Raw genomic sequence first — 45,521 nt, forward strand, 5'->3', positions numbered from 1 at the left:
AGGACTCGAACCTCCACGGGTCTCCCCGCTACCACCTCAAGGTAGTGCGTCTACCAATTCCGCCACGGCCGCGCTTGGATTGGCTAGAGGATCGGAGCGCCGACGGCAAGCCCCGGCCTTGCGCTCCGGAGGTGTCGATCACATCTGCGGCAGGCCCCCACCCACCACAACGAGATGCAGCCGATGAACGACCCGTGCCGATCGCATGCGACCTCTGGCCAAAACGCCGCCCTGGACGACGCGGCCTTCGGGCCGGACGGCCTGGCGGACGAGCTTGCCCTCCTGGCCTCGGCGCTGGACGGGCATGGCTGCCCCTGCGTGGCGGCGGCCTTCCGGCAGGCGGCGCGGCGGCGGCGCGTGCAGAACCTCCTCGAGACCGCCCTGGCTGTCGCGGCCCGGGTCGTCTAGCGGCGGGCCTGGGGCAAGGGGCGCGGCCGGGGTCCGTGCCCTCGCATTCGTCAGACTCATTAAAAAGCCGTCGATGTTCCGGATGACCCCGCTCCGCATCGACCATCATGGGGTACGAGTTCCTTGAGCACCGGCATCGTCGCGACTGCAATCGTTCTGATCATCGGCTACGTCATCGTGTCGAGGGTCGTCGGCCTGGCGTTCCGCTTCGTGGTTCCGCTGGTCATTCTCGTGCTCCTGGGCGGAGCCGGCGTGTTCTCCGGCCTGATGCCGGAGCGCTCCGCCGCCGACCCCTATGGGCCGTACGCAGAGGCCCAGCATCGCCCTGCCGCCATCGGCGACCTGCGCCTGCGCGACATCGCCGACATGGCGGTCGACGCGGTGCGCTCCGTGCTCCAGGGAAGCCTGGCCCTCCTGAACGGCATCTCGGACCCCGAGCCGGGGCGGGAGCCGCACTGGTCGGAGGAGCCGGAGCATGCCCGGCGAGGTGCGCCCTATAGGCCCCAGCCCGGCTTCACCGACGATCCGGGCCGGGACGAGCCAAGGCCCCGGTGGTGATCGGGCCGGCCCGAAATCCCGATCAGATCTTCCGGCTGACGAAGCGCGATCCGGCGAGCGCAAAGCGCCAGAGCCTGTCGGTGGCGCGGGAGATCCCGATCCTCGGCCCCGCGGTCACTTCGACCGGTTCCTCCCGGCCGAAGACCTGGAAGGGCGCCTGGTCCAACGGCAGCCCGTTGTGGGCGATCGTCACGCCCAGGGCCTGACAGAGCCGACCAGGGCCCGCGCAGAGAAGGCGAGGATCGTCGAGCCCTCGCCGCGCCATCATCGTCCCGAGTCCGGCGGTGGGCTCCAGGGCCCGGATCAGGACCGCGCTCCCCGGCAGGCAGACGACGTTGAGACACCAGTGGATCCCGTAGGATCGGTACACGTAGGCATGACCGGCCGGACCGAACATGGCCGCGTTCCGTACGGTCGGGCCGCAGAAGCTGTGCGAGGCCGGATCGTCGCCCGTGTAGGCCTCGGTTTCGACGATCACGCCGCCGATTCCCTCGACGAGCAGGGTTGCCCCGACAAGATCCTGGGCGATGGTGACGGCGTCGCGGGCGAAGAACGCCGACGACAGGATCCCGGCGTTGCGCGATGACTTCGGCGAGGACTTGGGCGACGACTTGGGCATGTGCACGGGCTCACACGCCTTCCTGAGACCGGATCCGGTCATAGGCCGCCCGCACCGTCCCCTTGCCGTAGATCCGCTCCAGCCGGCGTACGGTGAAATGTCCGCGGGCCAGCGTCTGGAAGTGATCGATGAAGGCAGCGTTGACCGCCGCGCCTCCGATCGCCCCGATCACCGGAACCGCCTGGGCGGCGACCTTCTGCGACACGACCACCCCGAAGCGGGCTCCGATCTGGGCCACCAAGCGGAGGATGGCCGAGGTGCTCTCGTCGACGACGCCGCGCCCGGCCATCTGCTGCAGGGCGCGGGTGACGGACTTCGCCATGGCGGCCCGCACGGCGAAGTAGCCGGCCTCGTGCAGGTTGTCGGAGCCGGAATGCCCGCCCAGGGCGAAGACCTGGACGCAGGCCAGGGCCGTCTCGGGATCCTCGAGGTTCTCGCCCTCGCTCTGGGCGACGCGGGCGATCGACCGCAGCATGATCGTGGTCGAGACCGGAAGCTCCACCAGAACCGCCGAGATGCCGAGCGCCCCGCCCATGGCTCCGGACAGGGCGGCCAGCGCCTTGTGAACGCGGGTCTCGGGGTCCCTGCCCGTCTTTGGGATCGTCTTCAGGGCATAGCGCAGGGCGCGGGTCAGCGCCGTCTGGGTAGCCTTCGAGATCACGTCCGAGACCGGCACCGGAAGCGCCTGCCCGAGCAGCTCGACCGGCCGACCGGCCAGGGCCGAAAGCCGGGCCACGTAGCTCGGCCCCTCGAGGGCGAGCACGGCCTGCCGCAGCGCCTCGCGATCCTCGTCCGAGAGGGCGATCTCCGGCGGGGCGGCGCGATCTGCGGTTGGTGGCGGCGGTGTCTGGGGTCGAAGGTCGTGGCTCATGCCCTCTAATTGGGGATCCGAAGCCGCTACGCACAGGTCGCAACCCTTCAACTCAGCTTGGCGTTGATCTGGAAGGCTGGAGGAGCCGATGTTGATCAGATCCGCCGCGGCTTTCGTGTCCGTGTTGATGGCCCAGGTCGCCGCGGCGCAGCCCGTTCCCCCTCTGCCGCCCCCACGGCCCGTCGAGCCTCCTTCTCCCGCTCCTGCTCCTCGGCCCGAGCCTTCCCCGGCGCCCACCGCCGCCGCGCCACCGGCCCTTCCGGCAGCCGACGATTGCCTGGCCGGACTGAAGGCGGCCGGGTTCGAGATCGAGCCAGCGGAGCCGCCCCAGGTCTCGAACGACCTCTGCCGGATCGAGACGCCGGTGCGGCTCAAGGCCGTGCCGGTTCCGACGAAGCCGGAGACAGCTGTCCGGCTCGCCAACCAGCCGGTCCTGGCCTGCCGCTTCGCCGGACCGTTCGGGCACTGGATCGGCGATCTCGTCGCCCCGCTCGTCGCGGGCATCAAGGGGAGCGACCTGAAAGCCGTCCAGACCGGCCCGGGCTTCGAGTGCCGCAACCGGAACCGAGCCGCCACGGGCAAGCTCTCGGCCCATGCGCAAGGGCTCGCGATCGACATCGCCGGCTTCGAGCTGGCCAACGGGGCGACCCTGCGGATCAAGCCTGAACCCGACGCCGCACCGGATCCGGCACTCGCAGCCCTGCGGACGGCGGCCTGCGGCTGGTTCACGACGATCCTCGGTCCCGGTTCGGACGAGGCGCACCACGACCACCTGCACGTCGACATCGAGCAGCACGGATCGAGCGACCGCTACCGGATCTGCCAATAGGCGATCGTCGCGGCACGGATCGCCTGAACGTGAACGAAGACCTCGAGGGTTCGTCCCCTAGAGGTCTCGACACTGTGATATCTCAGCAATCCCGTGACCTCACGCTTTCCACGAACGACCGCGAGCAGCGCCATGACCCAGCACCTGAAGATCGACTTCGTCTCCGACGTGGCCTGCCCCTGGTGCGTCATCGGCCTGCGGGGGCTCGAGCAGGCGCTCGCCAACGCCGCGGACGCGGTCGAGGCCGACATCACCTTCCAGCCGTTCGAGCTCAATCCGGGGATGTCCGCAACGGGGCAGAATCTTGTCGAACATATCATGGAGAAGTACGGTTCCACGGCGGAGCAGTCGGCCGCCAGTCGCGCGATGATCCGATCGCGCGGCGCCGAGGTTGGCTTCACGTTCAACATGACGGAGGAGAGCCGGATCTACAATACGTTCGATGCCCACCGGCTGCTCCACTGGGCGGGGATCGTCGGACGCCAGCGGGAGCTGAAGCTCTCGCTGTTCAAGGCGAACTTCACCGATGGCGCAAACCTATCCGACCATGGAGTGCTCGTGGATGCTGCGGTCGCGGCCGGCCTCAATGGGGATGAGGCGCGCGAGATCCTGGCGTCGGGACGCTATGCGGAGCAGGTCCGCGGTGCCGAGCGTGAGTGGAGTGCCCGCGGCATCCGCTCGGTCCCGGCCATCGTGATCAACGGAACCTGGCTGATCTCGGGCGGCCAGCCGGCCGGTGCCTTCGAGCAGGCGCTGCGCGGCATCGCCGCCGAACTTGAGCAAGCCTCGGCCGGCGCATGACCGCGCGTCGATTGGGGCATCGCGGACGCTTTGAGCCTCCGCGGGCCATTTCGACAGGCTCAGACCCGGCGCCCAATCCGATGCAGGCCCTCACCAGCGCTGATGCACATGCGGGCGGATCAGACGGTCGTAGATGCTCCGGGCGGCATCCATCTGGTCTGCCGTCAATGCAGGCAGCTCAGCCGCCCGCGCATTCGAGACCGCCTGGTCCGGATTGCGCGCCCCTGGAATGACGACCGTCACGGCTTCGCTCATCAGGATCCATCGAAGCGCGAACTGCGCCATCGGCAGGGTGCCGGCCACCGACCGCAACTCCTCGACGGCCTTCAGGCCCACCTCGAACGGGACGCCCGAGAACGTCTCGCCGACGTCGAACGCCTCTCCGTGCCGATTGAAGGCCCGATGATCATCGGCCGCGAACTGACTGCTGTCGCTCAACTTGCCGGTCAGCAGGCCGCTGGCGAGCGGCACCCGGGCGATCACCGCCACCTGGCGCTCCTGAGCCAGGCGGAAGAACAGTTCGGCCGGACGCTGACGGAAGAGGTTGTAGATGATCTGCACGCTCGCGATCGGGTATTCGAGAGCTTTGATGGCCTCCTCGACCTTTTCGACGCTCACGCCGTAGTGTCTGATCTTGCCAGCTTGGACCAACCGGTCGAGGGCCTCGAACACCTCAGGACGGTAGTAGACGTCCGTGGGCGGGCAATGGAGCTGCACCAGGTCGAGCGCATCGGTCTGCAACCGTTCCAGCGAGCCTTCGACAAAGCGCGTCAGCGCGTCGGCCGTATAGGCGCCCGCCACATGAGGGTTCAGCTGACGACCGGCCTTCGTCGCGACGATCACGTCATCCTGGTGTCTTTGCTTCAGGACGCGAGCGATCAATCGTTCGGAGCGACCGCCGCCATAGACGTCAGCCGTGTCAATGAAGGTGACGCCGGCATCAAGGGCCGCATGGAGGGCGGCTTCGGCGTCGTGCTCGGAGACGTTGCCCCAGCTGCCGCCGATGGCCCAAGCGCCGAAGCCGACCTCCCCGACCTGCTGACCTGTTCTGCCGAATGAGCGCTTCTTCATGGAGTGATGTCCTGGCTGATGGAAAGGGGAAGGCCTAGTCCGCCCGATCGGGCGTCGCAAACCCGGCAAGGGAATGGTCTCGTGTGCGTTCGAGAATGGGGTCAGCAGAAATCGAAGTCGCAGCCCTCGTCGGCCTGCAACACGCTCCTGAGATAGAGGCCCCAGTATCCTCGCTTCTCCTCGAACAGGTGGTGCGGCGGCCGCCATTCCTGGGCGCGGCGCCCGAGTTCGACTTCGTCTACGAGAAGCTCGAGACGCCGCTCGGACACATCCAGCCGGATCAGGTCTCCGCTGCGCACGAGCCCCAAGGGGCCGCCGGTCGCGGATTCGGGAGCGACGTGGAGCACGATCGTCCCGAAGGCGGTGCCGCTCATGCGCGCGTCCGAGATCCGGACCATGTCCGTCACGCCTGCCTGGGCGAGCTTCTTCGGGATCGGCAGATAGCCGGCCTCGGGCATCCCGGGGGCGCCTTTCGGGCCGGCATTGCGCAGGACGAGAACGTCGTCCGCCGACACGTCGAGCTCCGGATCGTCGATGCGGGCGACGAGATCCTCGACAGACTCGAACACGACCGCGCGGCCGGTATGCTGCAGGAGCTCGGGCGAGGCCGCCGAGTGCTTGATCACCGCCCCGAGGGGAGCAAGATTGCCGCGCAGGACGGCCATGGCACCTGTCCCTTTGAGAGGATTGTCCCGGCTCCGGATGATCGTCTGCCCAGGCACGTTCTCGGCATGATCGGCAATGGACCCGATGGTCTCGCCCGTGACCGTAACGGCGTCCAGATCGAGGTGATCGCGCAGTTCCTGCAGCAGGCGGGGAACGCCGCCGGCCCAGTGGAAGTGCTCCATGTACTTGGCCCCCGAGGGTTTCAGGTCCACGAGGACAGGAACGTCGCGCCCTATGCGATCGAACTCTTCCAAGTCGATTTTCAGGCCGCGCCGACGCGCGACCGCGGCCAGATGGATGAGGCCGTTGGTCGAACCGCCGATGGCCTGCAACACCACCATGGCATTGCGGAAAGCCGCCTCGGTCAGTAGCTCGCTGGGGCGGATCCCGCCCTCTGCCAATGAAACGGCCTGGCGGCCGCTCGCCTCGGCGGCCCGGATCCGATCGGCATGCGTGGCCGGTATCGAGCCGGTTCCCGGCAGGGCGATGCCGAGCGCCTCGACGAGACAGCCCATGGTGCTTGCGGTGCCCATGACCATGCACGTGCCTTGGGTCGGGGCCAGACGGCCGCTGACGACCTCGACCTCGTCCTGGTCCATAGCCCCGGCCCGGTGCTGCCCCCAAAGGCGGCGGCAATCGGTGCAAGCCCCCAGCATCTCGCCCTTGTGGTAGCCGACCAGCATCGGGCCCGTGATCAGTTGGATCGCCGGAACATCGGCGCTCGCAGCCGCCATGAGCTGCGCTGGCACGGTCTTGTCGCAGCCTCCGATCAGCACCACCGCATCCATCGGCTGAGCGCGGATCATCTCCTCCGTGTCCATGGCCATGAGGTTGCGCAGGAACATGCTGGTCGGGCTGGCGAAGGATTCGTGGATGGAGATCGTGGGGAACTCCATCGGCAGTCCGCCGGCCAGCATGACGCCCCGTTTCACAGCCTCGATCAGGCGGGGCACGTTGCCGTGGCAGGGATTGAAGTCACTGAAGGTATTGGTAATTCCAACGATGGGGCGTTCCAGAGCATCGTCGGAGAAGCCGGCCGCTTTGATGAAAGCCTTGCGCAGGAACAAGGAGAAGCCGGGGTCGCCATAACTGGTGAGATTGCGTCGCAGGCCGAAAGCGGAAGGCTTGGGATTATTGGTCATGACGACAGATCATTGGTGTGCTAACAGGATTGTCAACAATAATGTCGGAGACCAAGCGAGGATCGCATGGATGGCGGGGAACGTCAGGCTTCGACCGATCGTGTGAGACTGGTAGCCAATGCCCTTGAGGAGGACATCGTCCTGGGATGGCTGCAGCCGCGGGAGAGACTGATCGAGGAAGACATCGCAGCTCGTTTCGACGTCAAGCGGCATGTGGTGCGCGAGGCGATTGCCGAACTCGAACGCATGGGGCTGGTCGAGCGCGTTCAGAACAAGGGCGCGACGGTGCGCATGATGAGCCCGACGGATGTCCGCCAGATCTATTTCGTCCGGGAGGCTTTGGAGACCCTGGCGGCGCGAGAAATCCCGCTGCCGCCCCGACCGGAGACGATTGCGAGGCTGATCGAAATCCACGGGCAGCATTCGGCTGCAGTCGAGAATGGCGATGCCCGGGCCGCGTTCAGGGCGAACATGGCGTTCCACACTGCGCTTTTCGAAGCCTGTGGCAATCCGCACCTCATCGAAGCGATCCGCACCCTCGCGCAGAAGGCTCACGGAGTTCGCTCCTATACGGCGGCAAATCCCATGCTCCTCGCCAGGGCGAGGGACGACCATCAAGCGATGATCGAGGCACTGGAAGCCTCCGATCGGGAGAGGCTGATTCAGCTTTGCCAGGATCACCTCAGACCGGCTCGGGAGGCCTACATCGCCTCCGTGGAGCAACGCTTCGGCAAGGCTGGCTGATGATCACTGTCGATGACGGGCCTCGACGTGATGGCAGGCGAGACAGAGTGCAAGCGCATGAGGCGGAAGGTCTGTCGCTTGTACCCTCCGAGCGATGCGCTGCTTTTGGGAGAAGCTCCGGCTTCGACCGGAAAGTGGCCGGTATTACCATCAAAGCAACCGAAGCAATGATTCAAACACAAGGGTGATCAACGATGGACCTTCAGCGCAACGCTTTCAAAACCGCTCTCAAGGCGGAGAAGCTGCAGATCGGGCTCTGGAGCAGCCTCTGCAGCAACATCGTGGCGGAGATCATCGCCCAGAGCGGATTCGACTGGATCCTTCTCGATATGGAGCATTCCCCGAACGAAGTTCCGGGGATCCTGAGCCAGCTTCAGGCACTCGCTGGCGGAACGGCGACACCCATCGTGCGTCCCGCCTGGAATGATCCCGTCCTCATCAAACGTCTCCTCGACATCGGGGCGCCCGCCGTTCTGATCCCCTTTGTTCAAACCGCTCAGGAAGCAGAACAAGCCGTCGCGGCCTGTCGCTATCCTCCGGCAGGCATCCGCGGCATCACGTCGGTGAGCCGCCCCAGCGGCTACGGACGGCTGCCGGCCTACCTCAAGCAGGCCGATCAAGAGACCTGCGTTCTTGTGCAGATCGAGACGTCTCAGGCTCTGGCAGACTTGGAGGCAATCGCCAATGTCGAGGGTGTCGACGGCGTGTTCGTCGGACCGGCGGATCTGTCCGCATCCTTGGGCCATATCGGAAACCCTCAGCACCCCGAGGTACAGGCTGCCATTCGAGATGCCGTTCGGCGGCTTCAGGCTATCGGGAAGCCCGCCGGCATTCTTGCCCCGCGAGAGGCGGATGCCCGGCGCTACATTGAATGGGGCTATGGGTTCGTTGCCGTCGGGTCCGATCTGGGACTTCTGGTCAAAGGCGCCGACGACTTGGCTCAGAGCTTCCGATCGAGTTCCTCGGGAAGCTCTCTGCCAGAAGGCCGATGAGAGCTCGATGGGCGACGGTGATGGCCCCTTGAGGCCGCCGGTCCAAGCTGGAATAGGCCATGATGAAGGATGGATCGGGACCCACGCGACAGCGTCACCGAGTGCCTGGCCGAGCAAGGCAGAGCGACTCGGGACCGCCTCCCAGGTTCCCGCCAAACGTCAAGGGCGGTTCCTAGAAGGATTCATTGTCGGGGATCCTGCGGGAGACATCTGCCCGGGGTTACCCCCATATTCCCTGCCGCGCCGGTCCATTGAATGCGCTACCCTTATGCAAGAACCCGGCCCATTACGTGGCACTGCCATGCGTCTGGGACATGAACATACGGGGGCTTCAACACCTACATATCATCCACTGTCTCGGATCGAGGGCAAGTGGATCCTCTTCGGGACGCAAGTTGCTCGCGGCTCGGTTTCGGCCGCGAAAGCGGAGAACGGAATGGAAGGATCGATCGGGAAGAACAAGCATCCCCTCACCCGGGAAGCTTTGCAGAACGGCTTCGTCAGCGAGATGATCGCGCGATCGGGGAGCAACCTTCGGGTGCTTGGCGACGAAGAGCGGCGGCGATCCCTGGAAGCGACGCTCGCTGCTCAACCCGCTCCGGGCGATGATGTCTGGCTGTTCGGCTATGGTTCCCTGATCTGGAACCCCGCCTTCCACTATGCCGAGCGTCGACCCGTCCTGATCCGGGGCTGGCATCGCCAGTTCTGTCTGGCCACCCCCATCGGGCGCGGAACGCCGGAGCGCCCCGGCCTGGTTCTGGGACTTGATCGAGGAGGCTCCTGCAGGGGTGTGGCATTTCGCATCCCGCGTTCCGAGGCGGAAACGGAACTCGAGCTGGTCTGGCGGCGCGAAATGGTGACGGGAGCGTATGTGCCGCGCTGGGTCACGCTGTCCGGCCCGGACCTGCCCACCGGCGCCGCGGGCATCGCTTTCACCATCAACCGGGCAGCACCGAATTATGTGCGTCCCGTCTCGGAGGCCGACACGGCCCGGGTGATCGCCACCGCCCATGGGGCGCTCGGCTCATGCCGGGATTATCTCTTCGACACGATCCACGGTCTGGAGGGATTTGAGATCCACGACCAGCATCTCAAGAGGATTGCGCGGCTGGTGCGTGAATACCGGGACTGAGAGATCGATAGCCCAAGTCGCGCTCCATTCCGGACCTACGAAGAGTTCGATTCGCCCTCGAATCGGCGGGTCAGAGCCGCAGAGCCTTCATGACACCCGAGATTGCGGGATGAACATTCCCTCCAAAAAAGAGACTTTCAGACCCATAGGTAAGTATTTGAATTGACTCAGTTTCAGCAAGATTATGAGTCAGATATATGCAGGAGGCGAAAGCTCAATCGCATCAGACTTTTAGTCGTGAAGTCCGCATAGGAGTCTGCGTGGTCCCGTATCGAACTCTGCGCTCGGCTGTATCGGACTCGGCGTGGGAAAACCGGGCCTCAACATAGGAGTCTGCGCGCTCGCGCATCGGACTCGGCGCGGCCACTGTGCTAAAGGCCTGTCGATCAAGTCGAAATTTTCATGAAGCCTGCATCGAACTCTGCGCAGACTTGAAGCCTTTCCGCTTGGAAGGAGTTCGAACTTCCAATGGGCCGGCGTTTTGACCAGAGCGTATCGAACTCTGCGCACCTCCGGCCGGTACGCCGGAGTCCCAGCAGCCTTTCCCTACCCTGCTGGGCGTATTGAACTCTGCGTGGTCCTGACTGGGCTACGCTAGGGACGCGGGCATCGGAGAAGTCCGATCTGTTCCCAATGATCTCGGTTGACCCTTCCTGCGCGGAGGCGCGACGAAAGCTCTGGATAACTCTCGATCTCCGGTCATCACGAGGAACCCGATCCCGGCATTGGGGCGTTGCGAGTCCGCGAGCCACCTCCACGCCCGACGAGTTCAAGAGGCAATATGACCGCTGAAGACCATCTTGCCACGATCCGTGATGCCGATCTCCTGGAAGAGGTCGAGCGCGCGCGCGGCCATTTCATGTTCAAGACTATTGTCGAGCACATTGCCCATAAACAGGAACAGCGCGACGCCCAGCAGGCGAAGCAATCTGCCGTCGAGGCCCGGCGTGCGGCCATGAGCCGAGATCAAAGACGTCGCGATGCCGTGCGTGAAGTGATCGAAGCCGCACCGAGCTCCCCGGAAAACATCCAGAACATTCACAGCGTTCTGGCCCTGTGCGGGCTCCCGTATAGGGAACCAAAGGGTGAGCGCGAGTTCTTCCGCGAGTATGGTCGGAACACGCTCAGCATCATGGCTGGTCGCCTCAAGAACCCGAAGACGGGCCAGATGGAGGTTCAGGGGCTCCCCTATGGGCCAAAGGCTCGTCTCGTTCTGCTTCACCTCTGCACCGAGGCCGTTCGTCAGCGCAGCGCCCGGATCGAGGTTGCAGACAGTCTCTCCGGCTTCATCAAGCAGATGGGCTTCCCCGTGACGGGCGGCGAGCGCGGGACGCTCCGGCAGTTCAAAGAGCAGTTGAACCGGCTGGCAGCCTGCACGATGCAGATCGGTCTCTGGGACGGCGCATCGCGATCGAGCACGTTGAACGTCCCACCGTTCCGGCAGCTCGATATCTGGCTGACCGGCAGTTCCGATCAGGGTTTGCTCTGGTCGAACACCGTTCAGTTCCACGCCGACTTCTATGACAATCTCATTCAGCACGCGCTTCCGGTCGACATCCGGGCCGCGCGGGCGTTCTCCGGCTCAGCCCGGAAGCTCGACATGCTGTTCTGGCTCGGATACCGCCTGCGGACGGTGCAACGGCCGTTGAAGTTGAGCTGGGACAATCTTCATCAGCAATTCGGCTCCGACAACGCCAGCATCCGGAGCTTCAAGCAGGCCTTCAAGGGAGACTTGGCCCATATCAAGGAGGTGTTCCCGCGCCTGCGCGTGTCGCTCGACGACGGCGGGATGCTCCTGCTCCCGACGGACCCGAGCGAACTTCTGGTCCAACCCAGACGCCCCAAAGCAGAAAAGCTCAGTGCATCAGCCGCTTAAGAGCGCAGACTTCGATTCGCTCCGGTCTCGAAACCCCTGGATCATGACCATCGGGCGTACGCATCCGCGCGCTGGATATGGCTGGGGCAGTCCCGACGGACATCGGTTACGCGGTGGCGCATGGCATGCTGCCGCTTAAACGAACCCGGCGAGAGCGTGCGGCACATATGCCTCTTCCAGTTGCGCAATCTCCTCCGGTGTCAATTCGAGGGACAGAGCAGCTACGGCATCGTCCAGGTGCTGCGGCTTCGTGGCGCCGATGATCGGTGCGGTCACGACCGGCTTGTGCAGCAGCCAAGCCAATGCGACCTGCGCCCGCGGAACGCCCCGTCGGGCCGAGATCTCAGCCACCCGCTCCACCACCTTGCGATCCGCCTCCGCGGTCGTGGCATACAGCGACTTGCCGAATTCATCCGTCTCAGAACGGGCGCTGCTCTCGTCCCAGTCACGGGTCAGGCGGCCGCGGGCGAGCGGACTCCAGGGGATGACGCCGATGCCCTCGGCCTGGCACAGACGCAGCATTTCCCTCTCTTCCTCACGGTAGAGGAGATTGTAGTAGTTCTGCATCGACACGAACCGTGTCCAGCCGTTCAGGTCCGCCGTGTAGAGCGCCTTGGCAAACTGCCAGGCATACATGGATGAGGCTCCGATGTAGCGAGCCTTGCCGGCCCTGACGACATCGTGCAAGGCCTCGAGCGTTTCCTCGATGGGTGTCGCGTAGTCCCAGCGATGAATCTGGTAGAGGTCGACATGATCGGTGCCGAGCCGGCGCAGACTGTTGTCGATCTCGGTCATGATGGCAAGGCGGGACAGCCCGGCTCCATTCGGCCCCGGGCGCATTCGGCCATGAACCTTTGTGGCGATCACCACCTCGTCCCGTCTCGCGAAATCCTTGAGCGCGCGGCCGACAATTTCCTCGCTTGTGCCGTCGGAATAGACATTGGCCGTGTCGAAGAACGTGATGCCGAGCTCAAGGGCATGCTTGATGAAGGGCCGGCTCTGCTCCTCGTCCAGAGTCCAGGGATGGCTTCCGCGACCGGGAACCCCGTAGGTCATGCAGCCGAGACACAGGCGGGAAATCTCAAGGCCGGAGCGGCCGAGCCTCACGTAATCCATGACCGTGTTCTCCTCCTATTCGCTGTACCGACGCCGGCCTCATCGCCACCCGGACCGGAAACAGGGGCAAGGCTTTGGTCGAAATCCCGAGCTGATGGACGAGTTATAAGGCTCATTGGGGGATCGACCAGCGGTCGGCCGACTGTCGGCAGACCCATCGAGGCGATACAGGCGTGACAGCAGGCTTGCCGTCCACGGCACTGCCAACCTGGTTCCATTCATGGGGCCCATACATGACTGAGGCTCATCGGTCCATGCAGACCCAGGCCTCTCATCGTTTCGGCGGAACGGACCTAGATACATCGCCGACAGCAGCCTCACTGATTCCGAACACAAGGACTTCGACCATGGACATCACGAGAGCCGGATCACAGCCATCCGGGAAGGGACCGCACGAATACTTCACCGGGACAGTGCGCATCGACCCCCTGTTCAGCCCGCCCGATCCGGCGCGGGTCGCCGGTGCCCTCGTGACCTTCGAGCCCGGCGCCCGCACCGCTTGGCACACCCATCCGCTCGGGCAGACCCTCATCGTCATGACGGGCCGCGGCCTCGTTCAGCGCGAGGGCGGTCCGGTCGAAGAGATCCGGCCCGGCGACGTGGTCTGGTTCCCTCCAGGCGAGAAGCACTGGCACGGCGCGTCTCCGACCACGGCCATGAGTCACATCGCCATCCAGGAGAAGCTCGACGGTTCACCCGTGGACTGGATGGAGCACGTCACCGACGATCAGTACGGGACGTCGTCCAAGGCGCAAGTTACCGTCAGGTCCGCCCCGGACAGATCCAGCGATATTCAACCCGAGCCTTGAGCCGGAGGCCCCGTCTCGATTCAGAACAGCGTCATGCCGGTCAGAGCAGCAAGTCTGGTCATGAGCGCGTCCTGGAACACGGGATCGGACGCTTCCGCGGCCGGGGCCTGCCGCTCGCGGTGGTACCAGTACCCACCGCTGACCATTGCGGCCGGATCGTTGCTCGTCGCGAGCCAAGTCTGGGTGCGATGGCCCTCCTCCAGATCGTCCGGCGCTCCACGACCACCCATCCGGGTCGGGACCCAGCCTGGATCGACCGCATGGCTCAAGACCTCCGGCCAGTGCCGAGCGACGGCAAGAGCGAGCGCTGCAACGTAGAGCTTGCTTTCCGAGTAAGCGCGGGTTGCATCCCAGCGGCGCTCGGTCCAGTCGATATCGTGCAGCGGCCCGGTGCCGCCCCGGTGCATGCCGCTGCTCAGGTAGATCAGCCGTTGAGGGCGTTCGACCAGGGCCGTCAGCATGTACGGGGCAAGCGTGTTGACCGCGAGAATGGCCGCGTGCCCCTCCGGGGTCGCCGACCGGTCCTTCACCGCATAGATGCCTGCATTGTGGATCACGGCATCCATGCGACCGAGGGCATTGACCTGAGCCGCGACTGAGCGGGTCTCTGTTGCACTGCCCAAGTCACCGACCACGACGCCGGCCGCACGCGGCGAAAGATCCACGAGCGCTGAGGCGCGCTGCGCGGATCGTGCATGCAGAACGACCCGGTGCCCCTGCCCGATCAGAGCCTGAGCGGCTGCGCGGCCCAGCCCTTCCGTGCTGCCGGTAATGAAGATCAAAGCCATGGCGCTCCCCCTGTTCCTTGACGCCGTAAACTTAGGACGCGCGAGCACCGAGCGCAGCGATGACCTCCTCGGCAGCCCGCAGCCCGCTCTGGTAAGCGCCGTGGGCCGTCGAGAAGTCGTACCGCTCCGTCGCCTCCCCGGCGAAGAACAGCCGTTGGTCGAAGGGACGGGCGAGCTGATCCCGAGCGCCCGCGCACCCGGGAAGGGCATAGCTGTAGGCGCCTCCCACATGCTCCATGCGGCTCCAGTCGGACACCGCCAGCGGACGGAGCGTGGCGCGGACCTCCGAGCCGAACAGCGCCGCAAGCTGATCGACGGCATGGACGAAGCCGGCCGCAGGTCCGCTCTCGGCCAACGCACGGGCACCCTCCCCGCCGGAGAATCCCTCGATCACAGGCCGACCGAACGGGCGGATATAGTAGGACCCCGTGCGGGCGTCGTGTGGATCACCAATCACATGGGTCTCCGGTTCGAAGGGACTGTTGCCCACGATTTCCAGGAACACCTTCTCGTTCCGGCCGAGCGGCAGGCTTCCGGCGGCATGTCGCCAATCGTCGAGTGAGGCCGGCAGCCTGATCGTCCCACCGGCGAGCACCGAGGTCGAAACGGTGAGGATGGCGCTTCGCGCCGTGATCGAACCGGCGCGTGTCACGATGCTCACACCGTCGACATCAAGATCGATGGCTTCAACCGGAGTGGCGACGCGCAGCGCGACGGTAGCCGGCAGGCCTGCCGCGACGAGGGTGCCGTATCCCGCCGGGACCCGCCAGTTATACCTGGTTGAAGCCCTGTCGTAGGCGAGATAATCGGCAACCGAGAGACGTTCGAGGCTGGCTCCGCTGATATAGCCGCTGATCGCCTGAAGATAGGCGTTCCATGCCCCGCCCGGCTGCAGCGCATCGGCCGCGCAGTCCCTTGGCGTGGGCTCGCTGACCAAGCGCTCGTGCCATGCGGCATAAGCCTCATCGGCGGCTTCCTGCTCCGCCTGGGAAAAGCCGAGGTCGCCATATTGCTGGTTCCAGGCCGACCGCCTGCGGTCCACGGCGAAACCGGACGCTTCGGCGATGCCGACCCACGGATTGCGATCGGCTGAATGGAGCCAGCCGCAGCCGAGATCGAGCGCATGCCCGGCGATGTTGACCGTTAGGGCACGGCCACCGATCCGCTGCGATGCTTCCAGCAACAGCGTGGACAGTCCATGATCCGCCGAACGACGCGCGGCCCCAATCCCTGCGGCGCCACCTCCGATGATGACGACGTCCCAGTCGATGCCCATCCATTCGGTCCATTCGCTACGATCACGGTCACCTACACCCGCCACGTTCGAGCGTCCACGGGAAAGCCGACCGAAGCGTTCCCGGGCCTCACGTCAATAGACCGAAGGCGGTTTTGGTTCAGCCCCGATCAACCACCGCATCAGAAGTCATGTTCGCGGCCGCCGAGGATGATCGGCTTTGGACCGGCGTATGGGCCGGACGATGCAGCCGAACGCGCGACCGCGGAAATGCGGCTAGTCCAGGCATTGGAAGACCGGTGCGAACCCTATCAAGGCGTCTCGCACATCTGCACGCGATCACGCCCCGGTCGTCTGGTCGCGGAGCCGCATACCCTGCCTCATCACCTCGAAGATGACCGCAGTCGACCAGCCGAACAAGAGCACGCCGTTCATGGCCGCCATCGGTCCGAGCAGGCGCCAGTGCTCTCCGGGCAAGACGTCACCGTAGCCCAGCGTCGTGTAGTTCACGAACGCGAAGTACAGCACGTCGGCCCCGGGAGGAGCGACATCCAGGATCGCATAAGCGAGCGACCAAGTGATGACCTCGGCCACATGAGCGACCAGGAGCACTCCGACGACCGCCACCATGAGGACGGAAAGCCAGGTCTGTCCCGAACTGTGCTTCCATTTCAGCACCCGGCGGCCGGTTGCCACGACTGCCGCCATCACGATGGCATGGATGGCAATGTTGCCCAGGCTGACGGCGCCACCCACGAGGAGTTGTCGCAACATGGTCCACCTATTGCGGCGTCGGGGACGGGATGAGGTACAGGATGGCCGCGATGATGACGTAGAGTGCCACCAACTGGGCGCCTTTGAACCAGTTGGATTGGCCTGTCGTCGCAACAGTTGCGCCCAGGAGTACCGCCCCGAACAGCATCCACATCTCGGCCTGGGAGAACACCAGGCGGAACTCCGCCGGTCCGATGGCCGGTGCGAGCAGCACGAGGACGGGGGCGACGAAGAGGGCGATCTGCACGCAGCTTCCCAGGGCGATGCCGATGCTCAGGTCGACACGGTCGGCCCGACCCATGGCGATCGCCGAGCCGGACTCGGCGGCGCCGCCGACGAGCGCGAGCACGATCACCCCCATGAACATCTGCGACATGCCCAGCGCATGGCCGGCCTGCTCGGCGGCGCCCACGAGGATCTCGCTCATCCATGCGGCACCGAGGGACGCGCCCAGCAGCGTCGCGACACCCCATGCGAGGCTGGGATGATCGTGCGTTCCGGTGTCGGCGGCGGGGGAGCTCAGTTCGGCGAAGGTTTCCGGATGGGTCTTCAGGGAGTAGAGCAGGAAGAGCCCGTAGAGGCCGAGCAGGACGGCGGCCACGACGAGATCCAGGGTGGCGTGCACCCCGAGGTGCGATTCCTCTTCCAGGACACGGTGGAAGGCGCTAGGGAGCGCCAGGCTGATCCAGGCGAGCACCATGGTCGACGAGTAGGTTCTCACTGCGTCTGGATTGTATTTCTGCGTGTGATGCCGGAGGCCGCCGAGCAGAAAGGACAGGCCGAGCGCCACCAGCAGATTGGCGAGTAGGGCTCCGACGATGGAGGCGCGCACCATTTCCACGAGGCCCGCGCGCAGGGCCGTCATGGCGATGATCAGCTCCGGGAGGTTGCCGAAGGTGGCGTTGAGCAGACCTCCAATCGTCGACCCGGTATGGGCGGCGACCTGCTCGGTTCCCTGAACGATGAGCTTGGCGAACGGCATGATGGCCAAGGCGGCACAGAAGAAGATGATTCCGGCCGGAGCGATGCCTGCATGATCGAGACTCGCGGCGATGGGTGCGAGAACCAGGAGCCACAGAAGAGATGGCTTCAGCCAGGAGGCCACGGGCGCGAGGCGTGCGTCGGGATAGGGCTTGTCCGTCATGATATCGTCTCTTTCCCGCGTGGGTCTGGACAGCTCGGCTCACCGCCCGTTGTCGATCTCGACCGAGCGGCAGACCCCTCCGACCGGGCATTGCGCGACGTCGGCTGTCCTGACCCAGGCGGGACGTGCGGTTTCCTGGAACGCGCAGAAGCTCCCATCGCGAACGTAGCGATCGTAGGTTGCCGGTCCGGTACGCAGCACGGCCGCACCCCGCGAAGCCACGATCCCTCTGACCTGGGCGCAGGTCATCGCAAGGGTCGTGGAGCCTGACTGGGCGTCGGCACCTGTGACGAAGCCCGCAGCGACGGCGGCCACCAGGAGTGCCCTCATGGCTTGTCTGCCTCTCGAAAGGCACCATAGCCGAGCGGGAACTCAGCGCTTGATCGGACGGGACAACCTCTTGACACTTTGCGCCGCCGCATGGGGCGAGCCGATCACCGCCCGGTGGCGTCGGAGGAGCGAGGACGGAGCGAGGGCACCACCCTGCTCCCAACCTTCGTCTCAGCGCCCGCCCAGGTGCCGCTTCCAACCATGCACCGGCTACCTCTCCATAGGACTCCCGGAGGCTGACCGTATCCGGCAGACCAGGAAGCACCCGCCATCGACGCGACGCCCATGGCCCAAACTGCCAAGCGCTTGTCCTCTTCCGTCAAGCATGATGTTGCAGCCCGCCTACCATGTTGCATTGGCGGGCAGCAGAGGACGACGATTCGGTCCTCGGGGAGGTCACGATGAGACTTGCGGGATTCCTGGGCCCTGCCGGACTTGGCCTGATCTTGATCATGTCGTCCGCCATGTCGGGTGCGGTGGCGCAGAGTGGGCTTGCCCGGTTCCAGGGCGCATGGCTGTCGGGCAGCGTGGATTGTGAGGAGGTCTACTCCTCGGCCGGCAAGGGAGTCTCGTTCAAACGACCGGTCGACATCTTCGCCCCCGCCTTCATCGTGACCGGAAGCCGCCTGAGGACGCCCCAGGCGACGTGCCGCATCAAGTCGGCTCGGCCGAACGGGGATCGTCAGCTCCTCGTCCTCGACTGCGCCAATTCGGTGGCCGGCAGCGAGGTCAGGGTTCTCATGTCCCTGCAACCGGACGGCTCTCTCCGGCGCTATTTCAACGAGCGGGATACGACCGGCACAGAGTACAAGCAGTGCTCCCGTTGAGACTCGCGAAAAAACCCGACCGCGGAGCGTTGCTCGCCCCTGCGACGGCTTAGTAACAGTCTCAAACTGTCAAGACTCTGTCTCAAGCGATCAAGCACGTCCTTCCGGCGGGTATAATCTGGCCCGTTGCGGGCTGCGGGTCATCTGCGGCGTCGCCGCCAGGGTCGAGAATGATCGGGGTCCGGTCCGCGTGGCCGAGCCAATCCCGTGCGCTGCCGATGAACGAGGCGGCACAGGTCCGGAGGCACGCAAGAGAACCGGAGCGGACATCAAGCCTTTGGAGGCTGCCATGAAGAAACTTGCAACACTCGCCACGGCCGCGTTGATCCTGACGGGCAGTGTCGGGACGGCCGACGCACAATACTGGCGCGGCCCGGGCTGGGGCTATGGCGGGTACTATCGGTCGGGCTGGGGAGGCGGTGCCGTTGCGGCCGGACTGGTCGGCGGAGCGATCCTCGGTGGGCTGATCACCGCGGCCGCGACGGCCCCTGCCTACGGGTATGGGTACGGCTACCCGGCCTATGGCTATCCTGCCTACGCCCCATGGCCGGGCTACTATTACCCCCGTCCCGCCTACTACTATCCCCGGCCGGTCTATTACGGCCCGGGCTACTATCCCCGCCCGGCTTATTACGGGCCGCGGGTCTATCCACGGCGCGTCTATTACGGCCCTCGCTACTATGGCGCATATCGAGGGTACTATGGTCCGCGCTATCTGGGGCCCCGTGGGGCCTACCGCCGATATTATTGAGGATGCCGGGTACCGGCGTCCGCAGGGACCGACGCCGGCTGAGCCTCCGTATGACGGGCGAACGGCCGTGGCCTGTCACGCTTCGGCTCGGATGCAGCGCACCGAGCCGGTCGCCGCGGCTCCGTTGCAATGGGGAAAGTGCATAAGCGGATGACGGAGGTGAGCCCACGAGCCGCGTCCACGGATAGAGCGGCGGATCCCGCCCGCCACTGGATCGTCGTGGGCATGCTCTGCCTGCTCATGCTCATCAACTTCGCCGACCGAGCGGTGCTCGGTCTGGCCGCTGTTCCGATCATGCGGGAAATGGGGCTGAGCCATTCCGAGTTCGGCCTGATCGCGGCGAGCTTCTTCACCTTCTTCTCGCTGAGCGCGGCGATCGGCGGCTTTCTCGTGAACCGGGTCGCCACCACCTGGGTACTGGCCGGCCTTGCGCTGATCTGGTCCCTCTGCCAGTTGCCGATGCTGCTGCCGGTCACCGTGACGGCCTTGGTGGCCAACCGGGTGCTGCTTGGCTTCGGCGAAGGCCCCGCCTACCCCGTGGCGGTCCATGCCGCCTACAAGTGGTTCCCGAGAGAGCACCGGGCATTGCCGACAAGCCTCATTGCCGTCGGAGCCCTGGCGGGCAACGGGATCGTTGCGCCGGTGATCGTCACCGTCATTGCCGCTTGGTCGTGGCAGGCCGCCTTCGGGCTGCTCGGTCTGCTCGGCATCGTCTGGTGTGTCGCCTGGCTGATGGTCGCCCGCGAGGGACCCCTTGTCGCCGAGGGCCGGGTCACGGGCAGCGTCGTCGAACCCGAGAAACAGCTGTCATACCGCCGCCTGCTCGGATGCCGGACGGTGGTCGGGGTCGAGATTGTCGGCTTCAGCGCCTATTGGCTCCTGACGATAGCGATCGTCTGGCTGCCGGCCTTCCTGCACCAAGCCTTCGGCTACGCCAATCCAGGCCGGCTGGATCATGATGCTGGTTTCTCTCTGCCAGATCATTCTGCTGCCCGGCGTATCCAGCCTTTCCGACGGCCTCAAGCGGCGGGGCGTTTCGAGCCGGATCGCGGGCGGATGGGTTGCATGCGCGGCTGTCCTCGCCTCCGGCCTCATGGTGATCCTGATGTCGCTCTCCACCGGCTCGGTGCTCGTGATCGTCTGTACGGTGGTTGCGTTCTCTCTCTGCAACGTGATGTTCGTGCTCGGCCCCGTCCTGGTTGCCGACGTCACGCCGGTCGCGCGGCGCGGAGCCGCCCTCGGCATGATCAACGCCATCACGACGCTGGCGGGTCCCTTTGCCCCGACGGTCATGGGAGTGATGGTCGATGCCAGTGCCGGAACTCCCGAAGGAACCCGCAACGCACTCCTGCTTTCGGGACTTCTTGCCGTGGTTGGGGCCTCTGCCGGGTTCGTCCTGATCGACCCGGAGGCTGACCGGGCTCGGGATGCGCCATCGCTCCGGATGGAGCGTTCCTCTGCCTGAGAAGGGCCAGGAGCCTTGCCGGTGTCGAAGGTTCTGGCGAAGCCCTCACCGTCCTGACCGGCCCCCGTCGTTCATGGCCCTGGTGCACAGCGCCATCAGTCTGGTCATCTCCGATCCGTAGTCGCGCAGGGTCTCCTCGACCCAGCGGGTCTGGATCGCCGTCGCGTCTGCCGGGTTCCTGCAGCCCAGCATGTCCCGGGCGGCCTCACCGTCCTTTCCGAGCCGCATCGAGACGAATTCGATCATCTCGCGATGGCATTCCGTAGCGACGGCGATCCACGTCTCGGCCGACTTCGCCAAGGCCTGACCGCCATCGCCCGCCATGACGAGCGCATCGGTGCCGCGCCGCATCTCGGACGTGGCTGACATCTTCGGCATGATGGCCATGAATCGTCCTCCTTGTGTATGTCAGTGCCCGCCGAGCACGAGGGTCTGGATCGGGTACACCAGTGCCTGGATGCGCAGGATCATGGCGTGCACGAGCCCGACGGCATCCACCCCATGAAGGGCCAACCCCTTCAGGGTGCCGACCTGCCCCGAAGCGATCAGGTCGTGGTTGCTGGTATAGGCGTTGGCGATGCAGCTGCTGCCCGGCGTGACGCCATCGAACCCATCCTCGTAGAGCGGCTCGAGAAAGACCAGGATCGTGCCCGGCCGGACCACCTGCTGCGCGTCGAGCAACTGCTCGCCGCTGCGGATCTGGCCGGCCGCGATGAAGTCCTGCACGCCCGTCACCACCATCGGGATGACCGTCCAGGGCTTCGACGCGCAGGTGGCCTCGGCCACCATGCCGACCTTCATGATCTGGGCCTCGATCTGACCGAAGCCGGCCTGCAGGCGCCCTCGCCCGGCACCTTCCGGAATCAGGACGCCGGCGGGACGCATCAGTGGGTTGACGACGTCGCCCACGCGCAGCGTGAACTGCTCCACCTGCCCGTTCACGCCCGCCCGGACCACGGTCTTGTCCAGTTCCACCTGGGCTTGAGCCAGCTCGGCCTCGGCACTGGCCTTCTCGGCCGGCAGCAGGGTCGAGATCCGAGTCTCCGCCTGCGCCCGTGCCGCCGTGGCGGCGTCGATGGTGCCTTGGCGCCCCTGCACGGTGACCTGGAGCCGCTCGATGTCGCGCGTGGCCACGGCGCCTGGATTGCGGCGGTAGATCTCCTGCTTCGTCTCCAGCTCGTCGACGGCCTGCTGATAGGCGCTCCTCGCTTCGATGATCCTGCCTTCGGCCGCCGCGACATCGGTCCGCGCGGCCACCAGTTCGGCCTCGACCTCGGCGATCCGGCGGCGCGCGGTCTCCGCTGCAGCCTCTTGCTTCGAGTTGTCGAGCCGGAAGATCGGCGTGCCTTGTTTGACCGCGCCGCTCACGCTGTTAACGAAGATTTCGGCGACGCGCCCATTGGTCTCGGGCAGGATCGGGATGGTGCGGAAGAACGCCGTGGCGTTCGTGGTCGAGGGGTGGTTGTAGAAGATCACCGTGATCAGCCCGATGGTGAGCATCAGGCAGGTGATGATGCCCCAGCGCAGCTCGAACCACATCGAGAAGAGCGTGATCTCCTTGCCGATCCGTTTGCCCTGGGCATACCGGCGGTAGAGATAATCCGGCAGGATCGTCAGCAGGGAGCAGAGGAGAAGCTCAAGCATGGGTCCGCTCCTTCGGGGTCCGGGACAAGGCGATGGTTTTCGGCACCTGAACCGCGTCGCTGCTGGCTGCTTCCGTCGTACTGGCGCCCAACCCCGATTCATCCGGCGCCTCGCCGGCCCCTTCGCCGGGCTTCAGGCCGGCGATCCTTTCGAGCGATCCTGCGATCCTGCGAAGTGGATTGCCAAAATCCGGAATGTCGATCAGGGCGAGCAGGAGCCCGGCCACCCAGAACAGGTGCACATGCGTGAACAGGGCGAGCAGTCCGAGCACGGCGACGATCTCGAATTGCAGCTTGTGCGACCTGTGCGCCATGCGCTCGGGCAAGGTGTGCAGCCGCAGGAACAGCAGGCCGACGGCCAGCACCGCGAGCACCAGGAACACCGCCACGACGACCATCAGGACATCGGTCTCGCCAGGCGCGGCGATGAACACCGGCAGGTGGTGGGGGGCGGCAGGATGCAGATTCATTGGCGCGGCCATGAAGGCTCTCCCAGGATCATCCAGGCAGTCGGCCCGAGGACGGGCGCCACCGGGCCTGTCGACGGATTGGGCAACGGAACATCGAACGTCATCAGCACCTCCCTTTGTCGCCCTTCGGTCCCAGGACGGTCCAATCACGCCATGATGCTGAGGCCGCCGTCGACATAGGTGGTTGTCCCCGTCAGCCGTCGGGCGAAGGGTGTCGTCAGGTATGCAGCGGTCAGGCCGACATCGTCGATATCGACCAGCTCGCCGATCGGAGCCCTCTCGATGGCCTCGGTGAGAAGCACGTCGAAGTCCTTCAGACCGGAGGCCGCGCGGGTTTTCAGGGGCCCGGGCGAGACGGCGTGCACCCTGATGTGCTTCTCGCCGAGTTCATAGGCGAGATAGCGCACGGCACTCTCCAGCGCTGCTTTCACCGGGCCCATGAGGTTGTAGTTCGGGACCACCTTGTTGGCGCCGTGATAGCTCATCGCGAGCAGCGTGCCGCCCTCCTTCATCAAGGGCTCCGCCAGGCGGGCCATGCGGATGAAGGAGTGGCAGGAGATGTCCATCGCCACCTTGAAGCCTTCGCCGGAGCTGTCCAGAAGACGTCCCTGGAGATCCTCCTTCGGTGCGAACGCGATGGAATGGAGGGCGATGTCGAGGCTGCCCCAGGTCTCGCCGATCCGCCCGAAGACAGCTTCAAGCTCACCGTCGCGCCCCACATCGCAGGGCACAAGAATCGAGGCGCCCAGCTCCTTCGCAAGGGGCTCGACGTAGGGCCGGGCCTTTTCGTTGAGATAGGTGATCGCGAGCTCGGCCCCGAGCTGGCGGAAGACCCTGGCGCAACCATAGGCGATCGAGTGCTCGTTGGCGATGCCGACGACGAGCGCCCGCTTGCCATGCAGTATGTTTGACTGAAGCGCGCCCGGAGGCAGCTCGGCCGGATGATCGTTCATGAACTTGCTCTCGCACGTCTGGTTTCGCGGGTCTGGCGGGGGCGCCTCGGCCGCGTCATGGCCTCTGGACGGCCGGCCGCCCGATCCTTCGTCAACTCCACCGTGATCGGCTCACGCTTTTCTCCGCTTCCGGCCCCATCCTCGGCGAGCAGCCGCCTGATCTCGACCAGCAAGGCGACTTGCTCGCTGTTGGCTTCGATCCGGCCCTCGACGCGGTCGAGCAGGTCGAGCAGACCACGCCGGTCCTCCGAGGTTCGCAGAAGCTTCGGCAGCGCCGACAGAGCCTTCACCGGCTCGTAATCGACGATATAGGACTGCTCCCGGATGATCCCGCGAGCCGCTTCCGCCGGCATGTCGATGAGTCCGATGTCCTTGCCGACAAGATCGCGGGCCCGCTTCATGGCCGAGAGCCTGCGACGGCCCGTACCGGCCTTCATCAGCAGGAGCGCCGTGCGGACGAACGCCCTCGTCCGGTCGCCCTCCTCGATGCGGGAGAGCGCCTCCTTGACCAAACGGGTATCTCGGACAGCGATGGACGGTTCATCCGGGACGCCCGCCGCTTCTTCCGCCGCCATGCCGATTCCGGCCGGACCATAGGTCCGGAAGAAAGTGTTCTCCACGGTGGCATCGCGCAGGTCACGATAGAGATCCCACGAGGCGGAGGTCAGGGCGGCAGTCCAGCGTTCCATCATGGCCATCGGCCCCTCGGTGTCGCGCGGAGCCCGGTTCGCCCTGGTCATGTCGGCCATGCCCTTGAGCGGCCACAGGAACGGGTTGAGGTCCGACACCGCCCAGCGTTGCGCCCGCTGCGGGTGCAGCGCCCGCCTCATGGCCGCCCCCGTAGGCGTCGCCACGGCGGAAACGGCGGGATGGACGAAGGTCTCGTAGGTGGAGGCAAGCATCTCGGAGGTTGCTTCGACGGCTTGGAACGGCATTTCGTCCTTGCGGCCATATTTTTGCAGGACCTGAAGGTCCTCGACCTGACGCTCAGTCAGCAGCACGTCGTAGCGCACGCTCCCGTCCACCTTCTGCTCCTCGACCTGCATGCCATAGAGGCCGGGCGGTAGATGTTCGATGTAGTCGATCAGGTCGACGATCTGGGTGTGCTCGCGCTTGGCGACCGCCCCGGAGACGAAGATGCCGAGATGGCCGACGCTCTTGTGCATCAGGCCGACGATGACCTGCCCGTTCGCCTTGAGGGCCTCCGTCGTCGGATAGAGGTCGGCGACCCAGTTGAAGGCCTGTTGCGGCGGCGTGATGTTGTCGCCAAGCGACGCGAATACGATGATGGGCGACTGGATCGCCCGTAGATCGAAGGCCCGCCCCTCCGACCACTCGGCGTCGCCGTCGGCGAGGTTGTTGCCCACGAACAGGTTCTCGACGATCCACCTGATCTCGTCCCGCCCCATCAGGAAGAATCCGCCCCACCAGCGCTCAAACTCGAGGAAGCGCTCCGGCTCGGTGTCGATCTTGGAAAAGAGCGTGTAGTATTTGTCGAAATAGGTGTTGGCCGGGTTGAGGTACTCGAAGTTCTCGACGAGGTTGGCCCCGTCGAAGGTTCCTGCCCCGAGATCGCTTGCCAGGAGCGCGGGCCAGGTGCCTCCGAGCATCCCGCCGGCATAGCGCATCGGGTTCTCGCCATCATTGCCGGCCCAATACGACATTGGCGCCCCGTTGATCACGATGGGACCGACCAGATCGGGCTCCAGTGCCCCGACCAGCATCGAGGCCCATCCGCCCTGGCAGTTGCCGATCACCACCGGCTTGCGGGTCTTGGGATGGCGCTCGCCGACGATGCGGAGGAACTCGGCCTCGGCGCGGGAGACATCCGCAAGGGTCTGCCCCGGCATCGGTTCGGGAAAGAAGATCACGAAGTAGACCGGGTGGCCTGCCTTGAGCGCCACGCCGACCTGCGAGTCCTGCTTGAAGCCGCCGATCCCCGGCCCATGGCCGGCCCGGGGATCGATGATAACGAAGGGGCGGCGCTCCGGATCCGTCGTGACGCCGTCCGGCGGGGCGATGCGCACGAGAGCGTAGTTCACGGGACGCGCGAACGTCCGGGCATCGGCGATCATCTCCCAATCGAAGTCGAGAAGCGGCGGCTTGCCGGCCTTCTCGTGCTCGATCCAGTTGTTGCCGCGCTGGCGCAGGGTGTCCCAGAACAGGATGGAGCGCTGCGTGAAGTCGAGCCAGTAGGAGCTTGCATCGCGCCAGAATTCGAGCGGTGTCGCGGCACGGGTCGACCCGTCCTGCAACGGCTCGCCGGCGACCTTCATCGCGCCGAGGTAGCGCCGCCACGCGTTTGCGCACCGCTCATGGTAGACCTGCGTGACCGTCGCCTGTGCGCGGGCGACCTTCTCCACACGCGTCAGCGCTGGATCGTCATCGGGTCCGGTTCGAGGTTCCACCTGCTGTTTCGCTGTTCGCATCGAAGTTTTCCGCACGGGAGGGGCTCGGTCAAGGGTCACCGCTTGGTTTCGCCCCATTTGAGAAAGAAGCCGACATCGCCTGGCATTCCGGCCGGCCACTCGATGATCATCGCGTTCAGCTTGAAGCCCGCATCCCGGAGCTGGTCCCTCCACAGCTCATAGGCTTGACGCGGACGTCCGGTCAGCGTTTCCGGCCAGGTCGGGTCGGCATTGTTGATCGCCCGCCCATGGTCCGAGCACAGGTCATTGGGGAACCGCATGACCATCAGCTCCGTCTGTCCGCGCTCCGCCGCAGCGCGCAGCTTCGCCTTCAGCGGCACGAGGATGTCCCTCAATTGCTCGGTCGTCAGTTCCAGCGGCTCCGACATCCGTTTGATCAGATCCTGACGGGCCTTCTCGGCGCGATCCATGCCTTCCGTGGACTTGGACGCTTTCGCCGTTTTCATCTCGGTCATGTAATTGCGCAGGTCCGCGGCGGACATGAACGTCTCGTCCCCAAGCTGATCCTGGGTCTTGCCTTCGTCCGGCTTGGTGTTCAGCGTTTCCATGACATCGATCTCCCTGTTCAAGATGCGAGCCGCTCACGGGTCGCGTCGAGCACGCGGCCCGTCTGCCGTGCGATCACCAGCTCCTCATTGGTGGGAATGACCCACGCGGTCGGCCCGGTACCGAATGTGATCTGGGGTCCCCCGGCGCTGTTGGCCGCCTCATGAAGGCTGAACCCTGCCCAGGACAGGCCGGAGATGACCTCGGCGCGGGTCGCCACGTCGTTCTCGCCGATGCCGGCCGTGAAGACGAGCCCGTCGATGCCCCCGAGCGCCGCCACGAGCGAGCCGATCTCGCGGGTGATGCGATAGACGAAAAGGTCGATGGCGCGCCTGGCATCCGGGTCGCCCGCCGCCTTGGAGCGAAGAACCCGCATGTCGTTCGAGATGCCGGACACCCCGAGCAGGCCGGACTTGGTGTAGAGCATGCGCTCCGCCTCCGCCGGCGAGAGCTTCATCTCGCGGAGCATGAAAAAGACGACGCCCGCATCGATGGCGCCGCAGCGGGTGCCCATCGGCAGACCGTCGAGCGCGGAGAACCCCATGGTCGTCGCGACGCTGACCCCGCCTTTGAGCGCACACAGGCTTGCCCCGTTGCCAAGATGGGCGACGATGACCTTCCCGTCGGCAAGACGTGGATCGTAATCGCGGAGGGTGGATGCGATGTATTCATAGGACAATCCGTGGAAGCCGTAGCGCCGCACGCCGAGATCGCGCATCTCCCGCGGCAGGGCGAACAGGCTCGCGATGTCGGACTGGGTCTGGTGGAAGGCCGTGTCGAAGCAGGCAATCTGCGGCAGTCCCGACAGTCGGCGGCGGACGATCCGGATCGGCTCCAGATTGTGGGGCTGATGCAGCGGAGCGAGCGGCACCAGAGCCTCGAGGGCCTCGACGACGGAATCGTCGACCATCACTGGAGCGGAGAAGGACTGTCCGCCATGAACCACCCGATGTCCGATGGCGGCGAGCTTTCGTCCCTCCTGATGGGAGCGCAGCCACGACACGAGATGCATCAGCGCTTCCTCGTGCCCGATCCGGTCACCGGAACTCCAGGTCATCTCGTCGAGGGCCGCCCCGTCATTGTCCTTGACGACGAAGTGCGCTGATCCTCCGAGCCCCTCATACAAGCCCTTCCAGACGAGTTGCGGCTCCGCATCGTCCACCATGTCGAAGACCTGGAACTTGAGGCTCGACGATCCGGCATTGAGGACGATGAGGACGGGGATCATGGCTCAGACCTCCGGGATGGCGAGCTTCGCGCGCTGCGCGTCGGCGACCAGCGAAGCGACCGCGCAGGAGGCCAGGCGGGTGATGGTCGAGTCGGCCCGACTGGTGAGGATGACCGGCACGCGGGCGCCGAGCACGATGCCGGCGGCATCGGCGTCGGCCAGGAAGGTCAGGCTCTTGGCCAGCATGTTGCCGGCTTCGAGATCCGGCACCACCAGGACATTGGCCTGCCCTGCGACGGGGGACTCGATCTTCTTGATCTTGGCGGCGCCGAGGTCGATGGCGTTGTCGAGCGCGAGAGGTCCGTCGAGAATGCCGCCGGTGATCTGCCCGCGGTCGGCCATCTTGCACAACGCCGCGGCTTCGATCGTGGAGGGCACCTTCGGGTTTACGGTCTCCATGGCCGACAGGATCGCCACCCGCACGGGGACGACGCGCAGGGCCCGGGCGAGGTCGATGGCGTTCTGCACGATGTGAACCTTGTCCTCCAACGTCGGTGCGATGTTCACCGCCGCATCGGTGATGATCAGCGCGGTCTCGTGTGTTGGAACGTCCATGACGAAGCAGTGACTGATCCGGCGGGCGGTGCGCAGTCCTCCCTCGCGACGTACGATGGCGCCCATGAGTTCGTCGGTATGCAGGCTGCCCTTCATCAGCGCTTCCGCCTGACCGCACCGCACGAGGTTGACGGCATCCTCCGCGGCCGCGTGACTGTGCTGGGCCTCGACGATGCGCATCGTGGACACATCCTTGCCGAGCGCCACCGCGGCGGCCGCGATCCGGGCCTGCGGCCCGACCAGGATCGGCTCGATCAGGCCGAGATCGGTTGCCTCGAACACCGCCCCCAGGGAGGCTGCATCGCAGGGGTGAGCCACCGCGACTTTCAACTTCGGGAGGGACTGGGCGACTGCCACAAGCCGATCGTACTTGTCATGCCGCCGTCGATCCTGGGACACATCTTGGGATTGAACCGCAACCGTCATGCTGGCCTCCGCTCTTTGCTCCCGATAGACGGTCGCCACTGGTTGCCGGAGGTGGGAGTATGGCCGTTTCAACCCGCGCTGCTTGACCTGTTGGGCCATCGTGTTGACAGTTTTGGACTGCCGTCCCGAAATGACCGGCCTTCCCGCACAGCCATGTCAGGAGGGGTCGCCCGAGCGGCGGGTTGAAGGAATACTGGCCTCCCGGTGGCGCCGCCTGTGGATTCGCGGCGCCTTCCGAAGACTGGGGTGATCGCTGCGCCATGCCGAAGGCGTGTGTCCCGACCAGCGCCGGAAGGCGCGCGTGAACGCGCTCAACTCGGAGTACCGCAAGACCGCCGCGATCTGGCTCAGCGGCATGTCGGTATTCTTCAAAAGGTCGCACGCGATCTCGAAGCGGATCTCGTTGGCCACCTGTCGGAAGGCGAGGCCTTCATTGCGCAGGTGCCGGCTCAAGGTGCGGCGGTGCATGGAAAAGAGACGCGCGATGCTCACCGCGGAACAGGTGTCCCGGAACAGTTCAATCCGAAGCACCCGGCGAAGGTCTTCGGTGAGGGAGTCGAGTCCAGAGGCCGAGGGCGCTTCGTCTGCCCGGCGGGTGAACGACATCTCCATCGCTCCTTCCCCTTTCCTGCACCATTCCTGTACCGTTCATCCCCGCGAACAATCCACAGAGCACGGGTGTGATCCCATCTGGGCATTCTTGCACGCGACGTCACGGGAACGGCCGAGTTCCGCCCTGCCGGGTCGACGGCGCGCGGAAGCATTCTAGGCCAGCGGGAATGGGATGCTTGACCAGTCTGGACAATCTCTTGACAGTTTACGCCGCAGGCCGTCCGCGGCGACGACATCCCGCATCACGCTGGGCCACCTCCCCGGACACGCGTCAGATCGACTGCAGCAACATCAAAATTTCGGCTTGGCTGGAGCCCGGCCGGTCTCGTCGATCCGCGATCAGGCATCTCAAAGTGTCAAGAGATTGTCCCTTTCAGTCAAGCACTGCCATCCGGGAATCCTAAGATGATGCCCAAGGGAAGGAAACCCTTCCGGCGAGAACGGAAACGGAGATGCGCGCCGATCCCGCGGCGCCTCCTAAATCCGAATAGGAGGACACGCCATGACTCGCTCCAGCAAGGATGACGAGCTGCTTTCCACACCGCCCGATCCGGCCAGTCTGCCCGCAGGCATCGACCGCCGGACATTCTTTGTCCGCCATGCCGCGATCGGCGCGGCGGCCGTGATGACCGGCACCACCTGGGCGCCTGAGGCTCGCGCCCAGCAGGCCGCGACGGAAGCCGCCGCGCAGCAGGCCAAGAAGGAAGCCGCAGGCGGCGATGCCGGCCTCAAGATGAGCTCGGCCCTCTCGCCCGATCTCGACGTCGTCAAGTCGTCGAAGGGCCCGGTCATGACGGTGGCGGACGAATTCTACAAGGTCGGCCCCGGCCCTTCGAGCTCGCATACGATCGGGCCGATGCGGATCACCTATGACTTCTATCAGCGCGTCACGAAGCTGCCCGCGGATCAACTGGCACAGGCCACCGGCCTCAAGGTCCATCTCTTCGGCAGCCTGAGCGCCACGGGCAAGGGCCACGGTACCGAACGCGCCGCTCTCGCGGGCCTGGTCGGCAAGGAGCCGGCGACCGTCGATCCGCGCTTTCTCGACGAGATGATCGCCAAGCCGGATCAGACCTATCCGGTGAAGGTCGGAAGCAAGTCGTTCAACCTGTCCCTTGCCGATATCGTCTATGACGCGACCAAAGGGGACTTCCCGCACCCGAACACCATGACGGCCCGCCTCATGGCGGGCGACAAGGTGCTCTACGAGCAGGAGTATTATTCGGTCGGCGGCGGCTTCATCGAGTGGAAGGGCTATGAGCCTCCCAAGAAGGGAGCGCCGAAATACCCCTATGCCACCATGAAGGAACTGCGCCAGCACGCGGAGAAGAATAATCTCTCGATTGCCGACGTCATGATGGCGAACGAGATCGCCGTATCCGGAAAGAACGAGGAAGAGATCAACGCCTTCCTGGACAAGATCGCCAATGCGATGATCGCCACGGTGAAGACCGGACTGTCCTACAAGGACGACGTTCTGCCCGGGCCGATCAAGCTCCACTCCAAGGCGGCCACGGTCTACGAGCGGGCGATGGATGACACCTACATGAGCGACCGCGCCATCGGGCTGGTCTCGGCCTTTGCCCTGGCCGCTTCCGAGGAGAATGCCCGCGGGCACCTCGTCATCACGGCGCCGACCGGCGGGTCCGCCGGGGTGATGCCGGCGATCGTCTACGCCCTGACCCAGAGCGGACGCGCGGTGCCGTTGGACAAGATCCGCCAGGGCCTGCTGGCCGGCCTGGCCGTCGGCTACCTGTGCAAGCACAACGCGACGCTGGCCGCCGCCGAAGGCGGATGCCAGGCCGAGATCGGCGTCGCGTCCGGGATGGCCGCGGCCCTGATCACGCAGGTGCTGAACCAGCCGCCGCATGTGATCGAGAATGCCGCCGAGTCGGCCCTCGAGCACCACCTCGGCATGACGTGCGATCCCGTCGCGGGCTATGTGCAGGTTCCCTGCATCGAGCGCTGCGCCTTCGGGGCGGTGAAAGCCTGGGCGGCCGCCATGATCGCCACCAACGAGATCGCGAGCCGGCACCGGGTCGATCTCGACACGACGATCAAGACGCTGTCCGACACCGCGAAGGACATGAACCCGAAATACAAGGAGACGAGCGAGGCCGGCCTCGCCCAGAACCTCGTGCTCTGCTGAACCGCCCTGCGGGCGCGCGTGAGCGGCCGCTGATCTGTCGCAGGAATGTCCCACGGATGTCGTGGGAGGAGGCCGTCATGCCCGATGAAGCCACTGCCACCCGGAGATACGCCGATACACCGGAGAAACAGGCGGGACAGAAGGCCGGAGCCCGCCCGCGGGCCGACGCCTCCGAGGCCGCTGATCTCACGCAGGGATGGGTGGGATTCGCGCCCGGTCGCTGGCAGAACGCCATCGACGTCCGCGATTTCATTCAGCGCAACGTCACCCCCTACGACGGAGACGAGAGCTTCCTGGTGGCCCCGAGCGAACGCACGAAGGCCGTCTGGAGCAAGCTGCAGCCGTATTTCAAGGAAGAGATCCGCAAGGGTGTTCTGGACGTGGACGCCAAGACCCCCTCGTCGCTCACCTCCCATGGACCCGGCTATATCGACCGTGACAACGAGGTGATCGTCGGGCTTCAGACCGATACTCCGTTCAGACGCGCCATCATGCCGTATGGCGGGCTGCGCATGGTCGAGGCCGGGCTGAAGGCGGCCGGCTTCGAGCCGGATCCGATCGTGCACGAGGTCTTCACCAAGTATCGCAAGACCCACAACGACGGGGTCTTCGATGCTTACACGCCGGAAATCATGGCCTGCCGGCGCAGCCATATCATCACAGGCCTGCCCGATGCCTACGGCCGCGGCCGGATCATCGGCGATTACCGCCGGGTGGCTCTTTATGGGACGGACAAACTGCTGGCCGCCAAGCGCGCCGAGCGGGCCCTGCTCGACGCGAAGTGGCCGAGCGACGATGTCATCCGCGAGCGCGAGGAGCTGTCCGAGCAGATGCGGGCTCTGGCCGATCTGGCCGAGATGGGCAAGATATACGGCCTGGACATCACCCGTCCGGCAGCGAATGCCCGCGAAGCTGTGCAGTGGACCTATTTCGGTTACCTCGGAGCCATCAAGGAGGCCAATGGCGCGGCCATGTCGATCGGCCGCGTCTCGTCCTTCCTCGACATCTACATCGAGCGCGATCTGAAGAGCGGGGCTTTGGACGAAGCAGGCGCCCAGGAACTCATCGACCAGCTCGTTCAGAAACTCCGCATCGTCCGCTTCCTGCGCACCCCCGATTACGACGCGCTTTTCTCGGGCGATCCCTACTGGGCGACCGAGTGCGTCGGCGGCATGGATCTCAACGGCCGCCCTCTGGTGACCCGGACGAGCTTCCGCATGCTGCACACGCTGACGAATCTCGGCCCGGCGCCGGAGCCCAACATGACCGTGCTCTGGTCGAAGCAGCTGCCGGACGGCTTCAAGCGCTACTGCATCAAGGTGTCGGCCGAGACCTCGTCCATCCAGTACGAGAACGATGATCTCATGCGCCCTTACTGGGGAGACGATTACGGCATCGCCTGCTGCGTCTCGGCCATGCGCATCGGCAATCAGATGCAGTTCTTCGGGGCGCGGGTGAACCTCGGCAAGTGCCTGCTCTACGCCATCAACGGCGGCCGGGACGAAGTCAGCGGCGAGCAGGTCGGTCCGACGGTAACGCCCGTCCAAGGTGACGTCCTCGACTACGACGACGTCATGGGAAAGTTCGACGCCATGATGGAATGGCTGGCGCGGACCTACGTCCATGCCATGAACTGCATTCACTACATGCACGACAAGTACTACTACGAGCGTCTCGAAATGGCGCTGCACGACCAGCAGATCCTGCGCACGATGGCCTTCGGCATCGCCGGCCTGTCGGTCGTCGCCGACAGCCTGTCGGCGATCAAGCACGCGCAGGTGAAACCCATCCGGCGCGAGGACGGGCTGATCGTCGATTACGAGATTACGGGCGACTTCCCGAAATACGGCAACAACGACGACCGGGTCGACACCATTGCGGCCGATCTGGTCTCCTCCTTCATGAGGAAGATCCGCAAGCATCCGACCTACCGGAACGCCGTTCACACGCAATCCGTGCTCACGATCACGAGCAATGTCGTCTACGGCAGGAACACGGGCAATACGCCGGATGGCCGCAAAGCCGGGGAACCCTTCGCCCCCGGGGCCAATCCGATGCATGGCCGCGACAGCCATGGATGGCTCGCCTCGTGCCTGTCGGTGGCGAAACTCCCCTATGCGGACGCGCAGGACGGCATCAGCTACACCGTGTCCATCACGCCGAGCCTCAACCGTCTCGACCAGGGCGAGAAGATCAAGCAGGCGGTGAAGGTCATGGACACCTATTGCGGCCAGGGCGGGTTCCACATGAACCTCAACGTCCTCAATCGGGACACCCTGCTCGACGCCATGGAGCATCCCGACAAGTACCCGCAACTGACCATTCGGGTCTCCGGCTACGCGGTCAACTTCGTGCGCCTCACGAAGGAACAGCAGATGGATGTGATCAGCCGGACCTTCCACGGTGAGTGAGGCGTGACGTCATGGCCGACGAGTCCTGGGCCAAGAGCCGGTACGACCTGCAGCAGGCGCGCTCCCCGGACGCACCTGACACGGCCTCGTTCAACGACCCTCGGGGCGACGTCGGGTGGATTCACTCGTACGAGACGGGATCCACCCTCGACGGGCCGGGAATCCGGGTCGTGGTGTTCATGAGCGGCTGCCTGCTGCGCTGCCTGTATTGCCACAACCCGGATACATGGCATCTCAAGGACGGGACGCGGGTGTCGTTCGAGCGCGCCAGAACCGCGCTCGAAGCTTACGCGGCGCCGCTGCGTGCCATGGATGGCGGGTTGACGATATCGGGTGGGGAACCCCTCGTCCAACTGCACTTCACCAAGCGGCTTTTCGCGGCCGCCAAGGGGATGGGCCTCCACACGGCCCTGGATACGTCGGGCTTCCTCGGCGCCCGGGCCGATGACGAGTACCTGCGCCAGGTGGATCTCGTGCTGCTCGACATCAAATCCTGGGATCCGCAGACCTACCGCCGGGCCGTAGGCCAGGACATCAAGCCGACCCTGCAATTTGCGGAGCGGCTGGCGGCCCTCGGAAAGCCGGTCTGGGTCCGGTTCGTCCTCGTCCCGGGGCTGACCGACGATCCGGACAATGTCGAGGGCATCGCCCGGTTCGTCGCTCCGATGCGCAACGTCGAGTGGGTCGAAGTCCTCCCGTTCCATCAGATGGGTGCCTTCAAGTGGAACGCCATGGGCCTGAACTACGAGCTCTCCGACACGCCCTCCCCTTCGCCCGCGCTGGTGGAGCGGGTCCTGAACCAATTTCGCGATGCCGGCTGCCGCGCAAGATGAGGGAAACCGATGGTCGATATCGTCCGCACACTGCTTGAAGCCTCGCCTCTGCTGGCGCTGTTCCTCGCCATTGCGACCGGCTATGCGCTCGGACAGATCTCGATCGCCGGCGTCTCCTTCGGGGCCGGTGCGGTGCTGTTCACCGGATTGATCATCGGGGCCATCGCTCCGAAGTCGGCGCCTCCCGGACTGGTTGGCACCCTCGGCCTCGTCATGTTCGTCTACGGTGTCGGCATCCAGTACGGGCCGCAATTCTTCTCAAGCCTCAAAGGACCCGGCCTCAAGTACATCGCGCTGTCGGCCGCGGCGGTGATCGCCTCGCTCATCGTCGCGATGTCGCTCGCCGGCCCGCTCGGAATCTCGATAGCAACGGCGGCCGGATTGTTCGCAGGCTCCGGCACCAGCACGCCGACCTTGCAGGCCGCCCTGGCGGCTGCGGGCAACCAGGATCCGGCCATCGGCTACTCGGTTTCCTATCCGTTCGGCGTCGTCGGGCCGATCATCCTGATGACCATCATGGCCGCCTGGGTCAAACCCACGTTCAAGGCCCCGTCCCAGAGCGTCCGAGTGGCCGAGCTGACCCTCGAATCCGCCTGCGAGGATCGGACGGTCGAGGAGGTCTCCGCAATCCTCCCATCGGACCTGAAGATCGTCGCGGTCCGTCAGCATCACGTGAATGCACCGCCGATTGCCGGAACGAGGTTGCACGAAGGCGATGGATTGCTGCTGGTCGGCAACCCGGCCAGCATCGAGAAGGCGAAGGCGGCGGTGGGCTACGAGGAACCCGGGCGCATCAGCCGCGACCGGGCCAATTACGACGTGGCGCGGGTCTACGTGTCGAAGGCGGCCTTCGTCGGCAAAGGCGTCCACGATATTCCGCTTCCGGATTTTCCCGTCGTCATCTCCCATGTCCGCCGGGGTGACGTCGACATCATGGCGTCGTCCGACCTGACGCTCGAGTTCGGCGACCTGCTGGTGGCGGCGGTCCCGTCGAACCGGAAGGCAGACCTCCAGCGTCACTTCGGCGACAGCGTCAAGGGCAACGCCGAGCTGTCCTTCGTGTCGGTCGGCGTCGGGATCGCGCTCGGTCTCCTGCTGGGAATGATTCCCGTGCCGCTGCCGGGGGGCGGTACCTTCAGCCTCGGCGTCGCCGGCGGCCCCCTGGTCATGGCGTTGGTCCTGGGCTGGCTCGGTCGCACCGGCCCGATGGGCTGGCGGATCCCGGTCGTCGCCAATCTGGTCCTGCGGAATCTCGGCCTGTCGGTGTTCATCGGCTCCGTCGCCATCGGGGCAGGCAGCCCGTTCGTCCAGACCGTGGCTACCAACGGTGTCCAGATCCTCCTTGGCGGTGCGCTCGTTCTTCTGACCCTCGTGTTGATCGTGCTGGTGGTCGGCTACCTGTTGCGCATACCCTTCGATGATCTGCTCGGCGTTTGCGCCGGCTCGACCGGCAACCCTGCCATCGTGGTTGCGGCGGGACGCCTTGCGCCGACCGAGCGGACGGACATTGGTTACGCGATCTGCTTTCCGAGCATGACCATCGTCAAGATCATCGCCGTTCAGGTTCTGCTGAGTTGAGACGAGCCCTCGGCATGATGCCGGCCGGCCACACCGGGTTGGATTTGGGCGCTGCCATGGAGCCGTCCGTCGCGGTCTGCTTGACGGTACCGCTCGCGTCTGCACAATCTTTCATCATAGGGCTGGGCTTTGTCGTGGAGCGTGTATCATGGCGTCTGTGCGAACCTTGTTGCTTGGATGCGCGGCGATCCTTTCCGGCGGAGCGCAGGCCGCCGATCTGCCGGCCAAGACCGCAGCTCCGGTCGACTATGTCCGGGTCTGCTCCACTCATGGCAACGGGTTTTTCTACATCCCCGGCACCGAAACCTGCCTGCGCGTCGGCGGGCGTGTGCGGGCCGAGTATGCCTATATCGAACCTGCCGACCGGGAGGACGACTCCATCGGCTTCCGCGGCCGCGGCCGCATCAACCTCGATGCGCGCACCGCCACCGAATATGGCATGCTGCGCACCTACATCCGCTTCGAGCTGACCCACAACACCGGCGTCTATGGCAGCGACAGCGCCCTCGTGAAGCAGGCCTTCGTTCAGTTCGGCGGCCTCACCGCCGGTCGTGCGGTGTCGTTCTTCACGAGCCCGGACCTGCCGGCCCCGAACTTCGGTGACCTGCGCTTCGACGACCCCGCGAACGCCGAAGTGAACCTTTTGGCCTACACATTCTCGTTCGGCAACGGCCTCTCCGCCACCCTGTCGCTCGAGGACGGGATCGGCCGCCGGATCAACAACGAGCTTGATTTCCCCCTGTTCGGAGTTGGTTCGACCTCGGTCTTTGCGCCGATCGCCTCGACCTACGCGGGTGAGATCGTGCCGGATGTCGTGGCCAACATCCGCTACAAGGGGACCTGGGGCGAAGTGCAGCTGTCGGGCGCCCTGCATCAGATCCGCGACGTGGCGGCGGGTCTCACGACGGTCGACGGCGTGACCACGCCCGTGATCAACCCGATCACGGGACTGCCCAATCCGACCCATGCGGACACGGATTACGGGTTCGCCCTGGCGGCTCTCGGCTATGTCAACGTGCCCGCCCTCGGGGTTGGCGATACCGTCTGGATGATGGCCACCTACACGGATGGCGCGATCGGCTATCTCAACACCGGACAGACCAGCGCGATCAGCAACGGCTTCGTCAGCGCCGGCTCGCTGGCGATGCCCTTCACGGATGCCTTCGTGGATATCTTCACGGGCGAGTACAAGACCAACAAGGCCTATGCCATCGCCGGCGGCCTCAACCACAACTGGAGCCCGACCTGGCAGACGAACGTGTTCGGCTCCTGGATGCGCTTCGATGCGCCCGGTGTCGCGCAATACGTGGTGCCCACGACGGTCGCGACGCTGGCCAATGGTTCGGCAGGCACCACGACGGGCCTCGTCGACTTCGACGAGATTCGCGTCGGCGCCAACGTGATCTGGACGCCGGTGAAGGATTTCCTCATTGGTGTCGAGGCGCTCTACATCCGGGTCGATCCACGCGAACGGGTGGCGATTCCGCTCACGACCGCTTCCGGCGAACCGACCGGCACCTTCCGGCCGACCGGTTCGGAGGATGCATGGGAAGGCCGCCTGCGCGTGCAGCGCGACTTCTGAGCGACGATCGTCCGTTCCCTACCGATCGATCGTTCATCAGCCTCAATGGCCATCGCCGCGCCAGGCGGTCGGCGTCTGGCCAGACCAGCGCCGGAAGGCGCGGGTGAAGGCGCTGGCCTCGGAATAGCCAAGGGCGGCGGCGATCTGGGAGAGCGGCACCTGCGTGTCCGTCAGCAATTGCCGGGCGATCTCGAACCGGATCTCGTTGGTGATCGCCCTGTAGCCCATGCCGCTGTCCTTCAGGCGGCGGCTCAGGGTGCGGCGATGCATCGCCAGGAGATGCGCGATGTCGTCGGCCGAACAGTGATTGCTGGTCAGCCGCGTGCGCAGCAGCCGCCGGATGTCATCGGAGAAGGCCGAGTCCGGAGCCCCCTTCATCTGCTGGATTCGCTGCTCCAGCATGGCCCGCAAGACCGGATCGGCTCCGGCGATCCGGATCTCCAGGTCACGGGCCGGGAAGACGATCGTGGCGCTCTCCTGGTTGAACCGGACGGGCGCGCGGAAATGCCGACGGTAGGGCTCCTGATCCGCCGGGGCGGCCCGGGGCAGAAGAACCTCGCTCGGGTTCCATTCGGACCCGCACAGGGCCCGCAGGGCATTGACCGACACCGCCAGCGACCCGTCCGAGATCTGGCCGGCACTCTGGGCCTCGGGCTGGTAGACCGAGAAGGTGAACAGGGCCGTGTCCCCGACGATCGTGAGCGACGGGACGGCGCCCCGGTTCTGGATGCTCAGGTTGGAGACGAGCCCGCGCATGGCGTCGCCCACCGTGTCCGATTGCTGCATCAGGCGGCCGACCAGTCCAAGCGACAGGATCGTCGCGCGCTGGCCGACGAGCAGCCCGAAATGGGGACAGTTCGTGCGGCTCACGCTGAGGGAGAGCAGCCGGCCAAGGGCCGCGTGCGGGATCACGTTCGCGCCATCCTCGAACAGGCGCGGGTCGAGCCCGGCCTCGCGGATGATCGGATCAGGGTCAAGGCCGAACTCGCGCAACATCGGTTCGATTTCCCTGGCCACCCCAAGATGGATATAGCCCGGAGGAAGGGTCCGCCCGCCGGATGATGCATCTCGCGAGACCGGCATGTGGATGCCTGAAGACGGAAACACGACTTTCCCGGCCATCGTGAGCTCCTTCGCAGAATCCCCAGAGCCCTCCGGCACCGCACAGCGAACGAAGCCGGCCCCATCACCTTAGTCTGCGGCATACTAACATAGATTAACGTTAGGTCACCAGCACGCCGGCCTCTTAGCGGGTGCAAATCCCCCTGGGGAGGCTGTTACCGGCCGAGGTGGCTCGGGAGAAAGCCGGGCTGCAAGGCTGTCGCAGGCCCTGGCTTCGGGGTCCGCCAGCGCTACAATTTTGGTTCGATGGTCCGACCACTAGGCCGGACCGAGTATGGACGTCCTGCTCTGTGGGCGTCGCCTGCGCCAACCTTCCAAGGATGACGGCTTTGAGATGGGACTATGACGTGAAGGAGATCATTGCCGATGGCATCGTGCATGTTGTCGGCGTGACGATCGGGGTTGTCGCCATCGCGGCGCTGCTCGTCGTGGCGGCTCCCGCCGTCGGAGCCTGGGAGCTCACGTCCCTTCTCATCTACGGGATCGGGCTTCTGACGGTGCTCACCGTCTCGGCGCTCTACAACCTCTGGCCGGTCTCGCCCGTCAAATGGATGCTGCGGCGGTTCGACCATTCGGCCATTTACCTCCTGATTGCCGGCACCTATACGCCGTTCATCACGCAGATGAAGGCAAGCGCCGAATCCCTGGCGCTGCTGGCCGGCGTGTGGCTCACCTCCATGGTCGGCATCACGCTCAAGCTCCGATTCCCGGGACGCTTCGACCGCCTTTCGATCCTGCTCTACCTGCTCCTGAGCTGGAGCGGCGTCATGGCTTACGAATCGGTGTTCGGCACCCTCCCCGCCTCGACCCTCTGGCTTCTCGCCATCGGGGGCATTCTCTACACGACCGGCGTGGTGTTCCATCTGTGGGAGAGCCTGCGCTTTCAGAATGCGATCTGGCACGCCTTCGTTCTCGTTGCCGCCGGCTGCCATTATGGCGCCGTGCTCGACTGCCTGGTGCTCGCGCGGGCCTGACCGGCCCGCCCGTTGCGGCGCGGGCCGCTCCTTGCAACGGCCGTTCCCGGCATCAGCCCCGTCACTACCGGACGTCTGTCCTCATTGCTCGGTGAAGAAGGTGAGGACAACCTTGCCCTTGTCGCTGACGAGGCACACGAAGCGGTTCGGCTTGTCGCTCTTCTCCCGCTGAAGATAAGCCTCGCCCATGACCACCATGCGGATCGGCGTATCCTCCACCCGGGTGGCTGCCTTCGAGATGGCCAGCGACTCCATGTCGAAGGTCAGGTGTTCGAGGGACGGCGAGCGCTCCTTGAGAGCCGCCAGCCCGGAGAGTCGACAGGCCTCGACCTCCGCTGGCGCCTGAGCGAGAGACGAGGTGGTCATCAGAATGGAACCGGCGAGAGCGGCGAGACCATAGCGCATGGATGTTTCCTTCCTGGATGTCGATGGGACCGGACCCGGGTCCGGCAATTGCGGGCCTGACGGTTACGGGGCCGTTTTTTCCTGTGCGGCCAGATGCACTTCGCCGACCATCTGGGACAGGCGGTAGGGCTTGGGGAGGAAGCGAGCGCCGGCCGGGATGCGGTCACCGTGGCACCTTCGCGAACGCCCGGAGGCCAGGACGACCGAAAGGCCGGGCTGTGCCTTGAGTGCTCTGTGAGCGAGGTCGCAGCCGTCCCGTCCTCCCAGGTCGATGTCCGTGAACAGGACGTCGATCACCTCCTGGCCGAGGATGACCTCCGCTTCCTCGGCGCTGGCGGCGGTCAACACCAGGAACCCGGCATCCTCCAGGGCTCCCGCCGCCGCAGCGCCGATCATCAGATCATCTTCCACCACGAGAATGCAGATTGGGCCCGCCTCATAGCCCGTGTACTCGGGTTGGGAGGCTCTCGACCAGCGTGTCGGGATCAGGTTCATGCGACGCCCTTTCCTTTCGGAGTTCGGCTGGCTAACTCCGAAAGGAAAGGCGGCGTTCACACCCGATCGGGACTTCCGCTCGACATGGTGAGCGCTCCGTTAACGGCTGCCGTCGCGGGGCGGCGCACGGCGGTGCGGGCCGGAACGATCCTTGCCGGGATCAGAAGGCCCACATCCGGGCGGATTGCTGGGCCGTGCGGTCGATCGCATCGGCGACGGCCCCCGGGGACAGGTGATGGATCATGTGCCCAAGGCCGGGCAGGACAATGAACTCGCTGTGCGGCAGTTCCCGGTGCAGACGTGCCGATTGGCGGCCCACATCGGCGATCTGATCGTCGGCGCCCGTGATGATCGTGAGCGGCACCCTCAGTTCGGCATAATACCGTTCCAGGTCCATCGCCGACGGCGGCATGAGAGCGGCATCCTCGGCGGCTGCGCGAAGCTGCAGGGGCCGCAGCATCAGCGCCTTCGGGAACTCGCGCTCGAAGCGCTCCGGCACCGGCGCGGGCTGGAACACGCGCTTGATCATGCCCGGAAGGATGGCTCGTGCCACTGGCGGCGAGACGGTGTAGCGCATGACATCGCCGACCAGGGGGATGGCCGGCGGCGAGAGCAGGAACGTGTCCGCCCGCAGGGTCGGGTAGTAGTAGCCCGAGCCCAGGACGAGGCCACGGACAAGTTCGGGGGATTCGAGCGCGAGGGCCACCGCGACCAGGGTGCCCCAGGAATGTCCGTAGACCACCGCCTGCTCGACCCCCAGCCGGGCCAGGGCGCTCCTGAACAGCCGGGCCTGGGCCCGGGGCGTCCAGAGCTGCCGCGGCCGCGCGCTGTAGCCATAGCCGGGACGGTCGATGACGATGACCCGGTACCGGTCAGCGAGTCGGTCCACGAGGCCGCTGACGGTGAAATCCTGGATCATGGTGCCGTTGCCGTGGATCAGCACCAGCGGACTGCCCCGCCCGCGGTCGATGTAGTGCAGGCGCACGCCGTCCACGTCGAGAAAACGGCCGATCGGCGGATACCGGCGCTCGGCCTCCTGGGCCCGCCGGCGGTTGTAGAGGGCCGCTGCTCCCAAAGCGGCGGCGCCCGCAAGCGCAGGCACGAGCCAGCGCGGTGCCCTGCCAGCGCCCCCTGTCATCGACCCGCGGGCATTGTCCGGCTTCCGATCCGGCCCGTGGGAGGCCGGATCCTGATCACGCACCGGGTCCGGCATGACGGTCCGATCACGGTCATAGCCATGACGGCCGGATGAGTTCAGGTCGACGGCTGTCTCCACGATGCGCATCCGCAATCTCCGTTCTGCTCGCAGACGGGGAACGCCCGGGGCGGGAAAGGGTTGCTGCACCGCAAAAAGGGCCAGCCCCCTGGGCTGATGGCGACGCTGAACGGGATGGCGCAGCCGCTACGCCACGGCGCGGGACGGCTCGTCCCGCTTCCTCGCCAGCGGCTTCGGGACGTCCGCGATGAAGGATGCAATGGCCTCGCGGGACATGGGCTTGGCGATGAGGTAGCCCTGAGCCTGTGAGGCACCGGCGAGGCGAAGGGCATTGAGTTGCTCCTCCGTCTCGACGCCTTCGGCCGTCGTGCTCATGTTCAGGTCCTTGGCGAGGCCGATGGTCGCCTTGATGATCGCGCGGCTGTCCGCGGAGGTCAGCATGTTGCGCACGAAGGACTGGTCGATCTTGATCTTGTCGAACGGGAAGCTGCTGAGATAGCTCATCGACGCGTAGCCGGTGCCGAAATCGTCGAGCGCGATGGAAACGCCGAGCGCCTTGAGCTTCTTGAGCGCCGCCGTGGCCTCCTCGGTGAGCTTGACGGATTCCGTGATCTCCAGGACGAGGCGGTGGGCCGGCAGGCCGGAGATCTCCAGGGCGGTGCGGACGCTCGCCACCACATCCCGGCTGCGGAACTGCACGGGCGAGAGATTGATCGCCACCTTCAGAGGCTGCGGCCAAGTCATGGCCGTCGTGCAGGCCTCCTCGAGAATCCAGTCGCCCATTGGGCCGATGAGGCCAGATTCCTCGGCCGTGGGGATGAACTGCAGCGGCGAGATCATGCCCTTGGTCGGGTGCTTCCAGCGCGCCAGCGCCTCGCAGCCCCACATCTGGTTCGTCGCGAGGTCGAGAATCGGCTGGTAGAACAGGTCGAGCTCCTTGTTCTCCAGAGCGGCCTTGAGCGCCCCCTCGAGGGCGCGGCGTTCCGCCCGCGCGTCCTTGATGCCGGAATCGAAGATCCGGTAGCTGCAGCTGGAATCCGACTTCGCCGCATAGAGCGCGATGTCGGCGGCCTTGAGGATCTCGTTGGAGATCTTGCCGTCGGTCGACGCGATGGCGATGCCGATGGAAAGCCCGACTTCGATCTCCGTGTTGCCGGCCGTGCACGGGATCCGCATGGCCGACTGGATGGCCGTCGCGAGATCGATGGCCTGCTGGCGGTTGCGGATCGGCCGCTGGATGATCGCGAACTCGTCGCCGCCGATGCGCGCGATGAGGTCGGTCTTCCGCAAGCGCTCGCGCAGGCGCCGCGCCACGGCCTGGACGATCTCGTCGCCGACCGCGTGGCCGAAGCTGTCGTTGATGTCCTTGAACCGGTTGAGGTCGACGAGATGCAGCGCGAAGTCCGTGCTCGATCGCTGGGACGCGAGGAACGTCCGCTTGAGATCTTCAACGAACTGGAACCGGTTGGGAAGCTTGGTCAGCACGTCGTGCCGCGACAGGTAGCTTTCGCTCGCCGCACGCAGGATGCCGGTTCGCACATGGCGGAGGCCGAGCAGCGTGGCGGCCTCGATTCCGATATCCATCAGATAGGCGAAGAACGCGATCACGCGGCTCTCGAGGCGCCGTCCGGCCATCATCTCCGCGACCGTCCGGCTGACCGCGAGGCCGGCCGGATAATGGGCGAGCGGATGGAGAGCCATGACACGCTCCTTCCGGTCGATCCAGCTGACGTCGCGGATGAGAGTCGGGATGTTTTTGGCGATCAGGCGCTGCAGCGGGGTGTTGGGCCTCCACACCCGCCGGCCGAGCGCCCTCTCGGAAACCGGGCAATGCGCCAGGATGATGCCGTCGCGGCGATAGAGCGTGATCGCCTGGGAGTGTGTGCGAAGGTGATCCTTGAAGATCCTCTCGAAATGATCGAGGTCGATCGTGGCCACGATGACGCCGAGAAAATTGCCGTCGGCATCCAGGATCTTCCGGGCCAGCGAGAGAACCTTCTTGTCCATCGCCCGGATTCTCATCGGCTCGCCGAGATACAGGGTCAGGGCCGGCTCGGTCGCGAGCGCCCGGTAATAGGACGTGTCCTTCAGATAGATCGGATCGGACATGGGGCGCGGCGTCGAGGAGCCGACGATCCTTCCGCGGGCATTGACGAGGTCGATCCGGACGAGTTGGGGCAGCGAGTGGCACGCGCCGACCAAGGTGGCCTTGGTCGTCTGCGCGGCGGCGAAACCGTCGAACTCGTGCGCCTGGAGGCAGGCCTGCGGAATGCGGCTGACCACGTCGCGCAGAACGTTCTCGGTGGATTGGAAGACTCCGTCCGTCCGCTCCTGGAGCGCGAGCGCGAGGTTCGTCAGATCGGCCTCGGCCTGCGCGAGATCGTCGTTGTACCCGCGCACGAAAAGAAAGAACGCGCCGAGGATCCCGGCCACCGCCATTACGATGCTGAGAGAGATGATCACATAATCCGGCACAACGGGCTTCGATTCATTCCACGCGACGCTCTCCGTCACCATTCGGCACGAGTTGTCGTTATTCCGTTAATGCCGACAGGAATTCTGTCCGTTCGACGAAAAAAGCAAAGCTTCGTTCGGAACGGACGCGCTGCTCTCATGGCCGGCACCCTCTCCCGTTTTCCAACGGCCGTTTCTTGACCCCCGCTCGTCCTGACACCCACCACGTCATGGCCACCCTCCGCCCGTCATGGCACCCATCACGTCATGGCCGGGCTTGTCCCGGCCATCCCGTACATGTGAAGCGCGGCGTTTCGAGCCATCGGGATCACCGGCACAAGGCCGGTGATGACGTGGCAGGGTCTGCGCAACGATACGTTCTCACTTTGTTCTTGACAGCGGGTGCAAGCTAAGCTATATCATGGCGTAGATCGGTTCCGACGAGGGGCGCGCTCGCGAGGCGTCGCAAGTGTGGGAGCCGGCACGGTCCTGC

At 65.4% G+C, this 45,521-nt stretch carries 44 protein-coding genes and 1 pseudogene; 19 read left to right on the top strand and 26 right to left on the bottom strand.

The window, feature by feature from the left end; translation table 11 throughout:
- The first annotated feature begins 183 nt into the window (after nucleotides 1-183).
- Both KBI52_RS16115 and KBI52_RS16120 read left to right on the top strand, forming a co-directional pair.
- Nucleotides 184-408, top strand: a complete 225-nt coding sequence (locus tag KBI52_RS16115) for a hypothetical protein (protein WP_173946838.1) — start codon at nucleotides 184-186, stop codon at nucleotides 406-408.
- A 123-nt stretch (nucleotides 409-531) separates the two neighbouring features.
- A complete protein-coding gene (locus KBI52_RS16120) occupies nucleotides 532-966 on the top strand; it encodes a hypothetical protein (RefSeq protein WP_210808673.1) in 435 nt (144 codons plus the stop codon).
- A 22-nt stretch (nucleotides 967-988) separates the two neighbouring features.
- Here the strand turns inward: KBI52_RS16120 and KBI52_RS16125 are convergent, their stop codons facing one another.
- Together KBI52_RS16125 and KBI52_RS16130 are read right to left on the bottom strand one after the other, a co-directional pair.
- On the bottom strand, nucleotides 989-1,585 hold the full coding sequence (locus KBI52_RS16125; protein ID WP_210808675.1) for a DNA-3-methyladenine glycosylase: 597 nt from the start codon (nucleotides 1,583-1,585) through the stop codon (nucleotides 989-991).
- A 10-nt stretch (nucleotides 1,586-1,595) separates the two neighbouring features.
- A complete protein-coding gene (locus KBI52_RS16130; RefSeq protein ID WP_210808677.1) occupies nucleotides 1,596-2,456 on the bottom strand; it encodes an EcsC family protein in 861 nt (286 codons plus the stop codon).
- Between the two features lie 88 nt (nucleotides 2,457-2,544).
- Between KBI52_RS16130 and KBI52_RS16135 the strand changes: the two genes are divergently transcribed.
- Entirely contained in the window at nucleotides 2,545-3,285 is a 741-nt protein-coding gene (locus KBI52_RS16135) for an extensin family protein (RefSeq protein WP_210808679.1), read from the top strand.
- On the opposite strand, the gene KBI52_RS16140 is transcribed toward KBI52_RS16135, so the two are convergent.
- Nucleotides 3,267-3,419, bottom strand: coding sequence for a hypothetical protein (locus tag KBI52_RS16140; RefSeq protein ID WP_210808681.1), 153 nt, complete (start codon nucleotides 3,417-3,419; stop codon nucleotides 3,267-3,269). The two genes, KBI52_RS16135 and KBI52_RS16140, sit on opposite strands and share 19 nt — an antisense overlap.
- Here KBI52_RS16140 and KBI52_RS16145 point away from each other — a divergent pair.
- Nucleotides 3,418-4,086 carry a DsbA family oxidoreductase gene (locus tag KBI52_RS16145; RefSeq protein WP_210808683.1) on the top strand — a complete coding sequence of 223 codons (669 nt, stop codon included), beginning with the start codon at nucleotides 3,418-3,420 and terminating at the stop codon, nucleotides 4,084-4,086. The genes KBI52_RS16140 and KBI52_RS16145 overlap by 2 nt on opposite strands.
- Nucleotides 4,087-4,176: 90 nt before the next feature.
- Here the strand turns inward: KBI52_RS16145 and KBI52_RS16150 are convergent, their stop codons facing one another.
- Both KBI52_RS16150 and KBI52_RS16155 read right to left on the bottom strand, forming a co-directional pair.
- The gene (locus tag KBI52_RS16150; RefSeq protein WP_173946832.1) at nucleotides 4,177-5,157 is read right to left on the bottom strand and encodes an aldo/keto reductase; all 981 of its coding nucleotides are present in this window, start codon (nucleotides 5,155-5,157) and stop codon (nucleotides 4,177-4,179) included.
- Between the two features lie 101 nt (nucleotides 5,158-5,258).
- Nucleotides 5,259-6,965 carry an IlvD/Edd family dehydratase gene (locus KBI52_RS16155; protein WP_173946831.1) on the bottom strand — a complete coding sequence of 569 codons (1,707 nt, stop codon included), beginning with the start codon at nucleotides 6,963-6,965 and terminating at the stop codon, nucleotides 5,259-5,261.
- 66 nt (nucleotides 6,966-7,031) lie between these two features.
- Here KBI52_RS16155 and KBI52_RS16160 point away from each other — a divergent pair, with 66 nt between their 5' ends.
- From KBI52_RS16160 to KBI52_RS16175, 4 genes are all read left to right on the top strand, one after another.
- Nucleotides 7,032-7,709, top strand: a complete 678-nt coding sequence (locus KBI52_RS16160; RefSeq protein WP_173946830.1) for a GntR family transcriptional regulator — start codon at nucleotides 7,032-7,034, stop codon at nucleotides 7,707-7,709.
- A gap of 194 nt (nucleotides 7,710-7,903) precedes the next feature.
- A complete protein-coding gene (locus KBI52_RS16165) occupies nucleotides 7,904-8,701 on the top strand; it encodes an HpcH/HpaI aldolase/citrate lyase family protein (RefSeq protein WP_173946829.1) in 798 nt (265 codons plus the stop codon).
- 436 nt (nucleotides 8,702-9,137) lie between these two features.
- Nucleotides 9,138-9,833, top strand: coding sequence for a gamma-glutamylcyclotransferase (locus KBI52_RS16170; RefSeq protein WP_210808685.1), 696 nt, complete (start codon nucleotides 9,138-9,140; stop codon nucleotides 9,831-9,833).
- A gap of 781 nt (nucleotides 9,834-10,614) precedes the next feature.
- On the top strand, nucleotides 10,615-11,709 hold the full coding sequence (locus tag KBI52_RS16175; RefSeq protein WP_173946827.1) for a replication protein RepA: 1,095 nt from the start codon (nucleotides 10,615-10,617) through the stop codon (nucleotides 11,707-11,709).
- A gap of 135 nt (nucleotides 11,710-11,844) precedes the next feature.
- On the opposite strand, the gene KBI52_RS16180 is transcribed toward KBI52_RS16175, so the two are convergent.
- Nucleotides 11,845-12,825 (bottom strand): aldo/keto reductase, encoded by a 981-nt coding sequence (locus KBI52_RS16180; RefSeq protein ID WP_210808687.1) that lies wholly within the window; start codon nucleotides 12,823-12,825, stop codon nucleotides 11,845-11,847.
- Between the two features lie 347 nt (nucleotides 12,826-13,172).
- On the opposite strand from KBI52_RS16180, the gene KBI52_RS16185 reads away from it, so the two are divergent.
- The gene (locus KBI52_RS16185; RefSeq protein WP_210808689.1) at nucleotides 13,173-13,634 is read left to right on the top strand and encodes a cupin domain-containing protein; all 462 of its coding nucleotides are present in this window, start codon (nucleotides 13,173-13,175) and stop codon (nucleotides 13,632-13,634) included.
- Nucleotides 13,635-13,654: 20 nt separating this feature from the next.
- On the opposite strand, the gene KBI52_RS16190 is transcribed toward KBI52_RS16185, so the two are convergent.
- From KBI52_RS16190 to KBI52_RS16210, 5 genes are all read right to left on the bottom strand, one after another.
- On the bottom strand, nucleotides 13,655-14,422 hold the full coding sequence (locus tag KBI52_RS16190; RefSeq protein ID WP_210808691.1) for an SDR family NAD(P)-dependent oxidoreductase: 768 nt from the start codon (nucleotides 14,420-14,422) through the stop codon (nucleotides 13,655-13,657).
- Nucleotides 14,423-14,453: 31 nt separating this feature from the next.
- Nucleotides 14,454-15,698, bottom strand: coding sequence for an NAD(P)/FAD-dependent oxidoreductase (locus KBI52_RS16195; protein WP_210808718.1), 1,245 nt, complete (start codon nucleotides 15,696-15,698; stop codon nucleotides 14,454-14,456).
- 297 nt (nucleotides 15,699-15,995) lie between these two features.
- Nucleotides 15,996-16,430 carry a potassium channel family protein gene (locus KBI52_RS16200; RefSeq protein WP_173946822.1) on the bottom strand — a complete coding sequence of 145 codons (435 nt, stop codon included), beginning with the start codon at nucleotides 16,428-16,430 and terminating at the stop codon, nucleotides 15,996-15,998.
- A 7-nt stretch (nucleotides 16,431-16,437) separates the two neighbouring features.
- Nucleotides 16,438-17,574, bottom strand: coding sequence for a calcium/proton exchanger (cax, locus tag KBI52_RS16205; RefSeq protein ID WP_210808693.1), 1,137 nt, complete (start codon nucleotides 17,572-17,574; stop codon nucleotides 16,438-16,440).
- 39 nt (nucleotides 17,575-17,613) lie between these two features.
- The gene (locus KBI52_RS16210; protein WP_210808695.1) at nucleotides 17,614-17,904 is read right to left on the bottom strand and encodes a hypothetical protein; all 291 of its coding nucleotides are present in this window, start codon (nucleotides 17,902-17,904) and stop codon (nucleotides 17,614-17,616) included.
- Nucleotides 17,905-18,305: 401 nt separating this feature from the next.
- Here KBI52_RS16210 and KBI52_RS16215 point away from each other — a divergent pair, with 401 nt between their 5' ends.
- The 3 genes and pseudogenes from KBI52_RS16215 to KBI52_RS34175 all read left to right on the top strand — a co-directional run.
- Nucleotides 18,306-18,731: a hypothetical protein gene (locus KBI52_RS16215; protein WP_173946819.1), complete on the top strand. Its 426-nt coding sequence runs from the start codon at nucleotides 18,306-18,308 to the stop codon at nucleotides 18,729-18,731.
- A gap of 289 nt (nucleotides 18,732-19,020) precedes the next feature.
- Nucleotides 19,021-19,482, top strand: a complete 462-nt coding sequence (locus KBI52_RS16220) for a hypothetical protein (RefSeq protein WP_210808697.1) — start codon at nucleotides 19,021-19,023, stop codon at nucleotides 19,480-19,482.
- Between the two features lie 240 nt (nucleotides 19,483-19,722).
- Nucleotides 19,723-20,358, top strand: a pseudogene (locus KBI52_RS34175) (MFS transporter); the annotation flags it as partial.
- Here the strand turns inward: KBI52_RS34175 and KBI52_RS32995 are convergent.
- Nucleotides 20,290-20,439, bottom strand: a complete 150-nt coding sequence (locus tag KBI52_RS32995; RefSeq protein WP_247654433.1) for a hypothetical protein — start codon at nucleotides 20,437-20,439, stop codon at nucleotides 20,290-20,292. The pseudogene KBI52_RS34175 and the gene KBI52_RS32995 overlap by 69 nt on opposite strands.
- 1 nt (nucleotide 20,440) lies before the next feature.
- Here KBI52_RS32995 and KBI52_RS33000 point away from each other — a divergent pair, with 1 nt between their 5' ends.
- Nucleotides 20,441-20,947: an MFS transporter gene (locus KBI52_RS33000; RefSeq protein WP_247654434.1), complete on the top strand. Its 507-nt coding sequence runs from the start codon at nucleotides 20,441-20,443 to the stop codon at nucleotides 20,945-20,947.
- Nucleotides 20,948-20,992: 45 nt separating this feature from the next.
- Here KBI52_RS33000 and KBI52_RS16230 read toward each other — a convergent pair whose 3' ends face one another.
- From KBI52_RS16230 to KBI52_RS16270, 9 genes are all read right to left on the bottom strand, one after another.
- A complete protein-coding gene (locus KBI52_RS16230; RefSeq protein WP_173946816.1) occupies nucleotides 20,993-21,334 on the bottom strand; it encodes a phasin family protein in 342 nt (113 codons plus the stop codon).
- 21 nt (nucleotides 21,335-21,355) lie between these two features.
- Nucleotides 21,356-22,591: an HlyD family secretion protein gene (locus tag KBI52_RS16235; protein WP_173946815.1), complete on the bottom strand. Its 1,236-nt coding sequence runs from the start codon at nucleotides 22,589-22,591 to the stop codon at nucleotides 21,356-21,358.
- A complete protein-coding gene (locus KBI52_RS16240; RefSeq protein WP_371823178.1) occupies nucleotides 22,584-23,072 on the bottom strand; it encodes a hypothetical protein in 489 nt (162 codons plus the stop codon). The genes KBI52_RS16235 and KBI52_RS16240 overlap by 8 nt, the downstream gene beginning before the upstream one ends.
- Nucleotides 23,073-23,206: 134 nt before the next feature.
- Entirely contained in the window at nucleotides 23,207-24,013 is an 807-nt protein-coding gene (gene fabI, locus KBI52_RS16245; RefSeq protein WP_173946814.1) for an enoyl-ACP reductase FabI, read from the bottom strand.
- On the bottom strand, nucleotides 24,010-26,442 hold the full coding sequence (locus KBI52_RS16250; protein ID WP_210808702.1) for a DUF3141 domain-containing protein: 2,433 nt from the start codon (nucleotides 26,440-26,442) through the stop codon (nucleotides 24,010-24,012). Before KBI52_RS16250 ends, fabI begins: the two co-directional genes overlap by 4 nt.
- Before the next feature lie 35 nt (nucleotides 26,443-26,477).
- Nucleotides 26,478-26,990, bottom strand: a complete 513-nt coding sequence (locus tag KBI52_RS16255; RefSeq protein WP_210808704.1) for a hypothetical protein — start codon at nucleotides 26,988-26,990, stop codon at nucleotides 26,478-26,480.
- 17 nt (nucleotides 26,991-27,007) lie between these two features.
- Complete coding sequence (locus KBI52_RS16260) at nucleotides 27,008-28,216, bottom strand: acetate/propionate family kinase (RefSeq protein ID WP_210808706.1); 1,209 nt, start codon at nucleotides 28,214-28,216, stop codon at nucleotides 27,008-27,010.
- A 3-nt stretch (nucleotides 28,217-28,219) separates the two neighbouring features.
- The gene (locus tag KBI52_RS16265) at nucleotides 28,220-29,197 is read right to left on the bottom strand and encodes a phosphate acetyltransferase (protein WP_210808708.1); all 978 of its coding nucleotides are present in this window, start codon (nucleotides 29,195-29,197) and stop codon (nucleotides 28,220-28,222) included.
- Nucleotides 29,198-29,353: 156 nt separating this feature from the next.
- Complete coding sequence (locus tag KBI52_RS16270) at nucleotides 29,354-29,803, bottom strand: helix-turn-helix transcriptional regulator (RefSeq protein ID WP_247654435.1); 450 nt, start codon at nucleotides 29,801-29,803, stop codon at nucleotides 29,354-29,356.
- A gap of 508 nt (nucleotides 29,804-30,311) precedes the next feature.
- Between KBI52_RS16270 and KBI52_RS16275 the strand changes: the two genes are divergently transcribed.
- From KBI52_RS16275 to KBI52_RS16295, 5 genes are all read left to right on the top strand, one after another.
- On the top strand, nucleotides 30,312-31,958 hold the full coding sequence (locus KBI52_RS16275) for an L-serine ammonia-lyase (protein WP_173946808.1): 1,647 nt from the start codon (nucleotides 30,312-30,314) through the stop codon (nucleotides 31,956-31,958).
- Between the two features lie 77 nt (nucleotides 31,959-32,035).
- The gene (pflB, locus tag KBI52_RS16280; protein WP_247654436.1) at nucleotides 32,036-34,369 is read left to right on the top strand and encodes a formate C-acetyltransferase; all 2,334 of its coding nucleotides are present in this window, start codon (nucleotides 32,036-32,038) and stop codon (nucleotides 34,367-34,369) included.
- An 11-nt stretch (nucleotides 34,370-34,380) separates the two neighbouring features.
- Complete coding sequence (gene pflA / locus KBI52_RS16285) at nucleotides 34,381-35,202, top strand: pyruvate formate-lyase-activating protein (RefSeq protein ID WP_173946806.1); 822 nt, start codon at nucleotides 34,381-34,383, stop codon at nucleotides 35,200-35,202.
- A 9-nt stretch (nucleotides 35,203-35,211) separates the two neighbouring features.
- Nucleotides 35,212-36,780, top strand: coding sequence for an aspartate:alanine exchanger family transporter (locus KBI52_RS16290; protein WP_173946805.1), 1,569 nt, complete (start codon nucleotides 35,212-35,214; stop codon nucleotides 36,778-36,780).
- A gap of 148 nt (nucleotides 36,781-36,928) precedes the next feature.
- Nucleotides 36,929-38,362 carry a porin gene (locus KBI52_RS16295; RefSeq protein ID WP_210808712.1) on the top strand — a complete coding sequence of 478 codons (1,434 nt, stop codon included), beginning with the start codon at nucleotides 36,929-36,931 and terminating at the stop codon, nucleotides 38,360-38,362.
- Between the two features lie 42 nt (nucleotides 38,363-38,404).
- On the opposite strand, the gene KBI52_RS16300 is transcribed toward KBI52_RS16295, so the two are convergent.
- Nucleotides 38,405-39,484 (bottom strand): AraC family transcriptional regulator, encoded by a 1,080-nt coding sequence (locus KBI52_RS16300; protein ID WP_173946803.1) that lies wholly within the window; start codon nucleotides 39,482-39,484, stop codon nucleotides 38,405-38,407.
- 320 nt (nucleotides 39,485-39,804) lie between these two features.
- On the opposite strand from KBI52_RS16300, the gene KBI52_RS16305 reads away from it, so the two are divergent.
- Entirely contained in the window at nucleotides 39,805-40,458 is a 654-nt protein-coding gene (locus KBI52_RS16305) for a hemolysin III family protein (protein WP_210808714.1), read from the top strand.
- A gap of 81 nt (nucleotides 40,459-40,539) precedes the next feature.
- Here the strand turns inward: KBI52_RS16305 and KBI52_RS16310 are convergent, their stop codons facing one another.
- The 4 genes from KBI52_RS16310 to KBI52_RS16325 form a co-directional block, all read right to left on the bottom strand.
- The gene (locus KBI52_RS16310; protein ID WP_173946801.1) at nucleotides 40,540-40,863 is read right to left on the bottom strand and encodes a hypothetical protein; all 324 of its coding nucleotides are present in this window, start codon (nucleotides 40,861-40,863) and stop codon (nucleotides 40,540-40,542) included.
- Nucleotides 40,864-40,926: 63 nt separating this feature from the next.
- Complete coding sequence (locus KBI52_RS16315; protein ID WP_173946800.1) at nucleotides 40,927-41,358, bottom strand: response regulator; 432 nt, start codon at nucleotides 41,356-41,358, stop codon at nucleotides 40,927-40,929.
- A gap of 160 nt (nucleotides 41,359-41,518) precedes the next feature.
- Nucleotides 41,519-42,496 carry an alpha/beta fold hydrolase gene (locus KBI52_RS16320; protein WP_210808724.1) on the bottom strand — a complete coding sequence of 326 codons (978 nt, stop codon included), beginning with the start codon at nucleotides 42,494-42,496 and terminating at the stop codon, nucleotides 41,519-41,521.
- 264 nt (nucleotides 42,497-42,760) lie between these two features.
- Nucleotides 42,761-45,091 carry a bifunctional diguanylate cyclase/phosphodiesterase gene (locus KBI52_RS16325; protein WP_210808716.1) on the bottom strand — a complete coding sequence of 777 codons (2,331 nt, stop codon included), beginning with the start codon at nucleotides 45,089-45,091 and terminating at the stop codon, nucleotides 42,761-42,763.
- Nucleotides 45,092-45,521: the final 430 nt, after the last annotated feature.

It is taken from the genome of Microvirga sp. HBU67558 (assembly GCF_018069605.1).
Taxonomy (GTDB): Bacteria; Pseudomonadota; Alphaproteobacteria; order Rhizobiales; family Beijerinckiaceae; genus Microvirga; species Microvirga terrae.

What these genes read in the sequence shown, in the direction of transcription:
- KBI52_RS16170 (WP_210808685.1), top strand. Translation starts at nt 9,138, where the DNA reads ATGGAAGGATCGATCGGGAAGAACAAGCATCCCCTCACCCGGGAAGCT.
- pflA (WP_173946806.1), top strand. Translation starts at nt 34,381, where the DNA reads ATGGCCGACGAGTCCTGGGCCAAGAGCCGGTACGACCTGCAGCAGGCG.
- KBI52_RS16130 (WP_210808677.1), bottom strand. Translation starts at nt 2,456, where the DNA reads ATGAGCCACGACCTTCGACCCCAGACACCGCCGCCACCAACCGCAGAT.
- KBI52_RS32995 (WP_247654433.1), bottom strand. Translation starts at nt 20,439, where the DNA reads ATGATCCAGCCGGCCTGGATTGGCGTAGCCGAAGGCTTGGTGCAGGAA.
- KBI52_RS16140 (WP_210808681.1), bottom strand. Translation starts at nt 3,419, where the DNA reads ATGGCGCTGCTCGCGGTCGTTCGTGGAAAGCGTGAGGTCACGGGATTG.
- KBI52_RS16325 (WP_210808716.1), bottom strand. Translation starts at nt 45,091, where the DNA reads ATGGTGACGGAGAGCGTCGCGTGGAATGAATCGAAGCCCGTTGTGCCG.
- KBI52_RS16260 (WP_210808706.1), bottom strand. Translation starts at nt 28,216, where the DNA reads ATGATCCCCGTCCTCATCGTCCTCAATGCCGGATCGTCGAGCCTCAAG.
- KBI52_RS16230 (WP_173946816.1), bottom strand. Translation starts at nt 21,334, where the DNA reads ATGGCCATCATGCCGAAGATGTCAGCCACGTCCGAGATGCGGCGCGGC.
- KBI52_RS16155 (WP_173946831.1), bottom strand. Translation starts at nt 6,965, where the DNA reads ATGACCAATAATCCCAAGCCTTCCGCTTTCGGCCTGCGACGCAATCTC.
- KBI52_RS16320 (WP_210808724.1), bottom strand. Translation starts at nt 42,496, where the DNA reads ATGACAGGGGGCGCTGGCAGGGCACCGCGCTGGCTCGTGCCTGCGCTT.
- KBI52_RS16125 (WP_210808675.1), bottom strand. Translation starts at nt 1,585, where the DNA reads ATGCCCAAGTCGTCGCCCAAGTCCTCGCCGAAGTCATCGCGCAACGCC.
- KBI52_RS16270 (WP_247654435.1), bottom strand. Translation starts at nt 29,803, where the DNA reads ATGTCGTTCACCCGCCGGGCAGACGAAGCGCCCTCGGCCTCTGGACTC.
- KBI52_RS16185 (WP_210808689.1), top strand. Translation starts at nt 13,173, where the DNA reads ATGGACATCACGAGAGCCGGATCACAGCCATCCGGGAAGGGACCGCAC.
- KBI52_RS16265 (WP_210808708.1), bottom strand. Translation starts at nt 29,197, where the DNA reads ATGACGGTTGCGGTTCAATCCCAAGATGTGTCCCAGGATCGACGGCGG.
- KBI52_RS16240 (WP_371823178.1), bottom strand. Translation starts at nt 23,072, where the DNA reads ATGGCCGCGCCAATGAATCTGCATCCTGCCGCCCCCCACCACCTGCCG.
- pflB (WP_247654436.1), top strand. Translation starts at nt 32,036, where the DNA reads ATGCCCGATGAAGCCACTGCCACCCGGAGATACGCCGATACACCGGAG.
- KBI52_RS16310 (WP_173946801.1), bottom strand. Translation starts at nt 40,863, where the DNA reads ATGCGCTATGGTCTCGCCGCTCTCGCCGGTTCCATTCTGATGACCACC.
- KBI52_RS16115 (WP_173946838.1), top strand. Translation starts at nt 184, where the DNA reads ATGAACGACCCGTGCCGATCGCATGCGACCTCTGGCCAAAACGCCGCC.
- cax (WP_210808693.1), bottom strand. Translation starts at nt 17,574, where the DNA reads ATGACGGACAAGCCCTATCCCGACGCACGCCTCGCGCCCGTGGCCTCC.
- KBI52_RS16200 (WP_173946822.1), bottom strand. Translation starts at nt 16,430, where the DNA reads ATGTTGCGACAACTCCTCGTGGGTGGCGCCGTCAGCCTGGGCAACATT.
- KBI52_RS16315 (WP_173946800.1), bottom strand. Translation starts at nt 41,358, where the DNA reads ATGAACCTGATCCCGACACGCTGGTCGAGAGCCTCCCAACCCGAGTAC.
- KBI52_RS16300 (WP_173946803.1), bottom strand. Translation starts at nt 39,484, where the DNA reads ATGGCCGGGAAAGTCGTGTTTCCGTCTTCAGGCATCCACATGCCGGTC.
- KBI52_RS16195 (WP_210808718.1), bottom strand. Translation starts at nt 15,698, where the DNA reads ATGGGCATCGACTGGGACGTCGTCATCATCGGAGGTGGCGCCGCAGGG.
- KBI52_RS16160 (WP_173946830.1), top strand. Translation starts at nt 7,032, where the DNA reads ATGGATGGCGGGGAACGTCAGGCTTCGACCGATCGTGTGAGACTGGTA.
- KBI52_RS16145 (WP_210808683.1), top strand. Translation starts at nt 3,418, where the DNA reads ATGACCCAGCACCTGAAGATCGACTTCGTCTCCGACGTGGCCTGCCCC.
- KBI52_RS16275 (WP_173946808.1), top strand. Translation starts at nt 30,312, where the DNA reads ATGACTCGCTCCAGCAAGGATGACGAGCTGCTTTCCACACCGCCCGAT.
- KBI52_RS16305 (WP_210808714.1), top strand. Translation starts at nt 39,805, where the DNA reads ATGACGGCTTTGAGATGGGACTATGACGTGAAGGAGATCATTGCCGAT.
- KBI52_RS16295 (WP_210808712.1), top strand. Translation starts at nt 36,929, where the DNA reads ATGGCGTCTGTGCGAACCTTGTTGCTTGGATGCGCGGCGATCCTTTCC.
- KBI52_RS16255 (WP_210808704.1), bottom strand. Translation starts at nt 26,990, where the DNA reads ATGGAAACGCTGAACACCAAGCCGGACGAAGGCAAGACCCAGGATCAG.
- KBI52_RS16290 (WP_173946805.1), top strand. Translation starts at nt 35,212, where the DNA reads ATGGTCGATATCGTCCGCACACTGCTTGAAGCCTCGCCTCTGCTGGCG.
- KBI52_RS16220 (WP_210808697.1), top strand. Translation starts at nt 19,021, where the DNA reads ATGAAGAAACTTGCAACACTCGCCACGGCCGCGTTGATCCTGACGGGC.
- KBI52_RS16215 (WP_173946819.1), top strand. Translation starts at nt 18,306, where the DNA reads ATGAGACTTGCGGGATTCCTGGGCCCTGCCGGACTTGGCCTGATCTTG.
- fabI (WP_173946814.1), bottom strand. Translation starts at nt 24,013, where the DNA reads ATGAACGATCATCCGGCCGAGCTGCCTCCGGGCGCGCTTCAGTCAAAC.
- KBI52_RS16190 (WP_210808691.1), bottom strand. Translation starts at nt 14,422, where the DNA reads ATGGCTTTGATCTTCATTACCGGCAGCACGGAAGGGCTGGGCCGCGCA.
- KBI52_RS16135 (WP_210808679.1), top strand. Translation starts at nt 2,545, where the DNA reads ATGTTGATCAGATCCGCCGCGGCTTTCGTGTCCGTGTTGATGGCCCAG.
- KBI52_RS16180 (WP_210808687.1), bottom strand. Translation starts at nt 12,825, where the DNA reads ATGGATTACGTGAGGCTCGGCCGCTCCGGCCTTGAGATTTCCCGCCTG.
- KBI52_RS16165 (WP_173946829.1), top strand. Translation starts at nt 7,904, where the DNA reads ATGGACCTTCAGCGCAACGCTTTCAAAACCGCTCTCAAGGCGGAGAAG.
- KBI52_RS16150 (WP_173946832.1), bottom strand. Translation starts at nt 5,157, where the DNA reads ATGAAGAAGCGCTCATTCGGCAGAACAGGTCAGCAGGTCGGGGAGGTC.
- KBI52_RS33000 (WP_247654434.1), top strand. Translation starts at nt 20,441, where the DNA reads ATGCTGGTTTCTCTCTGCCAGATCATTCTGCTGCCCGGCGTATCCAGC.
- KBI52_RS16250 (WP_210808702.1), bottom strand. Translation starts at nt 26,442, where the DNA reads ATGCGAACAGCGAAACAGCAGGTGGAACCTCGAACCGGACCCGATGAC.
- KBI52_RS16175 (WP_173946827.1), top strand. Translation starts at nt 10,615, where the DNA reads ATGACCGCTGAAGACCATCTTGCCACGATCCGTGATGCCGATCTCCTG.
- KBI52_RS16235 (WP_173946815.1), bottom strand. Translation starts at nt 22,591, where the DNA reads ATGCTTGAGCTTCTCCTCTGCTCCCTGCTGACGATCCTGCCGGATTAT.
- KBI52_RS16210 (WP_210808695.1), bottom strand. Translation starts at nt 17,904, where the DNA reads ATGAGGGCACTCCTGGTGGCCGCCGTCGCTGCGGGCTTCGTCACAGGT.